Source organism: Aeromicrobium sp. CFBP 8757, assembly GCF_014841755.1.
Taxonomy (GTDB): Bacteria; Actinomycetota; Actinomycetes; order Propionibacteriales; family Nocardioidaceae; genus Aeromicrobium.
The window spans coordinates 391,873-448,079 of sequence record NZ_JACYUM010000002.1; the positions used below are offsets into that span (position 1 = coordinate 391,873).

The window sequence follows — 56,207 nt, forward strand, 5'->3', positions numbered from 1 at the left end:
CGGGCGCGGGCTGGCAGGCGGACGGCTCACCGTCCGTCGAGGCTCGCGAGCTCGCCCGCACCCACTTCGGCGGTCAGGCCTCGTCGGCCATCCAGGTCGTGGTGCACCGCGACGACGGCCCCGTCACCGAGGGACGGGGCGCCGAGGTGATCGCCGCCGTCACGGCCCGGCTCGAGGCCGAGCCCCGCATCGCCGACGTCGTCGCGCCCCAGGCCGGGGCGACCCTCAGCACCGACGGACGCACCGCGATCGTCATGGCCGGGGCCGGCGTCGACACGAACGAGATGGTGCGGGTCGCGACCGATCTCAAGCAGCCGCTGCAGGATCTCTCCGGCGACGGGATCGAGGTCGACCCGACGGGCTCCTCGCTGCTGTGGTCCGACTTCAACGAGGCCAATCTCGAGGCCATGCTGACGTCCGAGATGATCTCGTGGCCCCTGACCCTGACGATCCTCGTCATCGCCTTCGGCGCGCTCGTGGCGGCCGGCCTCCCGCTGCTGCTGACGCTGGCCGGCCTGGTCGCCTCCGCCGGCTCGCTCGTGCTGATCAACGAGCTCGTGCCCGTCTCGATCTGGGCCATGAACTTCGCGATGATGTTCTCGCTCGCCCTGGGCATCGACTACGCCCTCTTCCTCGTCGTCCGCTACCGCGCCGCCCGGATGGGTGCGGGGCTGACGGCACGACGAGCCGTCGCCGAGACGATGGACACCGCCGGCAAGGCCGTGCTGCTGTCCGGGCTGACCGTCCTCGTCTCGCTGTCGGCGGTCATGCTCGTCCCCTCGCCGTCGTTCCGCTCGATGGCCGGCGGCATCATGATCTCGGTCGTCTTCGTCCTGGCGGCGACGCTGACCCTGCTGCCGATCGTGCTGTTCGCGCTCGACCGCCGCATCGACCGCTTCTCCCTGCCATGGGTCACGACGGGCCAGCACCGGTCGCGTCGCTTCGCGGCCTGGGGCGAACGGCTGTGGCAGCGACCCGCCGCCTGGGGCGCCGCCTCCGTGATCGTCCTCCTCGCGCTCGCCTCGCCCGTCGTCGGCCTGAGGACCTCGATGCCGTCGATCGGCGTCCTGCCGGACGACGCCTCGGCACGCGTCGGGTACGACCGGGTGCAGGACGCCTTCGGCGACGGCGCGCCGGGGACGCTCCAGGTCGTCGTCGAGGCGTCGCAGGCCGAGGCCGCCTCGAGCGTCCTCGTCTCCGATCCCGGCATCGCCGGGGCCCAGCCCGCACGGCTCGCGACCGACGGCTCCGGGCTGGCGATCGTCCAGGCCGTGCCCACCGTCGACCCGTCGGACCCGGCACTGGCGACGACGGTCGACCGCCTGCGCTCCGAGCTGCCCGACACGGCTCTGGTGGGAGGCGCCGCCGTGGAGAACATCGATCTCAAGAGCCAGCTCGACCGGTCGACCCCGCTCGTGATCGGCGTCGTGCTCGCCCTGGGCTTCGCGCTCCTGCTGGTCGCCCTGCAGGCGCCGTTGATCGCGCTGCTCGGCACGCTCGTGAGCCTGCTGTCGACCGCCGCGGCCTTCGGTGTCGCACGACTGGTCTTCCAGGACGGCTGGGGCGCCGGGGTCCTCGGCTTCGAGAGCCAGGGGTTCCTCGACGCGTGGGCGCCGGTCTTCTTCTTCGCGATGATCTTCGCGATCGCGATGGACTACACGGTCTTCCTGCTGGCCTCGGCCAAGGAGCACTACGAGCGGACGGGCGACCCGAAGGAGGCGATGGTCGGCGCCCTCGCGCACTCCGGCCGGGTGATCTTCGCCGCGGGCGCCGTCATGGTCGTCGTGTTCTTCACCTTCGCCCTGTCCGGCCCGCTGCCGCCCAAGGAGATGGGAGTCGTCCTGGGCGTCGCGGTGCTGCTCGACGCGTTCGTCGTCCGGCTGGTGCTGCTGCCCGTGCTGCTGCGACTCACCGGCCATGCGGCCTGGTACGCCCCCGCGTGGCTGCGGCGGGCACTGCCCACCATCACCTTCGCGCACCACTGACCAGAGGAGAGACCATGTGCAGACCCGTCCGGTGCAGGACGTGCGGCAGGACGACGTGGGCCGGGTGCGGCCAGCACGTCGCCTCGGTGAGGGCGATGGTGCCGGACGAGGAGTGGTGCGCGGGCCACACCGGCCCCGACGCACCCCGGTGGTGGCAGCGTCTCCGACGATGACCGCCGAGGCCGCCCCTAGGCTGGCCGTCATGCGCGCCGTGATGTTCGAGGAGTTCGGTCAGCTGCCCCGCGTGGTCGAGGCTCCGGCTCCGACCTGCCCACCCGACGGCGTGGTCGTGCGCGTCGCGTCCACCGGGCTGTGCCGCAGCGACTGGCACGGCTGGCGGGGCCACGACGCCGGCATCTCGCTGCCGCACGTCCCGGGTCACGAGCTGGCCGGGACGATCGCCGAGGTCGGCGAGCAGGTCACGTCGTGGACGGTCGGCGACCGCGTCACGACGCCGTTCGTGATCGCCTGCGGCGTCTGCGCGTCGTGCCGCCGCGGCGACCACCAGGTCTGCGACGACCAGCGTCAGCCCGGCTTCACGGGGTGGGGGTCGTTCGCCGACCTCGTCGCGATCGAGCGTGCCGAGGTCAACCTGGTGCGCATCCCGTCGGCGATGTCGTTCGACGTCGCGGCGAGCCTGGGTTGCCGCTTCGCGACGGCGTACCGGGCCGTCGTCCTCGTCGGGCGGGTCACCGACCAGGAGTGGGTCGTGGTGCACGGGTGCGGCGGCGTGGGCCTGGCCGCCGTCATGGTCGCGGCGTCCCGCGGCGCGCGCGTTGTGGCGGTCGACGTGTCGCGGGCGTCGCTCGAGCTCGCGGCGTCGGTGGGGGCGACGACGCTGCTCGACCCCCGCGAGGTCGACGTGCCGTCGGTCGTCCGCGAGCTCACGGACGGTGGCGCCGACGTCTCGATCGACGCGATCGGGCACGAGGCCGTCGTGACGCAGTCGCTCACGAGCCTGCGCACGCGCGGGCGCCACGTGCAGATCGGGCTCGTGGCCGGTGCCGGCGCACCGCTCGCCGACCTCATCGGCACCGTCATCGGCTCGGAGCTGCAGGTGCTCGGCAGCCACGGCATGGCCGCGCACGACTACCCGCCGATGATGGACGAGATCGCCGCGCGACGGCTGCGTCCGGACCTGCTGATCCGCGAGGCCATCGGTCTCGACGACGTCCCCCACCGCCTCGCGGGTCTCGACGAGCTCGGATCGGGTGCCGGAGGGGCCACCGTCATCCGGCTGTGAGCCCACCGCCGTCCCGCACCCGGGCGGTCATGGCCTGCTCGACCCTGCGCAGCGTCGTCTGCAGGTCGCGCAGCTCGTCGGGCGTCATGCCGAGGTCGTCGCGGATCGTGCACTGCACCTCGTCGGACGCGGCGTGGACCGCCCGGCCGGCGTCGGTCAGCGTCAGCCGCACCGATCGACGGTCGGCCTCGTCGTGCTCGCGGACCAGCAGCCCGCTGCCCTCCATGCGGCGGATGATCGGCGTCAGCGTCGCGTGGTCGAGGCGCAGGGCCTGCGCGACGCCCTTGATCGTGCTGGGTCCTGCCGAACCGAGGTGGAGCACCACGAGGTACTGCGGATAGGTGATGCCGTGCTCGTCCAGCACGGGGCGGTAGCGGCGCGTCATGGCCCGGGACGCCACGTAGAGGTCGAAGCAGACCAGCGCGCCGAGCGCGTCGTCGACCTGCTCGGGGGTACTGCGCGTCATGCCTTCTCCCGGTTTCGAGTTGTGACGTCTCCGCCCCGGTGGCAGATTGTCTAGTGCACAAGATATCTCACCGAAGGGGCATCATGGCTGACATCGACGTCAACAACATCTCGCTGCACATCACCGACTCCGGAGGCGACGGTCGTCCCGTCGTCCTGATCCACGGCTGGCCGCTCTCGGGCGCCTCGTGGTCCGAGCAGGTCCCGGCGCTCACCGAGGCCGGCTACCGCGTCATCACCTACGACCGCCGCGGGTTCGGCGAGTCCGACAAGCCCGAGTCGGGCTACGACTACGACACGTTCGCGGCCGACCTCGACGGCCTGCTGACCTCGCTCGACCTGACGGACGCCTCGCTCGTGGGCTTCTCGATGGGCGGCGGCGAGATCGCCCGCTACATCGGCACGAACGGCACCGACCGCCTGCACTCGGTCGTCTTCGCCGGCGCCGTCCCGCCGTACCTGCTGAAGACCGACGACAACCCCGACGGCGGCCTCGCCGAGTCCGACGTCCAGGAGATGGAGGACGGCGCGCGCACCGACCGCGAGAACTTCCTCGACGGGTTCACGACGAACTTCTTCAGCGTCGACGGCGAGCTGAAGGTCACCGACCAGCAGCGTCAGGACGCCATCGCGCTCGAGCAGCACGCTCGTGACGAGGCGCTGGTCGCGTGCATCGGCGCATTCGGCCGCACCGACTTCCGTGACGACCTGACCAAGGTCGACGTGCCGACGCTCGTCATCCACGGCAACGGCGACGCCGTCGTCCCGTTCGAGGTCTCGGGCAAGCGCACCGCCGAGGCCATCTCGGGCAGCGAGCTCGTCGTGGTCGAGGGCGCACCCCACGGCTTCAACGTCAGCCACGCCGCCGAGTTCAACGCGGCACTGCTGGACTTCCTGAAGAAGTAGTCCCGAGCACGACCGGAGCCCACCTGCCCCTTCGGGGTGGGTGGGCTCCGTCGTGCCACGTGGGAACAACGCGACCAGGTGTGGGGCGAGCGGCCGGCCCCCCACGCGAAAGACCCCGGGCCGACGTGGTCCGGGGTCTTGGTCGTCATCGTGCCGTGCGTGGAGCCGCCTGTCGGAATCGAACCGACGACCTTTTCATTACGAGTGAAACGCTCTACCGACTGAGCTAAGGCGGCCACGGTCCGCCGGGGATCGCCCGCCGAACCGAGAGAAACTCTACCCCGTGCCGACCCGGGGCACACACCGGGCCGGTCACCGTAGACTCGCACGCGTGACTGACACGACGCGCGCCGAGCTCGAGGAGATCCGCGCCAGCATCGACAACATCGACGCGGCACTGATCCACATCCTGGCCGAGCGCTTCAAGTACACGCAGCGCGTCGGACGCCTGAAGGCCGAGCACGACCTCCCGCCGTCCGACCCGGCCCGCGAGGAGCGTCAGATCACCCGGCTCAAGGGCCTGGCGCTGGACGCCGACCTCGACCCCGCCTTCGCCGAGAAGCTGCTGAACTTCATCATCGCCGAGGTCATCCGGCACCACGAGGACATCCGCGGCTGAGCCCGGACGAGGGAATCGCGGTGTGTCCGCGCCGGTGCGGACACACCCCGATGCGCCGGTCACCGCTCCGGCGGGAAGTCAGCAGGTCGTGCCGGCCTTCGGGACGGTTCCGTCGGCCAGGTAGGAGTCGACGGCCCGGGTGATGCACGAGTTGCCCGACAGATAGGCCGTGTGGCCGTCGCCGTCGCGCGTCAGCAGCACGCCCGAGTCGAGCTGCTCGGCCAGCGCCTCGGCCGACTCGTACGGAGTCGCCGGGTCGCGGGTCGTGCCGACCACGACGATCGGCGGGGCGCCCTTGCCGTCGATCTGCGGCAGCGGGTTGGCCGACTCGATGGGCCAGTCGGTGCAGCCGAGCGCACCGAAGGCCAGCGCCCGTCCGAACACCGGTGACTCCTCGACGAATCGGGGGGTCTGCTTCTCGACATCGGCCAGCGTCAGCCCGCCGGGGCTGTCGAGACAGTTGACGGCGCTGATGACCTGGCCGCCGTTGCTCGCGTACGTGCCGTCGGGCTTGCGCTCGAAGTAGGCGTCCGACAGGGCCACCAGCACCGAGCCGTCGCCCTTGAAGGCCGCGGTCAGGGCCTGGGTGAGGTACGGCCACGTCTCCTTGTCGTACAGCGTCACGGCGACGCCGTAGAACGCGAGACCCTCGGTCAGCTCGCGACCGCTGCCCCCCGGCAGGGGCTTCGCGTCGAGCTGCTGCATCAGGTCGGCGATCTTGGCCACGCCGGCGTCGGCGTCGTCGCCGAGCGGGCAGTCGTCGGACGTCACGCAGTCGGCGGCATAGGCCGCGAGCGCCCGCTGGAAGCCCTGGGCCTGCGCGAAGCTCGACTCGACGGGACCGAGCGTCGGGTCGACCGCGCCGTCGAGCACCATGCGGCCGACCTTGTCGGGGAACAGCTCGGCGTAGACCGCGCCGAGCTCGGTGCCGTACGAGGCGCCGAACCAGTCGAGCGTCCTGCGACCCAGCAGGGCGCGGACGACGTCCATGTCGCGGGCGACCTCGACGGTCGACACGTGGGCCGCCAGCTCGCCGGAGTTGGCCAGGCAGGCCTCGCCGAGCGCCGTGCCCGCGGCGCGGGACGCCGCGATCTCGGCGGCGTCGTCGGGATCGGGGTCGCCGGCCGCGTAGGCGTCGAACTTCTTGTCGGACAGGCACGTCAGCGGCGAGCTGAGCCCGACGCCGCGCGGGTCGACGCCGACGACGTCGGCCGAGCGGCGGACGTCGTCGCCGAGCGAGCTCTTCATCGTGGCGGCGAAGTCGATCGCCGATCCGCCGGGACCACCGGGGTTGACGAAGACGCTGCGCGTGCTGTCGCCCGTCGCGGGGTAGACGACCATGCGCAGCCTGGTCGTGGCGCCGTCGGGCTCGTCGTAGTCGATCGGCACCGTGACCCAGGCGCAGCGGCCGCCGTCGCAGTCGGACCACGTGAGGTCCTGCGTGTAGAACGACGACAGGCCCTCGGGCGCCTCGGCCTTCAGCGGCGTCGGCTCGTCGAACCCGCCCGACGAGCGGGTCGCGAAGGCGGCGTAGACAGCGACGCCGACCAGCAGCGCCAAGACGACGGAGAGCACGAGGGTCGTGCGGGCACGGGTCATCGACGGAGTCCGATCATCATGCTCTCGAGGGCGAGCAGCGGGGCGGCGTTGGCGGTGAGGGCGGCACGGCACTCGACGATCGCATCGATCGCGCCGATGGTCGACTCGGGCGTCCACATGCGGGCGATCTCGTGGACGTCGTCGGCGACGTCGGCGTTGACCAGCGCGGCGCCGTCGGTGCACTGCACCGCGAGGACGTCGCGGCAGAACGACAGCAGGTCGAGCAGCACGCCGTCGATCGCATCGCGCGTCAGCCGGGTGCGGCGGCGCTTCTGGTCCTTCTCGAGCGTCGCGGTGGCGCCCGCGTAGCCGGGGGGACGGCGACCGCGCTCCTCGACGCCCCACGCCTGCCTCACGTCGGCGAGCTCGCGCTCGTCGGCGGCGTCGCAGAACGCCGCGGCCCGCGCCGTCGCCTCGTCGCTGACGCGCTGCGCCGCCGACATGCAGTCGCCGAGGCCGCGGATCGACAGCGGGATCGACAGGATCATGCGTCGCCGCTCGCGCGCGTCGGCGTCACGCGCCAGACCGCGCGCGCGGCCGATGTGGCCCTGCGACGCCGCCGCGACGGCCTGGGCCATCGCCGGCTCGACGCCGTCGCGCTCGACCAGCAGACGGGCGATCGCCGCGGTGCCGGGCGTGCGCAGGACGACCGAGCGCGACCGCGACCGCAGCGTGATCATGACGTCGTCGGCCGCGGGCGCGCAGAGCATCCAGACCGTGTGCTTCGAGGGCTCCTCGATCGCCTTGAGCAGTGCCGCGGCGGCCTGGTCGGTGAGCCGGTCGGCGTCCTCGACGATCAGCACCTGCCAGCGGCCCAGCGCCGGCCGCAACGATGACGCGCGCACGTACTCGCGGATGCCGTCGACGCCGATCGTCAGCCCCTCGGTCGTGATGACGGTGATGTCGGGGTGGCTGCCCGCCTTGGCCGTGGTGCAGGAGTGGCACTGCCCGCAGCCGCCGCGCTCGCACTGCAGCGCCGCGCCGAAGGCCAGCGCGGCGTTGGACCGGCCCGAGCCGGGCGGGCCCGTGAAGAGCCAGGCGTGCGTCATCGAGCGGCCGTCGCCCGATGCGGAGGCCACGGCGCTGCGCAGCGTCTCGACGACGGGCTCCTGCCCGACCAGGTCGGCCCAGACCGACGTCGTCGACGTGGTCACGGGGCGCCGACCTGAGCGAGCCACGGCTCGACGGCGGCGCGGACCTCGTGGTGGATCTCGTCGGGCGTGCGGCCGGCGTCGACGACGAGGTAGTGCGCGGGATCGACCGCCGCGAGGTCGAGGAAGTGCTGGCGCACCCGCTGGTGGAACGCGAGCGGCTCGGACTCGATGCGGTCGGCGCCCTCGAACCGCGTGTGGCCGATCGCCGGGTCGATGTCGAGCACGATCGTCAGGTGCGGGCGCAGCTCGGACGTGGCCCAGCGCGCGACGGCCTCGAGCTCGGCGACACCGATCTCGCGACCGGCGCCCTGGTAGGCCAACGTCGAGTCGACGTAGCGGTCGGTCAGCACCACGGTGCCGTCGGCCAGCGCCGGCAGCACGACCCGGTCGACGTGCTCGGCCTTGTCGGCGGCGTAGATCAGGGCCTCGGTGCGCGGCGACAGCACCCCCGTGTCGTGGTCGAGCACGATGCGGCGCAGGACCTGCCCGACGTCGGTGCCGCCGGGCTCACGGGTCAGCAGGACGGGGTGGCCCAGGCCCTCGAGCCACTCGACGAGCAGCGCGGCCTGCGTCGACTTGCCGGCCCCCTCGCCGCCTTCGAGACAGAGGAACAGCCCGGTCTCGGTGAAGAGGGGATCCATGGGGCGAGCCTAGTCGGCGACACCGACGCGGGCGACGCCTGCACCGGCGCGATCGTCCGACGTCAGCACCAGCTCGGACGTCAGCAGCGCGACGCAGATCAGCCCGACCCACAGCTCCGACACCGGCACGAACGTCACCGCGACGCACGCGGCGATCGCCGCTGCGAACGGCCCGGCGGTGCGGATCGAGGGATCGTGCAGCCGGACGGGAGTCTGTCAGTCCACCCCGTTGAGCACGTCGACCGACGACAGGAGGTCGCCCTGGTCGTAGTTGTCGACCGCGACGAAGTTCGGCAGGCGGCCACGCTGGTCGCGACACTGCTGCAGACGCGGCAGCAGGACGGGCTCGGCGTTGACCTCGCGCGCGTCGGTCACCCGGGACGAGTAGTTGCTGAGCCAGTGGTTGACCAGGAACAGGGGCGCGTCAGCGGTGCCGCGGAACGGCTCACAGCTGAACTGGTCGGCGCTCGTGAACGAGAACGGCGTGTCCTGCACCTCGGTCCTGCTGTCGATGAGCCACGGGGCCTGCGCTCCGCCGCTCGAGTTCTCGAGCAGGAAGACCACGCGGCGTCCCGACGCGATCATCTCGCCCAGGGTCGGCCACGGCTCACCGGCCGCCGGGACGTGGACGTACGGCATCAGGCCCGCGCGCTCGACGAGTGCCGCGGTGTCGGCGGCCGAGACCTCGTCCTGGACGAAGAACGTGACGACCTCGCGCGGGTGCCGGTCGAGCCACCCCTTGACGTCCACCATGAGCGGCTCCCACTTCGTCGAGCCGAGCTCGCAGAGCGCGTGGCACAGATACGGCTCCGCCCGGCCGGTCGGCGTCAGGTTCAGGGAGTCGCGCAGCCGCAGGGCGCTCTGGACGAGCTCGGGGCCGTACGTCGCCTCGGCCTCCGCGAGACCGGCCGAGCGACTCTCCTCGGTGTTCGCGACGACGCCGGAACGCTGCGTGCTCTGCCCGTACCAGCTGTCGACGAGGAGCACGCGGATGCCGTCGTCGAGCTGCCGCAGGACGCCGTGCGGCTGTTCGGCGAGGAACCACCCGGGCTGGTCCGCCGCCGACATCGAGTTGTGCGTCGCGGGGAAGGCCACCTGGTCGAACCGGCGGTCGCACAGCTGCACGTGACCATTGCACGCGTCGTCGTCGGCAGCGGCGGCGACGGGAAGGCCGTCGCTCCCCGGCAGCGCGGCGACGACGAGCAGGGCCACCAGCGCCACGCCCGCGACGACCGCCACCACCGGACGTCCGCTCCTCGGGGCCGACCTCGACGGACGACCCACGCGCTCCAGCACCTCCAGCACCGCCATGCGTCCCAGCACCTGGGCCCCGCTGAGCGCCAGCAGGAACCCGACGACCGCCCCGACCACCCCGATCACGAGGACCGGACGCAGCACCAGCAGGACGCCCGCACCGAGCATGATCCCCGCCCGCAGCGCCTCGGCGCCGGGATCGGCGCTGCGGTCGAGCAGCACCTCGCGACCGCGGCGCAGCAGCGTCGCGGGCTCGAGGGAGGACCCGCGGCTGCCGGCCGCCCTCAGCACGAGCCCGACGGCCGCCGTGAGGCCCGCCGTCCACCACAGGGACCCGTCCAGCTCACGCCACGCCGCGCGCCCCAGGGCCCCGGCCAGCGACCGGTCGTCGGCCCGCGACGCGGCCAGGCTCCCGGCGACGAGCAGCAGCGCGACGTGCCCCGACGCCGCCAGGGCACCGCCGCCGACGTGGCGCACGACCGACCGCCAGCCCCGCTCCCTGACGCGTCCCGCCACGACGAGCAGCGCCACCCCCAGGAGCGGGCACAGCCAGGCCAGCAGGTCGACGAGCTGAGCGGCGTCGACCACCCCGTCGGACGCGCTCTGCCCACCGATCGACGCCAGGGTCAGGTCGAGGTCGCGCGGGATGACGGCCCCGGTGCTGGGCGACACCGTCGTGATCGCCGCGACCAGCAGCGCTCCGACGTCGGCGAGACGCAGCACGACCTGGTCGTCGTCGTCCGACGTGAGGGCCTGGTGCAACGGGGTGACCGTGGTGCGGACGACCGGCCCGAGCGCCGGGCTGGCCACCAGCGCGGTCGAGGCCGACTCGATCAACGGCCGCAGGCCCGTCAGGTCGGGCTGCTGCTGCAGCAGCCGGTCGGTGACGAGCAGGCCGAGCTGTCGCGCCACCGCCGGATCGGTGCGGACCGCGTCGACGTGCTCGACGAAGCGGTCACCGTCGAGCACCTGGCGGTTGACCACACCGGCGACGAGGCCGATCGCGAGCAGGAGTGACCCGGTGACGAGCAGAAGACGGGACAGCACCCTCATGGACGACCTCCGGCGGCGACGGCGAGGTCGCCACCTCGCACTGTAGACCCGCCGGGGGTCGGGGCGTCAGGCCTTCTCGGCAGCCGCCTTCGTGGTCGTCGTCTTCGTGGCGGTGGTCTTCTTCGTCGCCGTCTTCTTGGCCGCCGTCTTCTTGGCCGCGGTCTTCTTCGCGGGGGCCTTCTTGGTGGCGGCCTTCTTGGTGGTCTTCTTGGCGGTCGTCTTCTTGGCGGTCGTCTTCTTGCCGCCCTTCTTGGCCGGCCCCTTGGCGCGGCGCTCGGCCAGCAGCTCGAAGGCCCGCTCGGGCGTCAGCGTCTCGAGCGAGTCGTCCTTGCGCAGCGTCGCGTTGTACTCGCCGTCGGTGACGTACATGCCGAACCGGCCGTCCTTCGCGACGACGGGGCTGCCGCTGACGGGGTCGTCGCCGAGCTCCTTGAGCGGGGCGGCCGCGGCCTTGCGTCCGTACGTCTTGGGCTGGGCGTAGATCGCCCTGACCTCGTCCTCGGTGATCGTCAACAGCTGGTCCTCGCGCTCGAGCGAGCGCGAGTCGGTGCCCTTCTTGAGGTACGGGCCGTAGCGGCCGTTCTGCGCCGTCACCTCGACGCCGTCCTCGACGTAGACGACGCGCGGAAGCGTCAGCAGCTGCACGGCCTGCTCGAGCGTGATGGTGTCGAGGTCCATGTCCTTGAACAGGCTCGCGGTGCGCGGCTTGTCGGCCTTCTTGGCGCCCTCGGGCAGCGCCTCGGTGACGTAGGGGCCGAACCGGCCGTTCTTGGCGGTGATCGCCAGGCCCGTCTCGGGGTGGTCGCCGAGCTCCTTCTCCAGGCCCGAGGGCGTGGCGAGCAGCTCCTTGGCCTTGTCGAGCGTCAGCTCGTCGGGCGGCAGGTCGTCGGGCACGTTGGCGCGCGTCGGCACCTCCTTGCCGTCGTCGCCCTTCGTGAACGGGGGGCCCTCGACGTACGGGCCGTAGCGGCCGACGCGCAGGTCGATGCCCTCGCCGAGCGGGAACGTCGCGAGACCGCGGGCGTCGATGTCGGGCAGGTTCTCGATCAGCCGCTTCAGGCCGGTGTTGCCCTCGCCGCTGCCGGTCCAGAAGCCCTGCAGGACGTTGAGCCGCTCCTCGCGGCCGTTCGCGACCTCGTCGAGGACGTCCTCGAGCTCGGCGGTGAAGTTGTAGTCGATCAGCCGCGGGAAGTGCTGCTCCATGAGCCGGATGACCGAGAACGCGATCCAGGCCGGCACGAGGGCCGTGCCCTTCTTGTAGACGTAGCCGCGGTTCTGGATCGTGCCGACGATCGAGGCGTACGTCGACGGCCTGCCGATCTCGCGCGTCTCGAGCTCGCTGATGAGCGACGCCTCGGTGAAGCGCGACGGCGGCTTGGTCTCGTGCCCCGCCTTGCCGAGCTCGGCGGCCGTGACGGTCTGGTCCTGCGACAGGTTCGGCAGCTTGGTCTGCTGGTCGTCGCCCTCGGCGTCGGCGTCGTCGTTGGACTCGACGTAGGCCTTGAGGAATCCGTAGAACGTGATGGTGCGGCCCGACGACCCGAACACGACGTCCTCGCCGGACGCCGCGGTGGCGCCGATGCGGATCGACACCGAGTTGCCCTTGGCGTCGTTCATCTGGCTGGCGATCGTGCGCTTCCAGATGAGCTCGTAGAGGCGCAGCTCGTCGCCGCTGAGGCCCGTCGCCTGGGGCGTCTTGAACTTCTCGCCGGCCGGGCGGATGGCCTCGTGGGCCTCCTGCGCGTTCTTGACCTTGCTGGCGTAGGTGCGCGGCTTCTCGGGCAGGTAGGCGTCGCCGTAGAGCTCGAGCACCTGGGCGCGGGCCCCGTCGAGCGCGGTCTGCGACAGCGTCGTGGAGTCGGTGCGCATGTAGGTGATGTGCCCGTTCTCGTACAGCCGCTGCGCGACCTGCATCGTGCGGGCGGCACCGAAGCCGAACTTGCGCGAGGCCTCCTGCTGCATCGTCGTGGTGCGGAACGGGGCGTAGGGCCGGCGCGTGTAGGGCTTCTCCTCGACCGAGCGGACCGTGAACGGCTGGTCGGCGAGCGCGTCGGCCAGGGCGCCGGCCTGCGTCTCGTCGAGGTGGGCGACCTTGTCGGACGTCAGCGCGCCGGTGTTGTCGAAGTTCGAGCCCGACGCGATCCGCTTGCCGTCGACGCTGAACAGCTTGGCCGGGAACTGGCGCGGGTCGAAGCCCTCGCCGGCGTCGAACGTCGCCTCGAGGTCCCAGTACGACGCGACGCGGAACGCCATGCGCACCCGCTCGCGCTCGACGACCAGGCGGGTCGCGACGGACTGCACGCGGCCGGCGGACAGGCCGCTCATGACCTTCTTCCAGAGCACCGGGCTGACCTCGTAGCCGTACAGGCGGTCGAGGATGCGGCGGGCCTCCTGCGCGTCGACGAGGTCCATGTCGATGTCGCGGGGGTGGGCGATCGCGTACTGGATCGCGTCCTGGGTGATCTCGTTGAAGACGATGCGCTTGACCGGCACCTTGGGCTTGAGCTCGTCGAACAGGTGCCACGCGATGGCCTCGCCCTCGCGGTCCTCATCCGTCGCCAGGACGAGCTCGTCGGCGTCCTTCAGCAGCTTCTTGAGCTTGGTCATCTGCGACTTCTTGTCGGCCGAGACGACGTAGATCGGCTCGAACTCGGAGTCGATGTTGACGCCCAGGCGCGCCCACGACTCGCCCTTGAAGGCGACGGGGACCTCGTCGGCACCCCGTGGCAGGTCGCGGATGTGGCCCACGGAGGCGTCCACGACATAGCCGTCCCCGAGGTAGCCCGCGATGCTGCGGACCTTGTTGGGGGACTCGACGATGACGAGCGTGGTCACAAGAACTCCTGGGGTGGTCGGACGGGGCATACGCTAACGCGTCTCGTCAAGGAACGCCGAACCGCACTACTACAGAGCGTCGTTGATGGAATCGCGCGGCCACCGAGACGCATCGACTGTCAGCGGCCGGTGAGAGGATGTCCTGTGGCTTTCTCGGGGTATGCGCAGCTGTGGGCGGACCGTCGCGTCCGGGCCCTGCTGGTCGCGGCGTTCTTCGCCCGCATCCCCGCGATGACCGCTCCCCTGGTGCTGACGCTGTTCGTCGTGCGCGAGCTCGACGCCAAGTTCGTCATGGCCGGCGTCGTGGCCGCCGCCTCGACGGTCGGCGCGGGCATCGGCGCACCGTGGCGCGGCCGCCTGATCGACCGGCTCGGCATGCGGCGCGCGATCGTCCCGTCGATCGTCGCGGTCGCGGTGCTCTACCCACTCGCCGCCATGACGACGTCGCCGCTCGTGCTGGCCCCCATCGCGTTCCTGATGGGGCTCTTCCTCATCCCGATCTTCTCGATCGTGCGGCTGTCGCTCAGCGTCATGGTGCCGCAGGACCAGCACCGCACGGCGTTCGCCGCCGACAGCGTCATCGCCGAGGCCGGCTTCATCATCGGGCCGGCCGTCGGCGGCATCCTCGTGATCCAGGCCGGCGCCGACGTGTCGCTCGCGCTGATCGGCGCGTGCGAGGTCGTGGCCGGGCTGATCTTCTGGCGGCTCGACCCACCCACCCGGTCCGACGCCGCCCCCGACCGGAGCGCCGGCACCACGACGTCCGCGCCGGTCTCCTGGGTGTCGAGCCAGGTGCTGTTCCTGTTCCTGATCTCGGCCGGCACCATGATCGCGCTGATCTCGACCGACCTGGGCATCGTCGCCGAGCTCGACGACCTCGACCACGTCGGATCGGTCGGCATCGTCTTCGGCGCGTGGGGCCTGGCCTCGCTGGTCGGTGGGCTGCTCTACGGCGCCCTCGACTTCTCGGTGCGTCCGACCTGGTTGCTGCTGGCCCTGGGCGTGACGCTGATGCCGGTCGGCCTGGCCGACAGCGTCTGGGTGCTCGCGCTGTGCGTCATCCCCACCGGGTTCCTGTGCGCACCCACGATGTCGGCCGCGAGCGAGTGGATCGCCAAGCTCGTCCCCGAGCAACGGCGCGGCGAGGCGATGGGCTGGCAGGGCACGGCGTTCACGATGGGCGGCGCCGCGAGCTCGCCCGTCATCGGCGCGGCGATCGACGGGGTCGGTCCCTGGGGCGGCTTCCTCGTCGGCGGCTCGATCGCGACGCTCATCGCGGTCGTCGCCTTCGCGGGCCAGCTCGTGCCCCGGTGGCGGCCCGACACGGCCGGGCACCTCACGTCCTCGGGGGCACCCCGGTGACGGCCGCGCTCGTCCGCGACGCCACCGGGTCCGACGCCGCCGACCTGCTGGCGATCCACAACGAGGCCGTCCGCACGACGTCGGCGATCTGGGACGAGGACGAGGTCGACCTCGCCGACCGCGCGGGCTGGCTCGACGGACGCCTGTCGGCCGGTCTGCCCGTGCTGGTGGCCGAGGTCGACGGACGCGTCGTCGGCTACGCCTCCTACGGGCCGTGGCGGCCCCGCTCGGGCTACCGGCACACCGCCGAGGACGCCGTCTACGTGCTGGCGGCGCACCACGGGCAGGGCCTGGCGGCGAGGTTGCTCGACGCCCTCCTCGACCGTGCCCGCCGCGACGACCTGCACCGCATGATCGCGATGATCGAGTCGGGCAACACGGTCTCGATCGGGCTGCACGAGCGCCGGGGCTTCCGGGTCGTCGGGCACCTGCCCGAGGTCGGCCGCAAGTTCGACCGGTGGCTCGACCTGACCTTGCTGCAGCTCGATCTCTGACGAGACCGGGGCTCAGCGGATGACGGGGCTCAGCGGTTGAACAGACCGCCGAGCGTCTTCGCGGCGGTCTTGAGCCCCCGGCCACCGGGCAGACCCGGCACCTGGTCGATGATCGGCGCCAGCGCCAGCAGGCCGCCGAGGTGCTTGACCTTGAGGTGGCGCAGCGTCACGAGCCGCACGGGGTCGGCCCGACCCGCCGAGGCCTCGAGGAGGTCCTCGGCGCTGCCCGACACCCGGGGCCCGTGGGCGGAGCCCTCGACCCGGTCGACGGTCCAGCCGCCGTCGGCCCGCGACGCGAACGCCCACGACGCCTCGTCGGCGTCGATGCCCACCGACGCCTCGATGCCCTCGCGGGCCGCGAGGCAGCCGGTCGTGTCGGCGAGCGCGGCGACGCCCGAGACCAGCAGCCGCGGGTCGACGTCGGCCCGCACCGCATCGGCGACGTCGAGGGCGTGCAGCGCCAGCTCGTAGCAGCCGGCGTGCACCAGCGTCAGCAGCGGGATCGGGCCGAGCTGGCTCGCGACGGGCTCCAGACCGGCCGCGGTGCCGACGGTCGACGACAGCACCTCGACCACGGCGTCGCGGGACGCCTGCAGCGCCGCCAGGATCTCGTCGGCGGACGCGTCGCCGTGCGCCACGATCATGGCGGCGTTGACGGCGTCGGGGTCGAGCGGCGTGTCGACCGCGTCGGTGCCCCGCGTCTCGAGCGCCGCGCGCAGCGACGACTCCCCGTCCCACGTGCCGAGGTGCAGCACGACGTCGCGCACGGTCCAGCCGTCCAGCCGGGTGCGGGCCGACAGGTCGACGTCGGCCACCAGGGCGATGAACGCGTCCCAGCTGGCGGTCACCGCGGCCGGCAGGTCGTAGGCGTCGCTCGTGGCCAGTCCCTTGTCGGTCATCGGTCGAGCATCCCAAGGGACCCCGGGGCACGCATCCGCAGGCGGCGGTCGGCGGGACGCGTCACACCAGGAAGCCGTCGTCGGCCAGCTCGCGCACCGACGGCGCGTACCGCTGCCGCAGCTCGACGGGATCGCGGCCCAGCAACGACCCGAGGGCGTCGAGGATCTGCCCGGCCGTCAGGTCGCCGTCGCTCGCGCCGACCAGACCCGCCTCGACGGTGTCGACCTGCCGGGTGCGGCGCACGCCGTGCTGCAGCCGCACGACGATGCTCTCGGGGTCATCGGCGCCCGCGGCCCCGCGGGTCTCCTCGACGAGGTCGATCGCCTGCCGGAAGCGACGGTCGAGCAGCTGGGCGTCGTCCGCGCCGCGCAGCGCGTCGACGCGCCGCCCCCACGCGGCGACCCCGGGACCGACGGGCTGCGCGATCTCGCCCGTCCACTCCTCGAGGCGGTGCACCGGGGTCGCGGACGTCTTGCGCAGGCTCAGCCAGCCGAAGCCGATCGCCTCGATGCGCTCGCTCGCGAACCAGTCGAGCCACGCGTCGTAGCGCTGCGTGTAGTCGGGCGCCGTCGCCAGGCCCGCGTCGGCCAGCCACATCTCGACGTACGCGGCGGGGTCGACGAGCTCGCGCTGCAGGATCCATGCGTCGAGCGGACGTCCCGCGAGCCAGCGGCCCAGGTCGTCGTGCCAGTCGAGGTCGTCGTGGTGCGCCCAGTTGGCCAGGATCTGGCACCAGCCGCCGTCGTTCAGGTGCGTCTCGGCGTTCTCGACGAGGTGCCGCACGACGCTGTCGCCGGGCATGCCGGAGTCGCGGTAGACCAGCACCTGGCTGCCCGGGGGCGAGATGACGAACGGCGGGTTGGTCGCGATGAGGTCGAACGTCTCGCCCGCGACCGGCTCGAACAGGCTGCCGTCGCGGACGTCGACGTCGAGCTCGTTGAGCTCGGCGGTGAGCCGCGCCATCGCGAGGGCCCGCGGGTTGACGTCGGTCGCGACGACGTCCTGCGCGTGCTGCGCCAGGTGCAGGGCCTGGACGCCGCAGCCCGTGCCGAGGTCGAGCGCGCGCCCGACCGGCTCGCGGACCGTCAGCTGGGCCAGCGACGACGAGGCCTCGCTGATCCCCAGGACGTACGACGGGTCCATCGGCGCCTGACGGCCGTCGAGGCCGGACGTCGGATCGCACACGATCCACCAGTCGTGCTCCTCGTCGCCGTACGGGCGGACGTCGACGAGCGCACGCACCTCGCCCCCGGACGCGACGAGCATGCCCGCCGCCACGAGCGGCTCGACGAGCCCGGGCAGGGCGGCGTCGGCGCGATCGCGGTCGACCGGCACCTGGAGGGCGAACAGGCGCACGAGGGTCGCCAGGTCGCCTGCCCCGCGCGTCGCCCGCTGCGCCGGGACGGTCTGGTTGCGACCGAGCGCGCGGTGGGCGTCGTCACCCAGCAGGGCGTAGACGCCGTCGACGGTGAAGCCGGCGCCGCGCAGGGCGGACCGGAGGGCAGGAACGTGCGCAGACCCGAGCATGCCCCCAGCCTGTCACCCCGCGGCTCCGCGGCTAGGCGGCGGGTTCCGGTTGCGGTTCCGGCTCGACGGCGTCGGTCTCGAGCGTGATGGGGCGACGCTTCGAGACGTAGACCGCGACCGCGATGACCAGCGCCGCGACACCCGCGATCGTGTAGCGGATCGGCTCGCTCGCGTCGTCGCCGTAGGTGAACCTGATGATCAGCGGGACGATCAGCAGCGACACCAGGTTCATGACCTTCAGCAGCGGGTTGATCGCGGGCCCGGCGGTGTCCTTGAACGGGTCGCCGACGGTGTCGCCGATGATGGTCGCCTCGTGCGCCGGCGATCCCTTGCCGCCGTGGTTGCCGTCCTCGACGAGCTTCTTGGCGTTGTCCCACGCGCCGCCGGCGTTGGCGAGGAAGACCGCCATCAGCAGGCCCGTGCCGATCGCGCCGGCCAGGTAGGCGCCGAGCGGTCCGACACCCAGCCCGAAGCCGACCGCGATCGGGGCGAAGATCGCGAGGATGCCCGGCGTCGCGAGCTCGCGCAGCGAGTCGCGGGTGCAGATGTCGACGACCTTGCCGTACTCGGGACGGCCCGTGCCCTCCATGATGCCGGGGATCTCGCGGAACTGGCGGCGCACCTCGTAGACGACGGCGCCGGCCGCGCGGCCCACCGCGTTGATCGCCAGCCCGGAGAACAGGAACACGACGGCCGAGCCGATGATGAGGCCCACCAGCAGGCTCGGGTCGCCGACGTTGAGGATGCCCTGCAGCACGGTGTAGTCGCTCTGGTCGAGACCGTTCGCGAAGGCCTCGAGGGCCCCCTGGTCGGTGACGTCGATGGTTCGCAGGATGTCGGAGAACGACTCCTTGATGCCGTCGGCGAACGAGCCGAACAGGGCCGTCGCGGCCAGGACGGCCGTCGCGATCGCGATGCCCTTCGTGATGGCCTTGGTGGTGTTGCCGACGGCGTCGAGCTCGGTGAGGATCTGCGCGCCCTCCTCGTCGACGTCGCCCGACATCTCGGCGATGCCCTGGGCGTTGTCGCTGACGGGCCCGAACGTGTCCATCGCGACGATGACGCCGACCGTCGTCAGCAGGCCGCAGCCCGCCAGCGCGACCGCGAACAGCGAGACGACGATCGAGCCGCTGCCGAGCAGGAACGCGCCGAACACAGCGGTGCCGATGACCAGTGCCGTGTAGACCGCCGACTCGAAGCCGACCGACAGCCCCGACAGGATGACGGTCGCGGCACCGGTCAGCGACGTCTTGCCGACGTCCTTGACCGGACGGGTCTCGGTGCCCGTGAAGTAGCCCGTGAGGGCCAGGATGACCGCGGCCAGCACGATGCCGATCAGCACCGCGACGATCGCGATGATGCGCGGGTCGCCGTCGAGCGTCGACGTCTCGGCGGTCTGGAAGAACTGCGTGACGAGCTGGTTCTCCTCCTCGCCCGCGGCGAAGTCGAGGCCGCTGAACGACGACGGCAGGTAGAACCACGCGGCCGCCGACGACAGCAGCGCCGAGATCAGGGCCGTCGCGTAGAACGAGCGGTTGATCGTCGTGAGTCCGCCCTCGCCGGCGCGCGGACGGGTCAGGTAGACGCCGGCGATCGCGGTCAGCGCGCCGATCGCGGGCACGACGAGCGGGAAGACGAGGCCCTGCTCGCCGAACGCCACCGAGCCGAGGATCAGGGCCGCGACGAGCGTCACGGCGTACGACTCGAAGAGGTCGGCGGCCATGCCGGCGCAGTCGCCGACGTTGTCGCCCACGTTGTCGGCGATCGTCGCGGCGTTGCGGGGGTCGTCCTCGGGGATGTTCTGCTCGACCTTGCCGACGAGATCGGCGCCGACGTCGGCGGCCTTGGTGAAGATGCCGCCGCCGACGCGCATGAACATCGCCAGCAGGGCGGCGCCGAAGCCGAAGCCCTCGAGCACCGACGGGGCCTGCCCCTGGTAGATCAGGACGACCGCGGCCGCGCCGAGCAGGCCCAGACCGACCGTCAGCATGCCGACGTGGCCCCCCGTGCGGAACGCGATGCGCATCGCGGGCTCGCGCCCCTCGGTCTGCGCCGCGGCCGCGACCCGGACGTTGGCGCGCGTCGCGAGCCACATGCCGAGGTAGCCGATCGCGGCCGAGAACCCCGCGCCCAGCAGGAAGAACAGCGAGCGCCCGATGCGGACGCCGGTGTCGCCCGGCAGCAGGAACAGCAGGCCGAACGCGAGGATCGCGAACACCGCGAGCGTCCGGAACATGCGAGCGAGGTAGGCCGACGCCCCCTCCTGCACGGCCAGCCCGATCTCCTGCATGCGCTCGGTGCCCTCGGACGCCCTCAGGACGTCGGCCCGGAAGACCGCCGCCATGACGAGCGCGAGGAGGCCCACGCCCGCGACGACGCCCACGATGACCGTGTTGTCGCTCGACAGGTCGATGTCTCCGGCAGCTGCCACGAGCGTCACGTTCGCCATGTGTTCCTCCAGGGGTCAGAGCCGAGACGTCCCGCGCCCCGGAGACCGAGGCGCGTGACGCACGTTACATGCCCGAACTGAAGGTGTGTGTGACCTACGTCACGCGTTGGCGCCGCGCGCCTCGTCGACCGTCGCGTGGAGGCCGAAGACCTTGTCGAGGCCCGTGATCTCGAAGATCTTGAGGATGCGCTCCTGCGTGCAGACGATGTCGAGCGAGCCGCCGTCGCCGCGGACGCGCTTGAGCGCCCCCACCAGCACGCCGAGACCCGTCGAGTCGAGGAAGTCGACCTTGCGGACGTCGATGACCAGGCGCGTGTGGCCGGCGTCGACCGCCGTGACGATCGCCTCGCGCAGGCGGGGAGCCGTGTAGACGTCGATCTCGCCACCGACCTCGATGATCTCGAAGTCACCCTCCGTGCGGGCGGTCAGTGCCAGCTCCATCGCCGTTCTCCCCTGCTTCCGTTCCGTCAGGCCGAGCGGCCCGGACCCCGGTTGGTCACTGAATTCAATCACGATCCCCGCGTCCGTGTTCCCTGGAGACCGTGGCACGGCCGCGCCCGAGGGACGTTCTGGGAGACTCGACCGGTGGACCCCGCCGATCTCGTGCTGCGCTACGGCGACCGCGTGACGCACGTCGAGCAGGTGCCGGCGCGCGAGGCCGTGGTCGAGCCGTGGCCCGCGTGGGTCGACCCCGGGGTGCGCGCGATGTACGAGGCCGAGGGCATCACGGCCCTGTGGGGGCACCAGGCCGAGGCGCTGCACCACGTCCACGCGGGACGTCACACCGTCGTCTCGACGGGCACCGCGTCGGGCAAGTCGCTGGTGTTCCAGGCGCCGGCGCTGACCGATCTGGCCGCGGGACGCACCGGCAGCGCGCTGCGCGGCAACCGCATGCCGACCGTGCTCTACCTGGCGCCCACCAAGGCGCTCGCCGCCGACCAGCTGCGCCGGCTGCGGGGTGCCTCGGCGTTCGCGCGTCCGGCGACGGTCGACGGGGACAACTCGCGCGAGGAGCGCGCCTGGGCCCGCGACCACGCCAACTACCTGCTGACCAACCCCGACACCCTGCACCACTCGATCCTGCCCGCCCACGCCCGGTGGGCCCGGGTGCTGGGCGGGCTGACGCACGTCGTGGTCGACGAGTGCCACCACTACCGGGGCGTGTTCGGCGCGCACGTCGCGCACGTGCTGCGGCGGCTGCGGCGGGTGTGCGCACACTACGGCGCCGACCCCACGTTCGTCCTGTCGTCCGCGACGGTCGCCGACCCCGAGGTGTTCGCGGGCCGGCTCACGGGGCTGGACGTCGTGCCCGTCACCGACGACGCCTCGCCGCACGCGGCCCGCACGATCGCGCTGTGGGAGCCTCCCATCATCCCGGGCGTCGACCCGGCGACCCCGGGCGTCGTGCGCCGGTCGGCGACGTCCGAGGCCGGCGAGCTGCTGACCGACCTCGTGATCGGCGGCGTGCGCACCTTGGCGTTCGTGCGGTCGCGCCGCGGCGCCGAGGCCGTCGCGGCGACGGCCCAGCGACGTCTCGGCGAGGTCGACCCCGAGCTCGTCGGGCGGGTCGCGACGTACCGGGGTGGCTACCTGCCCGAGGAGCGACGCGAGCTCGAGCAGCGGCTGCGCAGCGGCGACCTGCTGGGCCTGGCGAGCACCAACGCGCTCGAGCTGGGCATCGACGTCGCCGGCCTCGACGCCGTCATCACGGTGGGGTTCCCCGGCACGCGGGCGGCCCTGCAGCAGCAGTTCGGACGTGCCGGGCGGTCGGGCCGCGACTCGATCGGCATCCTCGTGGCGCGCGACGAGCCGATCGACACGTACCTCGTGCACCACCCCGAGGCCCTGCTGGGCAGGGCCGTCGAGGCGTCGGTGTTCGACCCCGACAACCCGTACGTCCTGGGGCCCCACCTCGCCGCGGCGGCGCAGGAGATCCCGCTGACCGAGGCCGACTTCGAGATGTTCGGCCCCCGCGCGGCCGAGGGCGTCGCGGCCCTCGAGGCCGCGGGCTGGCTGCGCAGGCGGGCCGCGGGCTGGTTCTGGACCAAGCGCGAGCGCGCCAGCGACCTCGCCGACATCCGGTCGAGCGGCGGCGCACCGGTGCAGATCGTGGACGGCGTGACGGGACGCCTGATCGGCACGGTCGACGCGGGCTCGGCCGACTCGACCGTGCACGAGGGCGCCGTGTACGTCCACCAGGGGGACGTGCACGTCGTCGACGAGTACGACCTGGCCCACGGCGTCGCGATGGTGCACCGCGACGCCCCCGAGTACACGACGTCCGCGCGGTCGGTCACCGAGATCGCGGTGCTCGAGACCGAGCGGACCGAGCAGTGGGGGGCCGCGGCGATGTCGTTCGGCTCCGTCGAGGTCGTCAACCAGGTCGTGTCGTACCTGAAGCGCAGCACGAGCGGCAGCGGCGTCCTGGGCGAGGAGGTGCTCGAGCTGCCGGCCCGTGCCCTGCAGACCAAGGCCGTCTGGTGGACGCTCGACGCCGAGACCGTCGCCGCGACGATGGAGCACGACGACGTGCCGGGCTCGGCCCACGCCGCCGAGCACGCCGCGATCGGCCTGCTGCCCCTGCTCGCGACGTGCGACCGCTGGGACATCGGTGGCGTCTCGACGGCCCTGCACCCCGACACCGGCACCCTGACGGTGTTCGTCTACGACGGCTACCCGGGCGGCGCGGGCTTCGCCGAGCGCGGCTACGAGGTCGCGGCCACGTGGCTGCGCGTGACGCGCGACGCGATCGCGGCGTGCGCGTGCCGCGACGGCTGCCCGTCGTGCGTGTACTCCCCCAAGTGCGGCAACGGCAACGAGCCGCTCGACAAGGCGGGAGCCATCCGGCTGCTCGACGCCTTCCTGGCCGACGCACCGGCCGCCGCCCCCACGACGTGAGCGGGGATCCGTCTCGTGAACCCGCCCGCTCGGGACAGCCGGCGTGCGAGACTCCCGGGATGACCGTCATGGCGCACCTGAAGTCGCTGACCTTCATGGTCACGTCCATCGTCGCCGGCGGCGTGACGGCCTTCTTCGTCCTGCACGCCGATCGCTGGGTGGGGGGCGTTCTCGCCCTCGCCGTCTACGGAGCCCTGCTGGCGGCCGACCACCTGTGGACGAGACGCAGTCCGGCGTCGACCTAGTCGAGGTACGACTGCGGTGCGGCCCGGGCCCTCTGCTCGGAGGCCCACCGGCCACCCCACCACGGTGGGCTGACGGCCCGCGCCGTGACGGTCGCGACGTCGAAGTCCATGCGGCACGAGACCAGGCGGGCGCCGTTGCGGCGCGCCGCGTCGCTCGCGGCACGGCACCCGTCGTCACCCGCGACGCTGGCGCGGGACGCCGCGAGGGCGGCGAGGTCGGCGGCAGCCGCGACCCGGTGCCGCATGCGCACCAGGCTCGTGGCCTGGACCAGCACGAGGGTCACGACGACCAGCAGGACCGAGACCGTCAGGGCGTGCACCGTCACGGCGCCGCGCTGCCGCTCGCTCGACGCGCTCACGGCTCCTCCGCGGCCGCGACCGACGTCGACTCCAGGGCCCGCGAGCCGATGCCGGAGAAGAACGGGATCGGCAGCCGCGACCGGGTGCCGACCGTGACCGTCACGGTGCCGCGACCCGTGCGCACGTGCACCGTCGCCCGTCCGGGTGCGTGCCGACGCGCCATCGCGGTCGCCGCCTCGGCGGAGTCGCCGCGCGCCAGCATGCGGGCGGCCTCGCGCGAGGCGTCGGCCAACCGCACCTGCGTCAGGCCCAGCGACACGACCCACAGCAGCAGGAAGGCGAATGCCACCCCCAGCGGCGCGATCGTCATCAGCTCGGCGGTGACCATGCCGCGCTCGCGACGGGCCATGGCGCCTCCTCGGGTCGGGCCGGGGCGACGCCGTGGCGCCGCCCCGGACGGGTCAGAACGGCAGGATGCTCGGGATCTTGTCGAGCAGCTCGCGGACCAGGTCGCCGAACCACTCCGACTGACCGATCTTGACCAGCACGCCGCCGATCGTGCAGGCGCCGACCGTGCCGACGGCGTACTCGGAGGTCGACATGCCGCGCTCGTCGCGGGTGAACAGCTTCTTCATGGAACGTCCCTTCGTGGGTGGATGTGTCACCGAGAAGATGGGCTCGCGCCGACCGTCGCTGCGATGTCGTCGACCGGCCTGGGGACACCCGCCGCGCCGCCGGCGGGCTGTGGACGTCACCACGAGAAGCTGCTGAAGGTCGCGACGACCGTCGGCACGATGCCGACCAGGAAGAACGCCGGCAGGAAGCACAGCCCCAGCGGAGCGGCGGTGCGCACCCCCACCCGCTGACCGTGCTCGCGCAGGCGGGCCGCGCGCTCGCGGCGCAGCTCGTCGGCCACACCGCGGACGACGTCGGCGACCGGCATGCCCGACGCCGTCGCGCGCCGGAAGGCCCGGCCGACCGCCGCCAGCCCCGGGTCGTCGGCCACCCCGAGCCACACGGTGTCAGGGTCGACCGCGACGGCGAGACGGCCCGCGACGACCGCCAGGTCGTCGCCCACGGGGCCGTCGGTCGCATCGGCGGCCAGCGCGAAGGCCGTCTCGGGCGGGCGGCCCACGACGAGCGCCGCGACCACCAGGTCGAGCGCGCCGGGCAGGTCGGCCGCGACGCGGGCCGCGCGGCGACGGGACGCGGACGACTCGAGGCGCCCGACGCCGCGGTGCACGACGGGCGCCACGAGCCCGCCCACGACCAGACCGACCACGGGCCCCAGCACGACCATGCCGGCGACGGGCGCGAGCAGGGCGGCGACGACGGCCGGATCGGCTCGACGGCCACCGGGGGCCGGGCCCGGCAGCAGCACCCGGCGGGCCCGTGTGCGCGGCGAGCCGGGCACGGCGCACCAGGCCGCCGCGGCAGCGAGCAGGGCCGCGATCATCCCCGGCCCACCTCGGCACTCGCGGCCGAGGCGATCTGCTCGATCCACGCGATCCCCGCACAGGCGAGCGCGCACCCCGCGGCCAGGCACACCGCCCCGATCCACGTGCCCGTCAGCACCCCGACGGGATCGCCACCCATGCCCGAGCCGAGCAGCAGGCCCAGGACGGGCAGCACCGCCATCAGGCGGCCCGTGGCGCGGGCCGGCCCGACGCCGGACTCGATCTCGCGGGCGTTCTCGCGATCCTCCCGGGCCGACCGCCCCAGCCGCTCGACGACCGTCGCCAGACCCGCACCCGATCGCTCCGAGACCGACCACGCCGCGGCGACGTCGCGCAGAAGACCGCGACCGTCGACCTGCGACACCTCTCGCAACGCCGCCGGCACGTCGCCGCCGAGCCCGGCCGCCCGGGCCGCCGGCTCGAGGACCGCGAACTCGCGGGCCAGCCCCTCGAGCATGCGCTGAGGCAGCACGCCGGCACGGAGCTCGGCCGCCATGAGCGCCACGATCTCGACGACCTCCGCGCGCCGGTGCACCGTGCGGACCCGAGCACGCGCCCGACGCACCTGCGCGACCGCGAACCAGCACACGCCGGCCGCCGTCGCCGCGACCGCGAGCCCCGGCCCGGAGGGTCGCGGCAACCATGGCGCCGCGACCGCGCCGACCGCCACCGCGCCCGCCACGACCGCGCCGAGCGGGGGCGCCGGTGACGAGCCGTCGAGGCGCCGCCGCACCCACGATCGCCCGTCGGGCCAGCGCAGCCGCACCGCGATCCCGACCAGCACCGCCGCCGCGACGGTCATCGGACGACCTCGGTCAGCAGCCCCCAGCCCGGCCCGCGCACGGACGCCCCGTGGTCGAACGTGACCGCCGGCACGCACGCCACGATGCCGTCGGTGGCACGCTCGACGACCGCGACCTGCTCGACCGCGCGGTGCCCGCCGCGAGCCGGACGCCCCACGTGCACGACGACCCGGATGCCCGCCGCGAGCTGGCTGTGGACAGCCGCGCGCGGCAGCCCGGCGGCCACCCCGAGCGCCTCGAACCGCGCCGGGACGTCGGCGGTGGAGTTGGCGTGCACGGTTCCGCACCCACCCTCGTGCCCCGTGTTGAGCGCCGCGAGCAGGTCGACGACCTCGGCCCCGCGCACCTCGCCCACGACCAACCGGTCGGGCCGCATGCGCAACGCCTGCCGCACCAGGTCGCGCACCGTCACCTGGCCGGCCCCCTCGACGTTGGCGGGGCGGGCCTCGAGCCCCACGACGTGCGGGTGGTCGGGCCGCAGCTCGGTGGCGTCCTCGACCACGACGATGCGCTCGTCGGGGGCGACCGACGACAGCAGGGCCGACAGGAGCGTGGTCTTGCCCGACCCCGTGCCCCCGCTGACGACGAAGGCGACCCGCGACGCCACCAGCGAGCACAGCACGTCGTGGCCCTCGGACGTGAGCGACCCGACGTCGCGCAGCTGCGCCAGCGAGAAGGACCGGCGCGGCGGGACGCGCAACGAGATGACCGTGCCGGGGCGGGCGATCGGCGACAGCACCGCGTGCAGCCGGGTGCCGTCGCGCAGACGGGCGTCGACCCATGGGCTCGCGTCGTCGAGGCGGCGGCCCGCCTGGGCCGCGAGCCGCTGGGCCAGACGCCGCACGGCCTCGTCGTCGGCGAAGCACACGGGCACGCGCTCGAGCCCGCGTCCCCGGTCGACGAGGACGTGGTCGGGGCCGTTGACGAGCACGTCGGTCACGTCGGGCATCGCCAGCAGGGGATCGAGGAGCCCGGCACCGCGGGACTCGCTGCGCAGCTGGTCGACGACCCGCAGCACCGTGCTGCTGCCGGCCACCTGCTGCTCGGCCCGCAGGGCGTCGGCCACCGTCAGGGCCGTCGGCTCGGAGGCCTCGGCGCTCAGGCGTCGGCGCACCCGCTCGACGACCGACGTCTCACGCGATGGCGGGGCGCTCACCGCTGCTCGACCCCCACGGCGTCGAGCACCGCGCCCGCGACCCGCCGCAGCGACCGCGACCGCCCGGGCCCCCTGCCCTGGTCGACCGCCGACCGCACCCGGTGGTCGGGCCGCACCCGCGCGAGCGACCGCGCCCCCAGCGCCTCCTCGACGGCGCCCCGACCGATCCCGGAGCGGCGGGAGACGGTGACGAGGCCGACCGACGGTGCACGGGTCGAGACCTCGGCGAGCACGCGACGCGCGGCGGAGACGGCCGCGATCTCCTCGGGCACCACCACGAGGGTCAGGACCGAACGCCCCACGATCTCGGCGCCGGACACGTCGAGGTGGCGGGGGACGTCGACCGCCACGACGTCGAAGCCGCGCACCGCGGCCGACACCACCTCACTCCAGGCGTCGGGAACCCGGCGGTCGGAGCCGCGGGCCCACGTCAGGTGCTGCACGCCGGCGTGCGACGGCAGGACGTCGACCAGCGACGTGGCGTCGATCCGGCCCTGCGTCGTGTCGAAGTCGTCCCACCGCACCCCGCGGGAGCCCTCGGCGCCGAGCACGAGCTCGAGCCCTCCTCCCCACGGGTCGGCGTCGACGACCAGCGGCCGGACCCCCCGGCGCGCGGCCTCGACGCCCAGGGCCGCCGTCACGGTCGAGGCGCCGGCACCCCCCGATCCGCCCACGACCGCCACGACGCACGCCTCGCCCGAGCCGTCGAGCGCCCGCACCAGCAGCTCGACCACGGTGTCCTCGTCGTGCGGGGTGCACACGGCGGTCGCCCCGATCGCGACGGCGTCGGCCCACCGCCGCGACGGCTCGCGCGCGAGCACCACGACGTGCTCGCGCCGCGGCAGCGCCGCCCGGGCGACGTCGTCGACGAGGTCGTCGCCCAGGAGGACGGCCGAGGAGGTGCGCCACGTGCGCCGGACGGCCGCGAGGTCGGCGGCCCGCTCGGGAGTGGCCCCGACGGCGGCGCACCACCGCAGCGCGTCGTCGACGAGGCCGGCGTCGTCGGTCGCGATCAGCGGCGCCGACGCGGGGACGACGGGAGCGGCAGCGGCAGAGGTCATGGCACCGAGCCTCGTCGCCGCGGACGCCACGCGGAAGGACGCCGCCGCGCCCTGTGGACCACGCCGCGACGGCCCCGCGGGTGTGGATACGGCCCGTGAAACCGCGATTCGTGCCGCCCGGACGGCGAAGCCTGGCCCATCGCTGTGCCGACCGCCCTATCCTGAAGGGGTGAGCCCTTCGCGGACTGCGGCATTCTTCGACCTGGACAAGACGATCATCGCCAAGTCGAGCACGCTCGCCTTCGGCAAGCCCTTCTACGACGGTGGCCTGCTCAACCGGCGGGCCGTCCTGCGCAGCGCCTACGCGAACTTCATGTTCTCGATCAGCGGCGCCGACCACGACCAGCTCGAGAAGATGCGCGCCTACCTGACCGAGATGGTGAAGGGATGGGACGTCGAGGTCGTGCGGCAGGCGGTCGCCGAGACGCTGCACACGATCATCGACCCCATCGTCTTCGAGGAGGCCGTGACGCTGATCGAGCAGCACCAGGCCGCCGGGCGCGACGTCATCATCGTGTCGGCGTCGGGCATCGAGGTCGTCGAGCCGATCGGCGCGATGCTGGGCGTCGACCACGTCATCGCCACGACGCTGGTCGCCGAGGAGGGCCGCTACACCGGAGAGGTCGCGTTCTACGCGTACGGCCCGCACAAGGCCGCGGCGATGCGGCAGCTCGCGGACGAGCGCGGCTACGACCTGAGGCGGTCGTACGCCTACTCCGACTCCGAGACCGACATCCCGATGCTCGAGGCCGTCGGCCACCCCTTCGCGGTCAACCCCGACAAGGCCCTGCGCAAGCAGGCCGACGAGAACGACTGGCCCGTGCTGGTGTTCGCCCGGCCCGTCGCGCTGCGACGCCGCCTGGGTCTCGACACACGGGCCGGCAAGGCCGCGGCGACCGCGGTCGTCGCGGGAGCCGTCAGCGCCGTCGCGGTGGCCGTCGTGTCGCACCGCCGCGGCCGCTCCGCCTGAGTCACGGCCTCCGGGCCGTCAGCCCAGACGCTGCTCGACCGCCTCGGCCGCCGCCCTCATGCCGGCCGCGGTGGGGTGCAGGAAGGCGCCGTCGCCCGTCGCCGTGCTGTCGTCGAGCCCGTTGACCCAGGCCTGGTCGCCGGCGCACGCGTCGTGGCCCTCCGATGCGGCCCAGAGGTCGACGAACGGCACGTCGGCCTGCTTCGCGGCCGCCGCGAGCGTCGCGTTGAGCGCCTGCTCGTGCCGGGTCACGAGCTGCGTCCGCTCGGCGCTCAAGCCCAGGTCCGGGCACGACGCGGCACCCTCGGCAGGAGCGATGCGCAGGTAGCCCACGAGGCGGACCTCGGCCCGCGGCGCCCGCTCGCGCACCTCGTCCAGCACCGCGACGACGCTCGCGCGCGTCGTCCTCAGCACGCCCGGCATGTAGGACGTCGTGAACGTGCGGCACTGCGCGTCGTCGGCGCTCGTGGGCAGCAGGCAGTAGGTGTACAGACCGGCGGTCGCCGAGCCGTCGTTCGCGCCGATGCCGACCGTGACGAGCCGCGTGTCGCGCCCGATCGACGCGAGCTGCGGCTCGACGACCGTCCCGTCGGTCAGCGTGCGGCCGTCGCGCAGCATCGTGGTGTCCTCGCCACCGCAGCTGACGTCCGTCAGCGGGCGCGACGTCGCGGTCGCCACCAGGTGCGGGTAGTTCGACAGCGACCGCAGGCAGCCCGGCTGGTCGGGGTCGGTCGTCGCGATGCCCGGGCCCGAGACGAAGGAGTCGCCGATCGCGACGTAGCCCGGCCGGCCCGTCGGGCCCCCGTCGTCGGACGATCCCGAGCACGCCGCCACGAGGACGACGGCGAGACCCGTCGCCGCGGCGGCCAGGAGACGACGCATGCGTGCATCGTAGACAACCGCGCCCGCCCGCGTCGCTTGTGAAACGAAGCGCACAACGTTACGGACGGGTAGGCCTTCCGTGCACGCCCGTCGAGGCGTACACATGGAGGCACAACACCACAGCGGAACGACACCCCGGTACCCACGCGGCGATCACCCGTCTCTGGGACAGTCGCTCGCCGGACTCCGGACCTTTCAGGGATGACGGAGCCATGACGACTCAGATCCAGCACGCCTGGTAGCCGGCCCGTGTCGAACCGGACGGCGTCGGCCCACGCGGACCGACGCCGTCGTGCTGTGCCCTGCCGTGCCGTGCGCCCGCCGTCGCGGGTCAGCGGGCGAGCGGCGACGCCTCGGCGGCGCGGGTGAACGCCTGCGACGCGTACATCAGCCACTGGTGGACGCCGGTCGGCGTGCCGCCCGAGTAGGCCGACAGCGCGGACCGGTAGCCGGCGGGCTCGGCCGCGTGACCGGCCTCGGGCACCAGCACCGACGCCGGGTCGACGCCCTTGGCCAGCAGCACGAGCCGCTCGGCGGCGCGGCCGATGACGCCGTTGTGCGAGGCGAACGCCCCCGCCGCGGTGATCTCGGCGTTGACGAGCGCCGCGACGACCAGACCGGGGGCCTCGGTGGGCTGGCCGAGCATCCAGGCGAGCTCGGTCAGCCGTGCGACGCCGTCGGGGTTCACGGGACGCCCGAGGTCGGCGTCGTCGACCGATCCGGCCGCCGCGAGCGCGTGGATGCGGGCCAGGGCCTGCACGGGTGACCGGTTCCAGGTCGGCAGCAGGCCCAGCAGCTCGGTCGACAGCCGCACCGCGCCGCGGGCCAGGGCGTCGCCACCGCCGCTCGCGAGCGTCTCGGCGTCGAACTCGCTGCCCTCGAGCGAGGCCGTCGCGGCGGCGCCGAGCAACAGCGAGCGGGCCGTGTCCTCGGGCGTGCTGCGGCGCAGGCCCCGGTCTCGCAGGATCGAGTCGATGCCGTCGCGGGTGCCCGCGTACGTCGACGGGATGCCCTCGAGGAGGGCGGCCGAGATGAAGGGATCGGACACGACCGAAGCGTACCGGCCCCCCGTGGCCCGAACGAGTAGCCTCGGGACGTGACCGAATCGCCGGAGGACCGCACCGCCAAGTGGCTCGTCGGCGACCGCCTGTCCTGCGTGCTGCACCTGGGGGACGGCTCACTGGCCTACCGCCTGGTCGAGCAGGGCCACGAGGTCGTCGTGGCCGGCGACGACGTCACCGCGAGCCGGCACCCCGACATCCAGTACGTCCGCTGCGGCGGGGGCGAGCGTCTGCCGTTCGTCGGCGACGCCTTCGACGTCGTCATCGTGCCCGAGCTGCGCGAGGCGCCGATGGCCCTGTCCGAGTACGCCCGCGTGCTGCGCCCCGACGGCCTGCTGTCGACCGTGTCGCGCCAGCACGACGACTCGATCCCGTGGATGCGCAAGCTGCGCGAGATCACCCGCGCCCGCGACTCGGTGCCGCCGCAGGCCGACACGTTCAGCGCGTCCGGGCTGTTCCACGAGCCCGAGGTGCACGAGGTCGGCAGCTGGGAGAAGCTCGACCTGCCCGGTCTGCTGCGGTTCGCCGAGGCCACCAAGCACCCGTCGGTCGGCGAGGCGGCGTTGACGCAGGTGCGCGAGCTGTTCATGAGCTACGGCGGCCAGACCGGCTTCCTGCGGCTGCGGCACGAGACGACGTGCGTGCGTGCCCGGGTCGACAAGTCGGCCATGGCGCACGAGACCGAGCCCCCCGACACGCTGCTGCTCGACTTCCGCTGAACCGACCCGCCGCGACCCGACCGGGCCGTCAGGCCGGCGGGGTCAGCGTGTCGCGCGAGAACCACGCCAGGCCGAGGCCGTCGGTGTAGCGGTCGCGCCGCACGAGCGCCAGGCCCGCGCCCGCCAGGTACGTCTCGAGCTCGTCGAACGAGTGGCCGGGCAGCGGGTGGTACTCCATGACGAGCCGCCGCACCGCGGCCCACCGCTCGGGCGGCGAGTTGAGGATGACGTCGTACTCGGCACCCTCGGCGTCCATCTTCATGATGTCGACCCGGTCGCCGGCGGCCTCGAGCACCGAGACCAGCCCGACGCACGGCACCTCGATGCTGACGGCGCCGGCCTCGCCGAGGTGCAGGACGCCGTTGTGGCCGCTGCCGGCCCCGTTGTCAGCCATGACCAGGACGCCCGACGACGCCGACACGGCCTGCTGGTGCACGCGGACCCGGCCGGCGAGCCCGTTGTCGTCGACGTTGCGCTGCAGGTAGGCGCTGGTCGACGGGGTCGGCTCGAAGGCGTCGACCGTCGCGCCCGGGAAGCGGGTCGCGAAGGCGACCGAGAAGCAGCCGATGTGCGCGCCGATGTCGACGAGGGTCGGCGCCTCGCCGAGACCCTGCGCGAACCACTCGATGCCGTACTCGTCCTCGGCGAACACCTCGTAGACGGGCACGCGGGCTCCCGGCACGTTGGGGCCGGTGATCCGCACCGGCCCGACCCGGTAGACCAGCTCGTCGCTGCGCATCGCGATGCGGCGCAGCACGTCCCACCCGTTGTCGAGGACGGACAGCGTCTGGCGGGTGCGGAGCAGGGCGAACCGGCCACGGCGGACGATACTCATGCGGTCTCCTCGAGGACGTCGGTGCGGGTCTCGTCTGGATCGTCCGCGGGGGTGCCGGGCACCGACATCAGGAACGGCAGGGCCAGCAGACACCAGATGTAACGATCCCAGAGCAGCGGAGTGATGAATCCGACCAGGACATATCCGAACGCCGGCAGGGCCAGCAGCCGGTAGCGGGCCGGGAGCCGCAGCGGCTGGCGCACCACCGAGGCCAGCAGCACGAGGTAGAACGCGAGCCCCAGGACGCCGCCGGACGCCGCGACCTGCAGGTAGATGTTGTGCGCCTCGAGGGCGTCGCCGAAGCCGACGCCCAGCACGGGACTGCTGAGGAACCGCTCGACGGCCTCGCGGACCAGCTGCTCACGGGCCAGGTCGGAGGCGCTCGCGCTGCCACCGCCGGCGAAGCGGTTGAGGATGTTGTTGCCGTAGTCGCCCGAGCTCAGGGTGCGGCCCACGAGGTACACCGGCACGATGCTGGCCCCGAACAGGAGCAGGCCGCGCTCGACCGAGCGCGACAGCACCAGGTAGACCAGGACCATCGCGACCGCGACGAGCAGCGCGGCGCGGCTGCCGCTGATCCACACGCCGTAGCCGCAGACGCCGGCCGCCGCGAGGACGAGCCAGCCGCACCACCGCGGCAGCTCCTGCAGGACGAACGGGATCAGGGTCAGCGCCAGCATCGAGCACAGGCCCAGGATGTTGGGGTGCCGCGTCAGGCCGATCGACCGTCCCTCGTACGAGACCAGGCCGCTCGTGACCGCCTGCAGGACGCTGATCGAGTTGCCGACGACGTACGCCGCCGCGAGCAGCGCCACGATGTCGCGGCGCGGACGCCACAGCATGAACGTGATCGGCAGGATCAGCGCACCGACCAGCAGGCGCAGCAGCCCGTTGAGGCTCGACGACGGATCGGCCGCGGCGACCGACGTGACGAGGCCGAGGCCCAGCACGCCCGCGGCACCGACCAGGAACAGCACCTGGCGCTCGACCGTGCGCGTGATCAGCATCGGCACGAGCAGGCCGACGCTGAGCACCAGGAAGACGTCGGACATCGTCACGAACGTCAGGGCGGCGACGGGGCGCACGTCGTTCATGGGTGCCAGCGCGAAGCTCAGCACCAGCAGGCCGATCGCGGTGCTCTCGATGCCGAACGTCACGAGCGCGATCATCAGCACCGCGGCGCCCAGCGCCACGGCGGCCCCGAACGACGAGCCGACCGCCATCGGCAGCAGCAGCAGGAGCACGAGAGCGACGACGACCGGCGCGACGAGGCCGCGGGTCCACGCCGGGAGCAGCCTCCGGGACGTCCCGGAGGACCACGGCGGGCCCGGGACCGTCATGCGCACGACCGGCCGCCGTCAGCGCGAGACGCGACGGCCGGACGAGCTGCGGCTCTCGCCACGACCCAGCGCCCCGACCATGCGGCGCGCCTGCTCGCCGATCGGCTCGTGCTGCTCCTGCCCGTAGCCGTACCCGTATCCGTAGCCGTAGACGTCGCCGGCCCGCCGCGGGGTGCGGTTGAGGATCGTGCCGAAGAGCTTGCCGCCGACCGTCTCGATGCGGGCGACCGCCAGGCGCAGCTGCTCGCGGGTCGTCGACCCGTGGCGCACCAGCATCAGCGCGCCGTCGACCTCGCGCATCAGGATCGACGCGTCGGCGACCGGCAGCATCGGCGGCGCGTCGATCACGACGACGTCGTACTCGCTGCGCAGCCCGTGCAGCAGGTCGCGCATCGCCTGCGTGTCGAGCACCTCGGCGGGGTTGGGCGGCTTGGGGCCCGTGCCGAGGAAGCTGATGCCGCTGTCGTGGACCTGCGTCGCCTCGTCGAGGCTCGTGCGCCCGATCAGCACCGTCATGAGCCCGACCGAGTTCTCGAGGCCCAGCAGGTCGGCGACGTTGGGATTGCGCATGTCGGCGTCGATCAGCAGCACCGACCGCCCCGACTGCGCCATCGACATCGCGAGATTGGTCGCCACGAGCGTCTTGCCCTCGTTGGGCACGGCGCTCGAGACCAGGATCGACTCGACCTTGGCGTCGAGGTTGGCGAACTGCAGATTGGTGCGCAGGACGCGGAAGGCCTCGGCGAGCGCACCGTGGCCCTCGCTCGTCAGGGCCTGCTTCTTGAGCTGGCGGTCGAACGGCAGGGTCGCGAGCACCGCGGCGCCGCTGAGCTCCTCGGCCTCCTGGCGGGTCTTGACGGTGCGGTCGAGCAGGTCGCGCAGCACGGCTCCCGCGATCGCGACGAACAGGCTCAGCAGCAGGCCGACCGCGATGTTGAGGGGGACGTTGGGCGCCACGGGGGTCTGGCTGATGCTGGGCGGGCCGACGATGCGCGCCACGAAGGCCGGCGAGCCGTTGCCCGAGGTGGGCTTCTCGAGACGTGCCACGAGCGAGACGATCCCCTCGGCCTCGGCCTCGGCGATCTGCTGGGCGAGCTCGGCCGACTCGGCCGTGACGTCGACCTGCAGGGTCTGGGTCGTCGCGATGATCTGGGCCTTGACCTGCCCCGCGAGCTCCTCGCGCGTGACGCCCGTCAGGTTGAGCCGGTTGATGACGTCCTGCAGCAGGGACGGCTCGCGCGCCAGGTCGGCGTAGGACGCCAGACGCTGCGACGCGAAGTAGGCCGCGGTCGGGTCGGTGACCTGCTGGCCGACGGGCGACGTGATGAACAGCTTGGCGCTGGAGCCGTAGACCGGGGACATGCTGAGCACGAGCAGGATCGTCGCCACGGCGCCCACCACGAACGTCGAGACGCTGAACACCCAGCGCGATCGCAAGATGCCCAGAAACTGTCGCAGGTCCACGAGATCCCCGTTCAGGAAGAGTCGCCTCACTCGGAATGAGTGGGAGTCTAGGCGAGGCCCCGGACGCTGTCCGGCCCTCACCACCCAGAACAACGACCGATGTCGTCTTTCGTAACCATCGTTCACCGCCGGCGTTGAACAGCGTGGAACCGCACGGGTTCCGCACCGGACGACCCTGGGAAGAGGTAGTGCGCCATGACGATTCTCGTGACCGGCGGCGGCGGATTCATCGGTGGCCACCTCGTGGCCGACCTGCTCGACCTGGGGCACGACGTCCGCTCGGTCGACGTCAAGCCGCTCGACGCGTGGTACCAGGTGCACGACGACGCCGAGAACGTCGTCGCCGACTGCTCCGACGCGTCCGACGCGCACAAGGTCGCGGTCGGCACCGAGACGATCTACAACCTCGCGGCCGACATGGGCGGCATGGGGTTCATCGAGAACAACAAGGCCGAGTGCATGCTGTCGGTGCTGACCAGCACCAACATGCTGGTCGCGGCCCGCGACGCCGGCACCGAGAACTTCTTCTACAGCAGCTCGGCGTGCGTCTACGCCGGCGACAAGCAGACCGACCCCGACGTCACGGCCCTCAAGGAGTCGGACGCGTACCCGGCCGACCCCGAGGACGGCTACGGCTGGGAGAAGCTGTTCAGCGAGCGCATGGCCCGCCACTTCCGCGAGGACTTCGGCCTGCGCACCCGCGTCGCGCGCTACCACAACGTCTACGGCCCCGAGGGGACGTTCGAGGGCGGCCGCGAGAAGGCTCCCGCCGCGCTGTCGCGCAAGATCGCGCAGGCCAAGCTCAGCGGCGACCACACGATCGACGTCTGGGGCGACGGCGAGCAGAGCCGCAGCTTCATGTACATCGACGACTGCGTGCGGGGCACGCAGGAGATCCTGCGCGGCGACAACGTCGAGCCGGTCAACCTCGGGTCGTCCGAGCTCGTCACGATCAACCAGATGATCGGCATCCTCGAGGACATCGCGGGCATCACGGTCACCAAGCGGCACGACCTGACGGCGCCGCAGGGCGTCCGCGGCCGCAACAGCGACAACACATTCTTCCACGAGACGTACGGCTGGGAGCCATCGATCTCGCTGCGCGACGGTCTGGAGAAGACGTACGCCTGGATCCACGACATCCTCGCCCAGCGCGCCTGATGGGTCTTCGCGGCGCGGCGTACGCCTCCCGGCGCATCCGGCAGTCGTTCACGCACTTCGACAACGGGCCGCAGGTGCTGTGGGACACGCTGCGGGGTCGCGAGATGACGTTCCGCACCCGCACGGGCCTGACGATCCACGCCCCGAGCGTCGACGGCGCCCGCTTCCCGGTCTACGAGATCACCGCCGACGACGTGTACCGCCTCGACGAGCTGCTGGCCGGCCTGCGCCCCGACCTGGTCGCGGTCGACATCGGCGCGCACATCGGCAGCTTCTCGACCGCGGTGTGCGCCGCCGTGCCGGGCGCCACGGTGCACGCCTACGAGGCGTCGCCGTCGACCGCCGCGTGGCTCGAGCGCAACGTGACCGCCAACTCGCTCGGCGACCGCCTCGTCGTGCACCGCCGGGCGGTCTCCGACCACGAGGGCGACCTCGAGATCGTCGACAACGGTGAGGCCAGCGCCCACAACGGCCTGACGGCACCCGACGGCTCCGGGTCGGTCGTGTCGGTGCCGTGCGTGACGTTCGCCGACATCCACGCCGAGACCGGTGGCACGATCGACCTGGTCAAGAGCGACGCCGAGGGCGCCGAGTACGGCGTGATCCTCACGAGCGACCCGGCGCACTGGGCCACCGTGCAGCGCGTCGTGATGGAGTACCACCCCGTCGACGGGTACGAGCTCGACGACCTCGTCCGCTTCCTCGGCGCCGTCGGCCTCGACCTGGTGCGGCACGAGCCCGCCGACCGACCCGGCCTGGGCAACGCCTGGTTCGCCCGCGGCGCCGGTCGCGCGGCGGCCTGAGCCGCACCATGACCCGGCTCCCTCCCGCCCTGCAGCCCCTGTGGCCCGCGGCCAAGGTCGCGCACCGGGCCGCCAGCAGGACCGCCGGCCGCGTCACGCGCTCCCTGCCGGTGTCGCCCGACCGCGCCGTGCCCGCGACCGCGACCCTCACGTCGACGCAGACCGCTGCCGCTGAGCCCGACGCCGTCCGGGTGCACCGCTGCGGACCCGCCGAGCACGCGGTGCGCGACCTGCCGGTCGGCACGCCGCGCGCGATGCGGTTCTGGGGCGAGGTGCGCGAGCTCGAGGTGCCCGAGCGGTTCGTGCTGGAGGTCGCCGACGGCCGGCTCGTCGGCGACTACGCCGCGACGATCACGCCGGGCGGGCGGCTCGACCTGCAGACGAGCCCCTACTTCCGCATCCGCGGCTGGCAGGAGCACCCGATCTACCTGCGCCCGCGCCTGCCCGAGGCCACGCCGCTCGACGGCACGACGCTCTCGCTGTCGTCGCAGGCGTCGGGTCGCAACTACTACCACTCGCTGATGGACACGCTCCCCCGCTGGGGCGTGCTGCAGGAGGCGCTGCCCGGCACGCGTCCCGACCACGTCGTCGTCAGCCACCGGACGCCGTGGGACCGGCAGCTGCTCGCGATGGCCGGCATCGACGCGCACCGCCTGGTCGAGCCCGTCAAGCACCTCAGCGTGCGGGCCGACCGGCTGCTCGTCCCGTGCCTCAACAACCACCACACGCTGGCGCCGCGGTGGGTCACGCAGTGGCTGCGCGACCACCTTCCGGCCCAGCGCGTGAGCGGGCGCCCCACGCGGCTGTTCGTCACGCGCGGCGCGGCCCCCCACACGCGCCGGTTCGTCCGCGAGGCAGAGCTGATGACGCTGCTCGCGCCGCTCGGCTTCGAGCGGCTCGACCCCGGCGCGGTGTCGGTGCAGGAGCAGATCGACCACTTCGCGGCGGCCGAGGTCGTCGTCGCGCCGCACGGCGCCGGGCTCGCCAACCTCAACTTCGCCCCCGCGGGCGTGCGGGTGCTCGAGCTGTTCGCCCCGCGCTACCTCAACCCCGGCTACTGGGCGATCACCGACAACGTCCCCGACTCGGTGTACCGCTACCTCGTGGCGGACCCGGCCGAGCCCGACCGTCCCGAGCGCCGCATGCTGAACGTCCAGGACGACATCGACATCGACCCCCGCGTCGTCCTCGCAGCCGTCGAGGAGCTCCTCGCCGCATGACCACGGAGACCGCCCATGAGTGACCAGACCCGCGCCAACCGGGCCCGCGAGACGGCCAAGCTGCTGATCCGGCGCACGCTGCAGCGCGCCGACCTCGAGATCGGTCGCGGCTCGTACGCCGGCCGCCTCGTGCGCACGCTCGACGCACGTGGCATCGACACGGTGCTCGACGTCGGCGCGAACGTCGGGCAGTACGCGACGTTGACCCGCAGCGCGGGCTTCGCCGGGCGCATCATCAGCTGCGAGCCGCTCGGCGGGGCGTTCGCCGAGCTGGCGCGTCGGGCCGGGCGCGACGACCGGTGGACGACCCTGAACGTGGCGGTCGGCGCCGAGACCGGCGAGGCGACGATCAACGTCTCGGCCAACTCGTTCTCGTCGTCGATCCGCGGCATGACCGACGCCCACCTGCGCACCGCCCCGGGATCGCGCTTCGTCGCCACCGAGGTCGTGCCGGTCACGACGGTCGCCGACCTCGTCGCGACCCACGCCGTCGACCCCGCGCGCACCCTGCTCAAGATCGACACGCAGGGCTTCGAGGGCGAGGTGCTGCGGGGCGCCGGCGACCTGGTCGGCCGCGTCGCCGCGATCCAGCTCGAGCTGTCGTTCGTCGAGCTGTACGACGGGCAGCTGCTGTTCGACGAGCTCGTCGGAGCGATGGCCCGCGACGGCTACCGCATCCAGCAGCTCGAGCCGGGCATCTCGGACCCCGACGGTCGCATGCTCCAGGTCGACGGCCTGTTCGTCCTGGCCTCCGGCGACTGACCGGACTCGCCGGCCGGCGACGGGTGGGTCAGATCCGCTCGAGCCACAGGGACGAGGGCGGGTTGACGTCGCGCGCCAGCGGCACGTAGTCGTCGAACAGACCCGTGAGCACCGACTCGTCGGTGTGGCGGATCATCGGCGTCGACAGCAGCACCCGGTAGGCCGAGCTGTGCGCGAGGAAGATCTGCACGACCATCGCCTCGTTCCAGTACACGGGCCAGCGCTCGCCGAACAGCCACGTGTCGGCGGGGAACGGACCGTTGAACGGCAGGTGCACGTCGTGGATGTGCACGACGACGCCGGGCTTGAGGCGCGGCAGCACCTCGAGGAACAGGAAGGCCACGTCGCTGTCGATCTTGAGCGCGTGGGACGAGTCGATGAACAGGACGTCGCCGGCCTCGAGGGCCTCGAACGTCGACAGGGGGACGTCCTGCACGAAGCCCTCGACGAGCTCGAAGTTGTCGAGCGTGCGCAGGGCGTCGAACGGGTAGGGCTCGACGCACGTGATCTGCAGGGGCGAGCCGTCGGCGGCGTTCTGCCGGGCCGCGATCGAGGCGTAGTACGTCGACAGCCCCGAGCCGATCTCGAGGTACCGGGCCGGCTTGTGCTCGCGCAGCATGAAGTACAGCGTGCGGGCGTCGAGCTGCGGGTACCCGGGGCCGAAGCCCTGGCGCGTGTTGGCCAGGTAGTCGCCCGTGACGGCCGTGAACTCCTTCTCCCACCGATCGGCCAGGCCCCGGAGGGTCTGCGTCATCGCCGGGACGTCGAGGTCGATGCCGACCAGCTCGCTCGGCCGGTCCCACCGCGCGCGGGTCTGCTCGATCTCGGCCAGCACGGGCAGCGTCGAGTAGTAGTCGTCCTTCTTGACGATGTTGAAGCCGAACAGCCCGAAGAAGCGTTGGATCGCGCGGATCCGTGCCCGACGCACCCGGAAGACGGCGGTGTCGAGGAGCTCGACGACGGGTCGCGGGAGGACGCGGGCTGCACGCTGCTTCGCGGATGCGGGAGCAGGGGAGGTCGTGGTGGCCATGCCGTCCATCGTACGGAGTCCGGGGCCCGCGTCGGGGCCGTTTGCGCCTGCCATCCCGAGGTTTTCCCCGCCCTCTCGCAGTTTCCCAGGAGCACCCCGGAAGCTTCCCGGGTCCACCTGGGAACCGGGCACCTCACCCCGGTTGCGACCGGTGTGAGCTGCCGGGTTCCTGTGCGCGGCGCGGTTTCCCAGGTTCTCCTGGGAAACCGCGGCGGCGGGGGTGTCGGGGCCGTTTGACGCTGCCATCACGAGGATTCCGCCCCTCGGACGGACGCCGACAGGTGGGGCTGCGTCTCGGCCCACGCCGCGATGTCGTCGGCCAGCCGCTCGCCGACGTGGCGGTGCATCGCGGGCGAGTAGTGGAAGCCGTCGGGGATCGCGACGTCGACGTCTCCGCCGGCGTGCAGCTCCACGAGGTCGGCCACCCGGAGGTAGCGGACGTGGTCGAGGCCCACGTCGGCGACCATCGCCTCGAGCGTCGCGTTCATGACCTCGATGCGGCGTGCCATGCCCGGGAACCAGCTCTGGAACCGCGTGCCGGGCGGCAGCAGCTCGAAGACGTAGACCAGCGGGCTGCCGACCTTCTGGACGTGGTCGATGTACTGCCGCAGGTCGGCCGCGACCTGCTGGGGTCGCCCCCGACGCAGCGTCGGGTCGAGGATCGTGTCGAGCCTGGCCTGGGCCTGCGCGAGCAGCTTCCAGACCGGCCGCAGCACGGCCCGCCGGTACAGCCCCGACAGGCGCCGCGGTCGCGCCCTCAGGCTGTTGGCGTGCACCTCGAGCCACCGCGGCAGGAACAGGTGGATCGTCTCGTAGTGGCCGTAGACGAGCACGATGACGTCGGGCGAGAACCCCAGCACCTCGGACTGCCAGGTGCGCAGCACCGTCGAGGCGCGCTGCGACGTCATCGAGCGGGTCTCGACGTCGACCGGCCGGCCCTGCGCGAGCAGCTGCTGCTCGATGACGCGCGGGAAGATGAAGTCGGTGCGCGGGCCGCCCATGAACGACACCCAGTTGACGGTCGACGCCCCCTTGACCAGCACGCGGACGGGGAGGGGAAGGGGTGCGGACATCGCGTCTCCGGGGGTGATGGCGGTCGTTTTCACAGCGGCCGGCCGGTGGTTGACAGTATGCTCGACGGGTGTCGGAGGAGCCCAGCGATCCCGCCGCCGGCACCCGTCAGATGCGCGACCGGTTCACGTTCCTGCTGATCGTGACGGCCACGTTCGGCCTGCAGCTCCTGACGCTCGTGACGGGCATCATCATGGCCCGGCTGCTGGGCGTCGAGGGGCGCGGACTCATCGCGCTGGTGATCGCGGTGGGGCTGTTCGCGTCGCAGATCTCGCTCGGCGGCAGCCTGCCGTCGTCGGTCACCAAGCTCGTCGCCGAGCGTCGCGTCACGGCCCGCGACGGCCTGCGCGACGTCGGGCGGCGTCGTGGCTGGCTCGTGCTGGTGCCGTGCCTGCTGGCGGGGGCGGTGACCCCGGTGCTGCACCACTCCGGCGGCACGTCCGACACCGTCGCGGCGGCCGTCGTGGTCGCGGTCGTGACGTCCCACACCATCGCGTTCCAGGTGCTGGCGGGGTGCCTGCAGGGCGAGGGCCGCCTGGTGCGCATGGCGTGGGTCGCGCTCGCGCCGCAGGGCATGTTCACGGTCGTGCTCGTCGTCGTCCTGGCCGCGGGCTGGTCGTGGGACGCGTACGCCGTGCTCGCCGCCTACGTCGTGACGGGCCTGCTCAGCGTCGGGTTCGCCCACGCGTCGTTGCTGCCGGCCCGCGGCCGCGCGGACGACGCGATCGACGAGTCGCTCGTGTGGCGCGAGGCGCGGGGCAACTACGTCAGCAGCGTGCGCCCGATCGACGGCCTGGGCCTCGAGCGCATCCTCGTCGGCGCGCTGCTCGGCACGGTGTCGCTGGGCCTGTTCGCGACGGCGCTGGCGGTCTCGAACCTGTGCCGCCTGGTGAGCAACGCGGTGCGGGTCATCGTGCTGCCGCGCGTCGCGACCCACCAGGACGATCCCGTCGCCCAGCGCGCCGTCGTCCGGCGCTGGGTCGGCATCACGGTCGTGCTCGCGACGGCCATCGTCGTGGTGCTCGAGATCGTCGTGGAGCCCGTCGTCCGGCTGGCGTTCGGGCAGGAGTTCGTCGGGGCGGTCGGCTGCGCGCGCTGGCTCATCGTGGCCGACGGGCTGCTCGCGGTGCGCAGCGTGCTCATCGCGGTCATGCAGGGACAGGGGCGCGGCAGCACCGCGTCGTGGATCGAGCTGGCGCTCGTCCCGGTGCTGCTGGTCGGCATCGTCGTCGCGGCGGGGCACGAGAGCCTCGTCGGCGTCGGCATGACGCTCGCGGCGGTGGGCCTGCTCAGCTGCCTGGCCCTCGGCCGGGCCGTCGGTCGCGGACCCCGCGCGGACGGCCGCCACGCGCGGCGGCGCGGACGCGACGTCGTCGGCTGAGACCGCCGCCGGGCTGGGCGCGCGCATCAGCTCGTGAGACCGCCGTCGACCACGATGACCTGGCCCGTCAGGTAGTCGTTGCGCGGATCGGTCAGGAACTGGCAGACCCGCGCGATGTCGCCGGGGTCGCCGAGCCGACCGGCGGGCGTGCGCCGGACGATCTGGTCCATCTGGCCCTCGTCGAGCCCATGGCTCATCTCGGTGCGCAGGTAGCCCGGCGCGATGCCGTTGACCGTGATGCCGCGCGACCCCAGCTCGCGCGCCATCGATCGGGTCAGCCCGTCGAGCGCGGCCTTGGTCGCGCTGTAGACGCCGAGGCCGCGGTAGCCCGAGCGCCCGACGATCGACGAGATGTTGACGACGCTGCCCGACCGGCGCGCCAGCATGCGCCGGGTCACGAGCCGCGAGACGTACAGCGTCCCCTTGATGTTCAGGTCGACGACGGTGTCGATGTCGTCGTCCGACGCCATCGCGAGGATGCCGTCGCGGGCGACGCCGGCGTTGTTGATCAGCACGTCGACGTGGTCCCAGCGACCGACGACGGCGTCGACGAACGTCTTGGCGTCGGCCGACCGCGACAGGTCGGCGGTCTCGAACAGGAAGTGGTCGGGGTGCGACGCGCGCCACGCCTCGACCTCGGGGGTCACCGACCGCGCGCAGGCCGCGACACGGTCGCCGGAGGCGAGGTACGACTCGACGATGCCGGCGCCGAGACCCCGGCTGCCGCCCGTCACGACGACGACGCGGGGCTCGACGGCGCTGGCGGGGGCGGTGGCGTCACTGGTCATGCGTGGCTCCTGACGATCTTGCTGCCGGTGGTGTCGACGGTGTCGACGAAGCGGATGCTGCGCGGACGGGCCGCGGCGGGCAGGTCGGCGCACGCCGACCGGAGGTCGGACCGCAGGGCGTCGAGGTCGGCGCCCGGCGACGGCACGACCTCGAGCGCGACGATCGCCCCGGTCATGGCGTTGGGACGTGGGTGGACGCGGGCCATGTCGACGCCCGGCACGGCCGCCACGCGCTCCTCGATCGGCAGGGGGTGCACCTTGACGCCGCCGACGTTGATGATCTCGGACGTGCGACCGCGGAACAGCACGCGGTCGCCGTCGACCTCGACGAGGTCGCCCGTGGCGCGCCAGCCGTCGGCGTCGACGGGGGGCTCGCCGTGATAGCCCAGCATGCCGGTGCGGGAGCGGATCCACAGCTCGCCGTCGACGATCCGCATGTCGACGTCGGCGTCGTCGCCGCGGTCGAGGACGTCGACCGACAGCCCCGGACGTCCGTCGCGCATCGAGCCCGTCGACCCGAACTCCGAGGCGGCGTAGACCTGCGACACCGAGGCGCCCGGGAAGGTCGAGCGCACGACGTCCAGCAGCGGACCAGGCACGGCCTCGCCGCCGAGCGTCACCTGGCGCAGGGCCGGCACGGGACCACCGTCGGACCGCATCTCGGCCACGACGAACCGCCAGTACGTCGGCGTCGCGCTGGCGTGGGTGACCCCCAGCTCGCGCATCGCGGCGAGCCCCTCGCGGGGGCGCCGCGGCGCCGGTGCCACGAGCGTCGCGCCCGCCGCGAGGACGTGCAGCAGCACCTGCAGCCCCGCGAACTGGTGCAGCCCGTAGGCCAGCAGCCAGCGCTGGCCCGGGGCCGGGGCGACGCGTGACGTGCCGCGCACGAGCCGTGACCAGTCGTGCCGGACGCCGCGCGGCGCGCCCGTCGTGCCCGTCGTCAGGACGAGGTGCGGGCGGTCGACCGGCAGCGGGCCGGACGGTGCGGGGTCGGTGGCGAGCAGCTCGTGCGTCGCCAGCACGCGGGCACCGAGACCGGTCAGGTCGGCCCGGTCGGTCACCAGGACGTCGTGATCGAGGCGCGCCAGCAGGTCGCGCACCTCGTCGGGCCCGACCGGCGGGTACTGCGTGACCTCGACGCCCGCGAGTGCCGCCCCCGCCAGCAGCGGGACGACGAAGGGGGCCTCGTGGTCGACGACCGCGAGACGGCCGACGTCCTCGCGCTTCAGCGCCGCCGCGACGCGGCGCGCATCGGCCAGCAGCTCACCGTACGAGCGCGAGACCGTGTGCGTGACGACCGCGACCCGCCCGGGCTCCCCGCCCGCGACGCGCTCGAGCAGCTCGAACACCGTGGCTCAGGATCCCGCGGCGAAGAACGCCTGGATGTCGCCCAGGGTCTGCGGCATGTCACCGGTCGCGTACGGATCGCTGCCGTGGACGTCCTCGAGCGTGGCCGACAGCTCGGCGGTCTCGAGCGAGTCGAGACCCGCCCCGTCGGCGTAGAGGGGCGTGTCGTCGGCGAAGCCCTCGGGCAGCTTCTCGATCAGCGTGAGGAACTCGACGACCGTGCGCCGGACGTCTGCGGGCGAGGTGCTCATGGCGCGGTGGTCTCCTTGCGGGACGGGAGGAGCGGGGATGCTCCTGCGAAGGTCAACGACGCAGCGACGCGGTTGTCACGAGCCGCCCGTCACGACGTCGACCTGCCGGGTCTCGTCGCCGAGACGAGCCCGTAGCCGAAGGTGCCGTCGCGCCAGAAGGCCTCGAGGATGTCGCAGGAGCGCAGGAACGCGTCGCGACCCGCCGTGCCGATCAGCTCGACGACCGCGTCGTGGTGGGCGTCGGCGTTGGCGCGCCACCGGTCGAACGTCGGCAGCGTCGCCGCCGTGAGGTCGTCGCTGCGGTCGAGCACCAGGCCGTGCTCCGTCGCGAGGGCGCCGAAGCCGTCGAGCGACTCGAAGTGCGCGTCGCCGAACGCCTCGCGCAGCACCGCGAAGTCGTCGCGCCGCTCGCGCACCTCGCGGAACGCGATCTCGCGCCACCACACCAGGTCGCACAGCACGAGTCGCCCGCCGGGCCGCAGGACGCGCGCGCACTCGGACACCAGGGCGTCCTTGTCGCGCATGAGGTGCGCCGACTCCATGACCCACACGCGGTCGAACGAGGCATCGTCGAAGCCGTTGGCGGTGCCGTCGCGCTGCTCGAACGTGACGCCGTCGACGCGCGCCTCGGCCGTGCGCCGCCGGGCCGTCTCGACGCCCACCGCGCTGGTCGTGATGCCGACGACCTCGACACCGAACCGGCCGGCGATCGTCCGCGCCGGCGCGCCCGAGCCGCACCCGACGTCGAGGACCCTGAGGCGTCCGGACGACTGCAGGTCGGCCGCCGCGACCATGCGCTCGGTCAGCGCGCGGGTCGCGACGTCGAGCGGCTCGTCGCCGTCGTCGAAGACGCCGTAGTGCAGCTCGTCGCCCAGCAGCAGCTGCCACGCGGCCATGACGCGGTCGTAGTGCGAGGCCGGATCGTAGGACTCCTTGGCGGTCATGACGCGTCCTCCCTCGTGCCGACGCGGCGGGCCGGCGACCCCATCACGACGGCGTCCTCGGGAACGTCCGACAGGACGACCGAGTTGGCCCCGACCACGGCGTTGCGCCCGATCGTCACCCCGCCGACGAGCACCGCGTTGGCGCCGATCAGCACGCCGTCGCCGATCGTCGCGAACTCCTGCTCGCGTCCGGGCCTCGCGTCGTAGTGGCGCGCCGCGCACGTGACCCCGCCCGCGAACGTCACGTCGTCGCCGATCACGAGGCCGAAGCCGATCGTCACGCCGACGGGGTGCGCCAGCATGAACCCGCGGCCGACCTGCATGCCGGCGCCGAAGTCGGCGCCGACCAGGACGTTGCCGAGCGTGCGCAGCGAGTGCGCCGCCGTGACGTGGCCCGAGCGGAACAGGCACTGCTGCGAGCGCAGCAGCAGCGAGGCGAGCAGGCCCGGGACGCTCGGGACGCGCAGCAGGACGTGCAGCCAGCCCTGCCGCGCGCCAGGACGGTAGCGGGCGTAGTCGGAGAACACGAGGTCGCGGAAGCTCAGCGCGTCGGAGGCGGGCGTGACCACGTCAGACCTCCGTCCCGGGCCGGACGAACACGCCGTCGATCTGCAGGATCTCGCCGGTCGGTGCCGCGTACCCCTGCTCGAGACCCACCATCTGGAACCCCTCCTCGTACATGCGCCCCACGGCCTCGTCGATCAGCATGCCGCCGCCGTACAGCGGCACCAGCGACAGCTCGAGCTGCACGCCGACGCACGCCGCGAGCGTCGCCGGCCCGCCGTCGAGCACCTCGCGCTCGAAGCCCTGCGTGTCGATCTTGAGGAAGGGGCGTCGGTGGCCGGCCAGCGCCTCGGCGACCTCGTCGTCGAGGCGTCCGACCGTGACCGACTCGGTGCCGACGTAGCGGACGGACGGTGCCGCGGCGACGTGCGTGTCGAGCATCGGCAGCACCGAGCTGCTGGTGCTGTTGGACGCGATGTTCATGGTCAGCTCGCCCGGCTCGGCGCCCAGCGCGAGGTGGCGGGCCGTCCAGCCGGGGTCGGCCGCGATCGTGCGGCGCAGGCGGTCGAACGCCCGCGCCTGCGGCTCGAACGAGACGATGTCGCCGCGGTAGCCGAACGACCGCAGCGACGTGCCGTAGCCGCCGTCGGCCGCGCCGACGTCGAGCACGAGGTCGACCCCGTGCCGGGTCAGCACGTGCTGCCGCCGCGTCGCGGGGTGCCGGCGCAGCTCGAACCCTCGACGTCCGAGACGGTCGGCCACGGCGTGCATCGCGCGGGTGCGGACGTTCACCGGGCGCCCGCCTGCAGCACGCGACGACGGTCGAAGGCCCGACCGTCGGCGTCGACGCCCAGCAGCGTCATCGCGAACTCCTCGGCCGACACCTCGCCGAGCGGCGTGCCGGCGACGATCCCGCCGTCGATCGCGCGCCGCATCGCGTCGCCGATCGAGGCGGCCGTGAAGTCGCACGCGATGCCCGTGCCGGTGGCCTCGACCTCGCGGGCCCGCACGCGCGAGCCGGCCGTCACGACCGGGACGCCGGCGGCCTGCGCCTTGCCCATGATGCCGCTGGGGCCGTTGTTCGTCAGGGCCAGCGGGACGACGTCGACCGACGCCACGAACCGGTCGAGCACGTCGTTGTCGAGGAACTCGTCGCGCAGGAAGACCCGGGCACGGTCGACGTCGTCGAGCCCGCGCGCCCACGCGCGCACCTCGTCGTCGAAGCCTCCCGCGACCACCAGCGTGGCGTCGAGGCCCGCCGCCGAGATCGCGTCGAGCACCAGCTGCGGGTTCTTGCGGGCGTCGACGGCACCGAAGATGCCGACGAGCAGCCGGTCGGGGTCGAGCCCCAGCACCGCGCGGTGCTCGGCACGGTCGCGCGAGTGGGCCGAGCAGTAGTGCGGGTCGCGGACGCGCTTGACGATCCAGCCCTGCGCGGTGTCGTCGCGGCCGCTGAAGCCCACGACGCGGTGCAGGCTGCGCGTCGCCATCGCGACGACCGCCAGGACGGCCTTGGGGCCCCGCAGGCGCCAGCCCGTCAGGTCGGTCAGCGCGAGCCGCGCCGGGTAGCGGGTCAGCATGAAGACGACGCGCGGGCGCACGGGCAGACCACGGAACAGCCGCGGCGCGACGGCCCACCAGCGCTTGAGCGCCTGGTCGGCGTCCATCACGACGACGCGTCCGACCGGCGCGTCGCCGCGGCGGGCCGCGGCCGCGCACCGGTCGGCGACCTCGGACGCCATCGCGCGGGTCGGCGGGTGGATCTCGTCGAACGGGTCGAGCACCGTCAGCTCGCCGCGGCCGACCAGGTCGCCCAGGTGGACGTCGAGGGCCACGCTGCGGCGTCCCTCGGAGCTCGTGAGCAGCACGACGGGACCGAAGGCGCGCGCCAGCCGGGCGACGGCCGCGACGGCCTGGAAGCGGTGACCGCCGGGGTCGGGCTCGACGACGAGCGTCGTGCTCCGGGCGTCGCTCATCGGCCCTCCAGACCGTCCGGGTGCCCGGTCGGACGAGGGCACCTGTCCCCCAACCAACGAGCCCGGACGCGAGTGGTTACTGCCGTTCGCGAGGTCTCGGATCACGGTGAAATCGCGCGACGCAGACGTTATGGTCGGGGCGTGAACCCTCGACTGCACGCCGTGCTGCGGCCTCCCGTGCTGGCCGTCAACACCCCCCTCGCGCGGCGACGCACGTCGCGCACCCTGGCCTCGACCCCGCGGCCGCTGCGGCTCGAGCTCGGCGGCCTGGCGCCCCGCGAGGGGTGGGTCGTGACCAACGTCAACGCCGTCACGCGCCACTTCCTCGACGCGACCCGCACGTGGCCGCTCGAGGACGCCTCGGTGTCGCACGTCTACTCCGACAACGTCATCGAGCACGTGCCGCTCGAGGCCGGACGCACGCTGTTCGCCGAGGCGTTCCGCTGCCTGCGACCCGGCGGCGTCATCCGGTTCGTGACGCCCGACCTGCGCGGTCACGTCGACCGCTACCTCGCGGGCGTCTCGCCGCAGGGCGATCCCGAGGCCGCGGTCTACGAGCAGTACGGGCTGACGGTCGACCACCCGCTCGACTGGGTGCGCATCCCGATCGCGTCGTTCGGCCACCACACGGGCTACGTGTACGACTTCGAGACGCTCGCGGTCGAGCTCGAGCGCGTCGGCTTCACCGACGTCACCCGCTCGGTGCCGGGCTCGAGCGACCACCCCGAGCTCGACGGCCTCGACCAGCGGGCCGACGAGGGCGGCGCCCAGATGGCCGTGGAGGCGACCAGGCCCGGGGACGTCGCGTGACGTCCCCGGGCCTGACGTCGCGCGTCGCGACGTCGCTGTGGAACCGTCGCAACCCGCAGTGGGCCGCGGGGCGTCCGGGCCACCTGTCGCCGCACCTCGAGCTCGGCGCGCGCGACGTGCCGCGCTACCTGCGCGACTCCCTCACCGTCCGGGCCGCCGCCCTGCGACCGCAGCGGCGCCCGTGGATCACGCGCGACGCGCTCACGATCCTCGACCAGCTGCTCAGGCCCACCGATCGCGGCATCGAGTGGGGCTCGGGCGGCACGACGGCGTGGTTCGCGCAGCGCATCGAGCACCTGACGTCGGTCGAGGGCTCGCCGCAGTGGCACGCGAGCCTGCGGGCCGACCTCGACGCCGGTCACGTCGACAACGTCGACCTGCGGCTCGTCCCGTTCGACGAGCTCGGCTACGAGACGCCCGAGCACCGGTCGGCGTACGTCGACGCGGCGCCCGAGATCGCGCCCGCGTCGCTCGACCTGGCCTTCGTCGACGGCGAGTACCGCGACGACTGCGTGCTGCGGGCGCTCGACCTGCTGCGCCCCGGCGGCCTCCTGGTCGTCGACAACGCCGAGACCTACCTGCCCACCACGACCCGGTCGCCGTGGCACGTCGGCGCACCCGCCACGAACGGGTGGCAGGAGTTCGTCGACCGCACCGAGCGCGAGGGCTGGCGGCGCGTCTGGACGACCAACGGCGTGTGGGACACCGCGATCTGGTGGGCTCCCTCGTCCTGACACGCGGGTGACGCGTCAGGCGCCGCGGCGACGGGCGATCTGCTCGGCGACGTTGCGCGCCCAGATCTGCGGCGACAGCCGGGTCGACAGCGCCCGGCTGATGCGCGACATGTCGGCCAGCGTCTCGGGCGAGCAGCCCGACACGCGGGCCATCGCCGCGGCCCACTCCTCGACGTCGCCGGCCGGCACGACCCACCCGTTGGCGTGGTCCTGCACCAGGCCCGCGGCGACGCCCGCGAAGTCGGTGCACAGCACCGGCAACCCCGACGCCGTCGCCTCGTGCACGACGACCCCGTAGGGCTCGACGTGCGACGGCACGACGCTGCACGAGACCGTCCGCATCAGCTCGGCGACGCCCGCGGGCTGGACGAACCCGTGCATCGTGACGCCCGGCTGGTCGCGCAGCAGGTGGTCGAGCGGGCCCAGGCCCACGACCTCGAGCGTCCACGGGTCGTCGACCAGCTCGCGGTACCGCCGGTACGCCGCCGCGAGGACGTCGGCGCCCTTGTGGTCGACGAGCCGCCCGACGAACAGGAACGAGCGGCGTGCGGCGAGCTCGTCGCCCGCACGCTCCCCTCCGCCACCGAACAGCGACAGATCGGCCGACAGCGAGCCCCGGATGACGTCGGCCGGTCCGAACCCGAGCATGCGCGCGTACGTCTCGGAGCGCTCGCTCGGCACCATCGCGACCTCGGCGACCGAGTGCACGTACCAGCGGCTCGTCGCGCGCCCCAGCCACTGCCGCGGCGCCGCCCGCCAGAGGTTGTCCATGACCAGCACGCGGACCACGCCGGACGGCAGCGACTTCATGACCGCGCGGTAGGAGTCGGCGAAGTTCCACGAGCTCATGACGACGGCGTCGGGGTCGAAGCGGCGCACCCGGTCGACGAGCTCGGCCGCGGACGGCTCCGACGTCCACTCGAGCAGCTCGGCGAACGACGCGACCCCCAGCTCGTCGAAGGCCGTGTCGCGCATGGCCCCCACCGCGACCTCCGGGCTGCCCGGCTGGACGACCAGCAGCTCGTGGCCCAGGCGGGCGAGCTCGCGGTACTGGGCGGCCAGGTACCCGGTCAGCCCGTTGCCGAGGAAGGCGATGCGCACGACGGCACCCTAACAGCGCGGCCGCCTAGACTCTGGGCGTGAAGTTCCTCAACGACCTGCTGCCCCAGTACGACCTGACGTACAACGACGTCTTCATGGTCCCGGCCCGTTCGGGGGTCACGAGCCGCTTCGACGTCGACCTGTCCACCGCCGACGGCACGGGCACGACGCTGCCCCTCGTGGTCGCCAACATGACCGCGATCTCGGGCCGCCGCATGGCCGAGACGATCGCGCGCCGCGGAGGTGTCGCGATCATCCCGCAGGACATCCCGCTCGACGTCGTCGCCTCGACCGTCGACCGCGTCAAGGCCGCGCACACGGTCTACGACACCGCCGTCACGGTCAGCCCGTCCACGACGGTCGGCGAGGCCATGAGCCTGATCCCCAAGCGCGCCCACGGTGCCGTCGCGGTGGTCGACGACGACGGCGCGTTCCTCGGCGTCGTCACCGAGCGCGACGGCGCCGAGGTCGACCGCTTCGCGCAGGTGCGCGAGGTCATGACGACCGACGTCCTGACGCTCGCGGTCGGCGCCGATCCGCGCACGTGCTTCGACCAGATGACGGCGCAGCACATCGACGTCGCCCCGGTCGTCGCCGACGGACGCCTCGTGGGCGTCCTGACCCGCAAGGCCGCCCTGCGGTCGACGATCTACGAGCCCGCCGTCGACCCCGACGGACGCCTCGTGATCGGCGCCGCGGTCGGCATCAACGGCGACGTCACGGGCAAGGCCGAGGCCCTGCTCGCGATGGGCATCGACGTCCTCGTCGTCGACACCGCGCACGGCCACCAGGAGAAGATGCTCGAGGCCCTGCCGCTGGTCGTCGCGGCCCGCGACGCGCGGGTCGCCGCGGGCGGGCGACGCGTCCCCGTCGCGGCCGGCAACGTCGTGTCGGCCGACGGCGTGCGCGACCTCGTGGCCGCGGGCGCCGACATCGTCAAGGTCGGTGTCGGTCCGGGCGCGATGTGCACGACCCGCATGATGACCGGCGTGGGCCGCCCCCAGTTCTCGGCCGTCCTCGAGTGCGCCGCGGCGGCGACCGAGCTCGGCGCGCACGTGTGGGCCGACGGCGGGGTCCGCTACCCCCGTGACGTCGCGCTCGCGCTCGCCGCGGGAGCGGCGAGCGTCATGATCGGCTCGTGGTTCGCCGGCACGCTCGAGAGCCCCGGCGACCTCAAGGTCGGCACCGACGGCCGGCCGTACAAGGACTCGTTCGGCATGGCGTCGGCGCGCGCGGTGTCGAACCGCACGCGCGACGCGGCCGGCTTCGAGCGCGCCCGCATGGCGCTGTTCGAGGAGGGCATCTCGACCGGACGCATGTTCCTCGACCCCGACCGTCCGGGCGTCGAGGACCTCGTCGACTCGATCGTCGCGGGCGTCCGCTCGAGCGCGACGTACGCCGGAGCGCGGTCGGTCGCGGAGTTCCACGACCGCGCCGTCGTCGGGCTGCAGAGCTCGGCCGGCTACGACGAGGGCCGTCCCCTCCACGCGTCCTGGTGATAGGCGGCAACCCAGCCCGGAAGTGCGGAGAAGCGGACCTTTCTACCGCGGTAAGGAGGTCCGGTTGTCCGCACTTCTGGGCTGGTGGTGGCGGACGCCGTCGAGGATGAGCGAGAGGCCGAGGTCGAACGAGGCCGCGTCGGCGCCGGCCGGGGCGTCGTCGCCGATCGCGCCGACGCTGCTGGCCTGGAGGTGCGCCTGCTCCTCCGACACGTGACCGAAGACGAAGTGCAGGATCGTCGTCGCGGCGGCCCGGGCCAGCTCGGCCGGAAAGCCTCCGCGGTCGACCGCCCGCACCAGCGGCACGAGGGGCGAGACGTGTCCCAGACCGAAGGCCTGCACCGTCGCGATCAGCTCGGCGCCGTCGCGGTACGCCAGCATGGCGTCGCGCAGCGCGTGCCCGGCGCCGACGACGGCGACGTCCCACGGCACGTCGTCGGCGGACGGACGGCGACCGCGCTCGAGCAGCTCGTCGGCGACCGCGGCCAGCAGGTGCTGCTTGCTCGCGAAGTGGTGGTAGAGCGCGGACGGCTGCAGGCCCAGCTCGGCGGCGATGCGCCGCATCGACAGATCGGCCAGGCCGTACTGGTCGAGGACGTCGACGGCCCGCTCGACGACGTCGCTCCTGCGGTAACGCACTCCGACTCCTGACGTTGACAACCGACGGCGATCCTACGCTAACCTGAACGCCGTTCACCTGAGCACCGTTCAGGTACCGCCCCCAGGAGCCCCGATGTCCAGCACCACGACCCGTCGTCCCGTCGCGAGCACGACCGATCTCGCCCTGATCGCGACGTTCGCGGCCCTCATCGCGGTGTGCGCCGTCTCGGCCGCGCTGCCGTTCGGCGTCAACGGCGTGCCCGTCACGCTGCAGCTGTTCGGCATCTTCCTGGCCGGCGCGGTGCTGGGCGCGCGTCGCGGATTCCTCGCCGTCGTGCTCTACCTCGTCGTCGGGGCCGCGGGCCTGCCGATCTTCGCCGGTGGCACGTCGGGCATCGCGCCGTTCACGGGCGTCACCGGCGGCTACCTGTTCGCGTTCCCGTTCGCCGCACTGGTCGTCGGCCTGGCCGTCGAACGGGCCCACCGCCGCAGCGTCGCGGTCACGGCCGGGGTCGTCCTGGCCGGCGGCGTCGTCGCCGAGGCGCTGGTGTGGATCGTCGGCGCGACCGGCATCGCGCTGTACGCCGACACCCCGTGGGGCACGACGGTCACGAGCTCGTTCGCGTACGTCCCGGCCGACCTGGTCAAGCTCGCCGCCGCCGCGGTCGTCGCCGCGGCCGTGCACCGGGCCTTCCCGGCCCTGCTGTCGCGCGCTCGGTAGCGTTCGGCCCATGGCCGACATCGCGTTCGACGACGTCACCGTCACCGCCGAGGCGTCCGGCGGCGACGTCGTCATCCTCCGCGACGTCACGGCCACCCTGACGCAGCACCGCGTCGCGCTCATCGGCGGCAACGGGTCGGGCAAGTCGACGATGGCGCGACTCGTCAACGGGCTGGTCTCGCCGTCGTCGGGCACCGTGACGGTCGACGGCCTCGACGTCGCGTCCGAGGGCCCGGCGGTCCGCCGGCGGGTCGGCTTCGTGTTCACCCAGCCCGCCGCCCAGCTCGTCATGCCGACCGTCGCCGAGGACGTCGCCCTCTCGCTGCGGCGACTCGTCAAGGACAAGGACGAGCGGCAGCGCCGCGTCATGGACGTCCTGGCGACGTACGGCCTGGCGCACCTCGCCGACACCAGCGTGCACGCGCTGTCGGGGGGCCAGCAGCAGCTGCTCGCGCTCGCGGGGGTGCTGGCGACCGAGCCGTCGATCGTCGTCGCCGACGAGCCCACGACGCTGCTCGACCTGCGCAACTCCGCGATCGTCGCCGACCGGCTGCTGTCGCTCGAGCAGCAGCTCGTGCTCGTGACGCACGACCTCGACCTCGCGCTGCGCTGCGAGCGGGTGCTGGTCGTCGAGGGCGGCCGGATCGCCGCCGACGGCGAGCCCGCCGAGGCCGTCGCCTGGTACCGCGAGAGCGTGACGTCGCCGTGAGGGGCGCACTGCCGCTCGGCACGTACCGTCCGGGCACGACGGTCTGGCACCGCATCCCGGCGGGCCCCAAGCTCGGTCTCGTCGTGCTGACGAGCATCGTCGTCGTCGCGCTGCGGGGGCCGTGGCCCCCCGTCGCGGCGCTCGTCGGCGCGGTGCTGCTGTCGGCCTGGGCCCGCGTGCCGCCCGGGGCCGTCTGGCGTGGGCTACGGCCACTGGTGGTCGTCGTGACGGTGCTGGGCGGCTTCCAGTGGTGGCAGCGCGGCTGGCCCGTGGCGGTCGAGGTCGTCGCGACGACGCTCGCGCTCGTCGTGGTCGCGACGACGTTCACCGCGACGACGCCGATGGACCGGATGCTCGACGCGATCGTCCGGGGGCTTCGACCGTTCCGACGTCTCGGTGTCGACCCCGAGAAGGTCGCCCTCGCGTTCTCGCTCATGATCGGGGCGATCCCCGCGATCTTCGAGATCTTCCGCGAGACCCGCGAGGCCGCCAAGGCCCGCGGGCTCGAGCGCAGCCCCCGCGCCAACCTGTCCCCCATGGCGATCCGCACCGTCGCCCACGCCTACGACACCGGCGCTGCCCTCCACGCCCGCGGCATCGGCGACGACTGACCCCGCCGGTGGCGCCGACGCGTCCCGGCGCGGACGTCATCACATCAGTACCTGGGGTGCCGCACCCGTGATGACGTCCCCGGACGTCATCACATCAGTACCTAGGCCACCGCTTCTACGATGACGTCCGCACCGGACCCCGCGCGGTAGCGTCGGCGGATGGACAACCTCGTCACCGCCCTGGTCGCCGCGGCGGCGCTCGTCGCGGTGGCGGCGTTCGCGCGGTGGTGGCTGCTGGCGCGCCGCCCCAGCCTCGGGACGCCGGAGGACCGCGCGACGTACGAGACACTGCACACGACGGCCCTCGCGGCGCCCGCGCTGCGCCGCGGGCTCGACGCCGAGAGTGCCGCCAGTGCCCTGCCCCACGTCCGGACGCTGCTGGGCGCCCGCACCGTCGCGATCACCGACACCGAGGGTCCGCTCGCGTGGGACGGCCCGGGCGAGCACGCCGACGTCGCCGACCTCGTGCGCGCCGCGATCGGCAGCGGCACGACGCGGGCGGCCGGA

The 56,207-nt window shown here is 73.1% G+C and carries 56 protein-coding genes and 1 tRNA gene (2 of these 57 only partly in view); 22 read left to right on the forward strand and 35 right to left on the reverse strand.

Annotated elements, in window-relative coordinates; genetic code table 11:
• Together IFT73_RS08840 and IFT73_RS08845 are read left to right on the forward strand one after the other, a co-directional pair.
• Positions 1-1,985, forward strand: partial view of an MMPL family transporter gene (locus IFT73_RS08840; protein WP_192167312.1) — the 3' portion only. 169 nt of this gene lie to the left of the window's left edge; only the last 1,985 of its 2,154 coding nucleotides appear in the window; the start codon falls outside the window, past its left edge; its stop codon occupies positions 1,983-1,985.
• Positions 1,986-2,187: 202 nt separating this feature from the next.
• On the forward strand, positions 2,188-3,228 hold the full coding sequence (locus IFT73_RS08845) for a zinc-binding dehydrogenase (RefSeq protein WP_192167446.1): 1,041 nt from the start codon (positions 2,188-2,190) through the stop codon (positions 3,226-3,228).
• Here the strand turns inward: IFT73_RS08845 and IFT73_RS08850 are convergent.
• Positions 3,215-3,694, reverse strand: coding sequence for a MarR family winged helix-turn-helix transcriptional regulator (locus IFT73_RS08850; protein WP_192167313.1), 480 nt, complete (start codon positions 3,692-3,694; stop codon positions 3,215-3,217). The genes IFT73_RS08845 and IFT73_RS08850 overlap by 14 nt on opposite strands.
• Positions 3,695-3,777: 83 nt before the next feature.
• On the opposite strand from IFT73_RS08850, the gene IFT73_RS08855 reads away from it, so the two are divergent.
• Entirely contained in the window at positions 3,778-4,599 is an 822-nt protein-coding gene (locus tag IFT73_RS08855) for an alpha/beta fold hydrolase (RefSeq protein WP_056603316.1), read from the forward strand.
• Between the two features lie 160 nt (positions 4,600-4,759).
• Here IFT73_RS08855 and IFT73_RS08860 read toward each other — a convergent pair.
• A tRNA-Thr gene (locus IFT73_RS08860) sits at positions 4,760-4,835 on the reverse strand.
• 95 nt (positions 4,836-4,930) lie between these two features.
• Between IFT73_RS08860 and IFT73_RS08865 the strand changes: the two genes are divergently transcribed.
• A complete protein-coding gene (locus tag IFT73_RS08865) occupies positions 4,931-5,218 on the forward strand; it encodes a chorismate mutase (RefSeq protein ID WP_056603319.1) in 288 nt (95 codons plus the stop codon).
• 78 nt (positions 5,219-5,296) lie between these two features.
• Here IFT73_RS08865 and IFT73_RS08870 read toward each other — a convergent pair whose 3' ends face one another.
• The 6 genes from IFT73_RS08870 to topA all read right to left on the reverse strand — a co-directional run bounded on the left by IFT73_RS08870 (position 5,297) and on the right by topA (position 13,784).
• Positions 5,297-6,817 (reverse strand): alpha/beta hydrolase, encoded by a 1,521-nt coding sequence (locus IFT73_RS08870; RefSeq protein WP_192167314.1) that lies wholly within the window; start codon positions 6,815-6,817, stop codon positions 5,297-5,299.
• Positions 6,814-7,971 (reverse strand): DNA polymerase III subunit delta', encoded by a 1,158-nt coding sequence (locus tag IFT73_RS08875; protein ID WP_371811210.1) that lies wholly within the window; start codon positions 7,969-7,971, stop codon positions 6,814-6,816. The genes IFT73_RS08870 and IFT73_RS08875 overlap by 4 nt, the downstream gene beginning before the upstream one ends.
• On the reverse strand, positions 7,968-8,612 hold the full coding sequence (gene tmk, locus IFT73_RS08880; protein WP_056603328.1) for a dTMP kinase: 645 nt from the start codon (positions 8,610-8,612) through the stop codon (positions 7,968-7,970). The genes IFT73_RS08875 and tmk overlap by 4 nt, the downstream gene beginning before the upstream one ends.
• Positions 8,613-8,621: 9 nt before the next feature.
• On the reverse strand, positions 8,622-8,750 hold the full coding sequence (locus IFT73_RS19275) for a hypothetical protein (protein ID WP_256435466.1): 129 nt from the start codon (positions 8,748-8,750) through the stop codon (positions 8,622-8,624).
• A 78-nt stretch (positions 8,751-8,828) separates the two neighbouring features.
• Positions 8,829-10,919 (reverse strand): hypothetical protein, encoded by a 2,091-nt coding sequence (locus IFT73_RS08885; RefSeq protein ID WP_192167316.1) that lies wholly within the window; start codon positions 10,917-10,919, stop codon positions 8,829-8,831.
• A gap of 66 nt (positions 10,920-10,985) precedes the next feature.
• Entirely contained in the window at positions 10,986-13,784 is a 2,799-nt protein-coding gene (gene topA, locus IFT73_RS08890) for a type I DNA topoisomerase (protein WP_192167317.1), read from the reverse strand.
• A 114-nt stretch (positions 13,785-13,898) separates the two neighbouring features.
• On the opposite strand from topA, the gene IFT73_RS18910 reads away from it, so the two are divergent.
• Positions 13,899-15,116 carry an MFS transporter gene (locus IFT73_RS18910; protein WP_056603340.1) on the forward strand — a complete coding sequence of 406 codons (1,218 nt, stop codon included), beginning with the start codon at positions 13,899-13,901 and terminating at the stop codon, positions 15,114-15,116.
• A complete protein-coding gene (locus IFT73_RS08900) occupies positions 15,113-15,610 on the forward strand; it encodes a GNAT family N-acetyltransferase (RefSeq protein ID WP_192167318.1) in 498 nt (165 codons plus the stop codon). Before IFT73_RS18910 ends, IFT73_RS08900 begins: the two co-directional genes overlap by 4 nt.
• A gap of 29 nt (positions 15,611-15,639) precedes the next feature.
• Here the strand turns inward: IFT73_RS08900 and IFT73_RS08905 are convergent, their stop codons facing one another.
• The 4 genes from IFT73_RS08905 to IFT73_RS08920 all read right to left on the reverse strand — a co-directional run bounded on the left by IFT73_RS08905 (position 15,640) and on the right by IFT73_RS08920 (position 20,927).
• Positions 15,640-16,509 carry a maleylpyruvate isomerase family mycothiol-dependent enzyme gene (locus IFT73_RS08905; protein WP_192167319.1) on the reverse strand — a complete coding sequence of 290 codons (870 nt, stop codon included), beginning with the start codon at positions 16,507-16,509 and terminating at the stop codon, positions 15,640-15,642.
• A 61-nt stretch (positions 16,510-16,570) separates the two neighbouring features.
• Entirely contained in the window at positions 16,571-18,037 is a 1,467-nt protein-coding gene (locus IFT73_RS08910) for a methyltransferase (RefSeq protein ID WP_192167320.1), read from the reverse strand.
• A 31-nt stretch (positions 18,038-18,068) separates the two neighbouring features.
• Positions 18,069-20,486 carry a sodium-translocating pyrophosphatase gene (locus IFT73_RS08915; RefSeq protein WP_192167321.1) on the reverse strand — a complete coding sequence of 806 codons (2,418 nt, stop codon included), beginning with the start codon at positions 20,484-20,486 and terminating at the stop codon, positions 18,069-18,071.
• Between the two features lie 99 nt (positions 20,487-20,585).
• Positions 20,586-20,927, reverse strand: a complete 342-nt coding sequence (locus IFT73_RS08920) for an STAS domain-containing protein (protein WP_056603361.1) — start codon at positions 20,925-20,927, stop codon at positions 20,586-20,588.
• Between the two features lie 144 nt (positions 20,928-21,071).
• On the opposite strand from IFT73_RS08920, the gene IFT73_RS08925 reads away from it, so the two are divergent.
• Both IFT73_RS08925 and IFT73_RS08930 read left to right on the forward strand, forming a co-directional pair.
• Positions 21,072-23,384: a DEAD/DEAH box helicase gene (locus IFT73_RS08925; RefSeq protein WP_192167322.1), complete on the forward strand. Its 2,313-nt coding sequence runs from the start codon at positions 21,072-21,074 to the stop codon at positions 23,382-23,384.
• Between the two features lie 59 nt (positions 23,385-23,443).
• The gene (locus IFT73_RS08930; RefSeq protein ID WP_192167323.1) at positions 23,444-23,629 is read left to right on the forward strand and encodes a hypothetical protein; all 186 of its coding nucleotides are present in this window, start codon (positions 23,444-23,446) and stop codon (positions 23,627-23,629) included.
• Here the strand turns inward: IFT73_RS08930 and IFT73_RS08935 are convergent.
• The 7 genes from IFT73_RS08935 to ssd form a co-directional block, all read right to left on the reverse strand.
• Complete coding sequence (locus tag IFT73_RS08935; protein WP_192167324.1) at positions 23,626-23,988, reverse strand: Rv3654c family TadE-like protein; 363 nt, start codon at positions 23,986-23,988, stop codon at positions 23,626-23,628. The two genes, IFT73_RS08930 and IFT73_RS08935, sit on opposite strands and share 4 nt — an antisense overlap.
• On the reverse strand, positions 23,985-24,338 hold the full coding sequence (locus IFT73_RS19415; protein ID WP_192167325.1) for a TadE family type IV pilus minor pilin: 354 nt from the start codon (positions 24,336-24,338) through the stop codon (positions 23,985-23,987). The genes IFT73_RS08935 and IFT73_RS19415 overlap by 4 nt, the downstream gene beginning before the upstream one ends.
• 52 nt (positions 24,339-24,390) lie before the next feature.
• Positions 24,391-24,564, reverse strand: a complete 174-nt coding sequence (locus IFT73_RS08945) for a DUF4244 domain-containing protein (protein ID WP_082555942.1) — start codon at positions 24,562-24,564, stop codon at positions 24,391-24,393.
• A gap of 116 nt (positions 24,565-24,680) precedes the next feature.
• The gene (locus IFT73_RS08950) at positions 24,681-25,385 is read right to left on the reverse strand and encodes a type II secretion system F family protein (RefSeq protein ID WP_192167326.1); all 705 of its coding nucleotides are present in this window, start codon (positions 25,383-25,385) and stop codon (positions 24,681-24,683) included.
• Positions 25,382-26,188 carry a type II secretion system F family protein gene (locus tag IFT73_RS08955; RefSeq protein WP_192167327.1) on the reverse strand — a complete coding sequence of 269 codons (807 nt, stop codon included), beginning with the start codon at positions 26,186-26,188 and terminating at the stop codon, positions 25,382-25,384. Before IFT73_RS08955 ends, IFT73_RS08950 begins: the two co-directional genes overlap by 4 nt.
• Positions 26,185-27,345, reverse strand: coding sequence for a TadA family conjugal transfer-associated ATPase (locus tag IFT73_RS08960; RefSeq protein ID WP_192167328.1), 1,161 nt, complete (start codon positions 27,343-27,345; stop codon positions 26,185-26,187). Before IFT73_RS08960 ends, IFT73_RS08955 begins: the two co-directional genes overlap by 4 nt.
• On the reverse strand, positions 27,342-28,406 hold the full coding sequence (gene ssd / locus IFT73_RS08965) for a septum site-determining protein Ssd (RefSeq protein WP_192167329.1): 1,065 nt from the start codon (positions 28,404-28,406) through the stop codon (positions 27,342-27,344). The genes IFT73_RS08960 and ssd overlap by 4 nt, the downstream gene beginning before the upstream one ends.
• Before the next feature lie 169 nt (positions 28,407-28,575).
• Between ssd and IFT73_RS08970 the strand changes: the two genes are divergently transcribed.
• Positions 28,576-29,376 carry an HAD family hydrolase gene (locus tag IFT73_RS08970; RefSeq protein WP_371811211.1) on the forward strand — a complete coding sequence of 267 codons (801 nt, stop codon included), beginning with the start codon at positions 28,576-28,578 and terminating at the stop codon, positions 29,374-29,376.
• An 18-nt stretch (positions 29,377-29,394) separates the two neighbouring features.
• Here IFT73_RS08970 and IFT73_RS08975 read toward each other — a convergent pair whose 3' ends face one another.
• Together IFT73_RS08975 and IFT73_RS08980 are read right to left on the reverse strand one after the other, a co-directional pair.
• Complete coding sequence (locus IFT73_RS08975; protein WP_192167331.1) at positions 29,395-30,258, reverse strand: SGNH/GDSL hydrolase family protein; 864 nt, start codon at positions 30,256-30,258, stop codon at positions 29,395-29,397.
• 331 nt (positions 30,259-30,589) lie between these two features.
• The gene (locus IFT73_RS08980) at positions 30,590-31,306 is read right to left on the reverse strand and encodes an oxidoreductase (protein ID WP_192167332.1); all 717 of its coding nucleotides are present in this window, start codon (positions 31,304-31,306) and stop codon (positions 30,590-30,592) included.
• A 48-nt stretch (positions 31,307-31,354) separates the two neighbouring features.
• Between IFT73_RS08980 and IFT73_RS08985 the strand changes: the two genes are divergently transcribed.
• Entirely contained in the window at positions 31,355-32,038 is a 684-nt protein-coding gene (locus IFT73_RS08985) for a class I SAM-dependent methyltransferase (protein WP_192167333.1), read from the forward strand.
• Positions 32,039-32,066: 28 nt separating this feature from the next.
• Here the strand turns inward: IFT73_RS08985 and IFT73_RS08990 are convergent, their stop codons facing one another.
• From IFT73_RS08990 to IFT73_RS09000, 3 genes are read right to left on the reverse strand one after another with little or no spacing between them, the layout of a single operon-like run.
• Positions 32,067-32,873, reverse strand: coding sequence for an FkbM family methyltransferase (locus IFT73_RS08990; protein ID WP_192167334.1), 807 nt, complete (start codon positions 32,871-32,873; stop codon positions 32,067-32,069).
• Positions 32,870-34,213, reverse strand: coding sequence for an O-antigen ligase (locus tag IFT73_RS08995; RefSeq protein ID WP_192167335.1), 1,344 nt, complete (start codon positions 34,211-34,213; stop codon positions 32,870-32,872). Before IFT73_RS08995 ends, IFT73_RS08990 begins: the two co-directional genes overlap by 4 nt.
• An 18-nt stretch (positions 34,214-34,231) precedes the next feature.
• Positions 34,232-35,677, reverse strand: coding sequence for a polysaccharide biosynthesis tyrosine autokinase (locus tag IFT73_RS09000; protein WP_192167336.1), 1,446 nt, complete (start codon positions 35,675-35,677; stop codon positions 34,232-34,234).
• Between the two features lie 195 nt (positions 35,678-35,872).
• Between IFT73_RS09000 and IFT73_RS09005 the strand changes: the two genes are divergently transcribed.
• Genes IFT73_RS09005 through IFT73_RS09020 form a run of 4 tightly spaced genes read left to right on the forward strand, consistent with a single transcriptional unit; the run spans position 35,873 to position 39,623 of the window.
• Complete coding sequence (locus IFT73_RS09005) at positions 35,873-36,838, forward strand: NAD-dependent epimerase/dehydratase family protein (protein WP_192167337.1); 966 nt, start codon at positions 35,873-35,875, stop codon at positions 36,836-36,838.
• Positions 36,838-37,641, forward strand: a complete 804-nt coding sequence (locus IFT73_RS09010; protein ID WP_192167338.1) for an FkbM family methyltransferase — start codon at positions 36,838-36,840, stop codon at positions 37,639-37,641. Before IFT73_RS09005 ends, IFT73_RS09010 begins: the two co-directional genes overlap by 1 nt.
• A gap of 8 nt (positions 37,642-37,649) precedes the next feature.
• Positions 37,650-38,861: a DUF563 domain-containing protein gene (locus IFT73_RS09015; RefSeq protein ID WP_192167339.1), complete on the forward strand. Its 1,212-nt coding sequence runs from the start codon at positions 37,650-37,652 to the stop codon at positions 38,859-38,861.
• Between the two features lie 15 nt (positions 38,862-38,876).
• The gene (locus IFT73_RS09020; protein ID WP_192167340.1) at positions 38,877-39,623 is read left to right on the forward strand and encodes an FkbM family methyltransferase; all 747 of its coding nucleotides are present in this window, start codon (positions 38,877-38,879) and stop codon (positions 39,621-39,623) included.
• A gap of 28 nt (positions 39,624-39,651) precedes the next feature.
• Here IFT73_RS09020 and IFT73_RS09025 read toward each other — a convergent pair whose 3' ends face one another.
• Positions 39,652-40,653 (reverse strand): class I SAM-dependent methyltransferase, encoded by a 1,002-nt coding sequence (locus IFT73_RS09025; protein ID WP_192167341.1) that lies wholly within the window; start codon positions 40,651-40,653, stop codon positions 39,652-39,654.
• Positions 40,654-40,898: 245 nt separating this feature from the next.
• The gene (locus IFT73_RS09030; RefSeq protein ID WP_192167342.1) at positions 40,899-41,726 is read right to left on the reverse strand and encodes an SGNH/GDSL hydrolase family protein; all 828 of its coding nucleotides are present in this window, start codon (positions 41,724-41,726) and stop codon (positions 40,899-40,901) included.
• Between the two features lie 68 nt (positions 41,727-41,794).
• Between IFT73_RS09030 and IFT73_RS19580 the strand changes: the two genes are divergently transcribed.
• Entirely contained in the window at positions 41,795-43,105 is a 1,311-nt protein-coding gene (locus IFT73_RS19580) for an oligosaccharide flippase family protein (protein WP_192167343.1), read from the forward strand.
• A gap of 26 nt (positions 43,106-43,131) precedes the next feature.
• On the opposite strand, the gene IFT73_RS09040 is transcribed toward IFT73_RS19580, so the two are convergent.
• The 7 genes from IFT73_RS09040 to IFT73_RS09070 form a co-directional block, all read right to left on the reverse strand.
• Positions 43,132-43,893, reverse strand: coding sequence for an SDR family NAD(P)-dependent oxidoreductase (locus tag IFT73_RS09040; RefSeq protein ID WP_192167344.1), 762 nt, complete (start codon positions 43,891-43,893; stop codon positions 43,132-43,134).
• Positions 43,890-45,242, reverse strand: a complete 1,353-nt coding sequence (locus tag IFT73_RS09045) for an AMP-binding protein (protein ID WP_192167345.1) — start codon at positions 45,240-45,242, stop codon at positions 43,890-43,892. The genes IFT73_RS09040 and IFT73_RS09045 overlap by 4 nt, the downstream gene beginning before the upstream one ends.
• A 6-nt stretch (positions 45,243-45,248) precedes the next feature.
• On the reverse strand, positions 45,249-45,491 hold the full coding sequence (locus tag IFT73_RS09050) for a hypothetical protein (RefSeq protein ID WP_192167346.1): 243 nt from the start codon (positions 45,489-45,491) through the stop codon (positions 45,249-45,251).
• A gap of 89 nt (positions 45,492-45,580) precedes the next feature.
• The gene (locus tag IFT73_RS09055) at positions 45,581-46,435 is read right to left on the reverse strand and encodes a cyclopropane-fatty-acyl-phospholipid synthase family protein (RefSeq protein ID WP_192167347.1); all 855 of its coding nucleotides are present in this window, start codon (positions 46,433-46,435) and stop codon (positions 45,581-45,583) included.
• Positions 46,432-47,004, reverse strand: a complete 573-nt coding sequence (locus IFT73_RS19585; RefSeq protein WP_371811212.1) for a serine O-acetyltransferase — start codon at positions 47,002-47,004, stop codon at positions 46,432-46,434. The genes IFT73_RS09055 and IFT73_RS19585 overlap by 4 nt, the downstream gene beginning before the upstream one ends.
• A 1-nt stretch (position 47,005) precedes the next feature.
• Entirely contained in the window at positions 47,006-47,731 is a 726-nt protein-coding gene (locus IFT73_RS09065) for an FkbM family methyltransferase (RefSeq protein WP_056603433.1), read from the reverse strand.
• Positions 47,728-48,915 carry a glycosyltransferase gene (locus IFT73_RS09070; protein ID WP_192167348.1) on the reverse strand — a complete coding sequence of 396 codons (1,188 nt, stop codon included), beginning with the start codon at positions 48,913-48,915 and terminating at the stop codon, positions 47,728-47,730. Before IFT73_RS09070 ends, IFT73_RS09065 begins: the two co-directional genes overlap by 4 nt.
• A gap of 141 nt (positions 48,916-49,056) precedes the next feature.
• On the opposite strand from IFT73_RS09070, the gene IFT73_RS09075 reads away from it, so the two are divergent.
• Positions 49,057-49,725 (forward strand): methyltransferase domain-containing protein, encoded by a 669-nt coding sequence (locus tag IFT73_RS09075; protein ID WP_192167349.1) that lies wholly within the window; start codon positions 49,057-49,059, stop codon positions 49,723-49,725.
• Entirely contained in the window at positions 49,722-50,459 is a 738-nt protein-coding gene (locus tag IFT73_RS09080; protein ID WP_192167350.1) for a class I SAM-dependent methyltransferase, read from the forward strand. Before IFT73_RS09075 ends, IFT73_RS09080 begins: the two co-directional genes overlap by 4 nt.
• Before the next feature lie 15 nt (positions 50,460-50,474).
• Here IFT73_RS09080 and IFT73_RS19590 read toward each other — a convergent pair whose 3' ends face one another.
• Entirely contained in the window at positions 50,475-51,560 is a 1,086-nt protein-coding gene (locus tag IFT73_RS19590; protein WP_192167351.1) for a glycosyltransferase family 4 protein, read from the reverse strand.
• A 38-nt stretch (positions 51,561-51,598) separates the two neighbouring features.
• Here IFT73_RS19590 and IFT73_RS09090 point away from each other — a divergent pair, with 38 nt between their 5' ends.
• Positions 51,599-53,059, forward strand: coding sequence for a GuaB1 family IMP dehydrogenase-related protein (locus tag IFT73_RS09090; protein WP_192167352.1), 1,461 nt, complete (start codon positions 51,599-51,601; stop codon positions 53,057-53,059).
• Positions 53,060-53,101: 42 nt separating this feature from the next.
• On the opposite strand, the gene IFT73_RS09095 is transcribed toward IFT73_RS09090, so the two are convergent.
• Complete coding sequence (locus IFT73_RS09095) at positions 53,102-53,698, reverse strand: TetR/AcrR family transcriptional regulator C-terminal domain-containing protein (protein ID WP_192167353.1); 597 nt, start codon at positions 53,696-53,698, stop codon at positions 53,102-53,104.
• Between the two features lie 94 nt (positions 53,699-53,792).
• Between IFT73_RS09095 and IFT73_RS09100 the strand changes: the two genes are divergently transcribed.
• The 4 genes from IFT73_RS09100 to IFT73_RS09115 all read left to right on the forward strand — a co-directional run.
• Complete coding sequence (locus IFT73_RS09100) at positions 53,793-54,380, forward strand: biotin transporter BioY (protein WP_192167354.1); 588 nt, start codon at positions 53,793-53,795, stop codon at positions 54,378-54,380.
• Between the two features lie 10 nt (positions 54,381-54,390).
• Positions 54,391-55,089, forward strand: a complete 699-nt coding sequence (locus IFT73_RS09105; RefSeq protein WP_192167355.1) for an energy-coupling factor ABC transporter ATP-binding protein — start codon at positions 54,391-54,393, stop codon at positions 55,087-55,089.
• On the forward strand, positions 55,086-55,700 hold the full coding sequence (locus IFT73_RS09110) for an energy-coupling factor transporter transmembrane protein EcfT (protein ID WP_192167356.1): 615 nt from the start codon (positions 55,086-55,088) through the stop codon (positions 55,698-55,700). Before IFT73_RS09105 ends, IFT73_RS09110 begins: the two co-directional genes overlap by 4 nt.
• A gap of 159 nt (positions 55,701-55,859) precedes the next feature.
• Positions 55,860-56,207: the 5' portion of a sensor histidine kinase gene (locus IFT73_RS09115; protein WP_192167357.1), read on the forward strand. Its footprint extends 792 nt past the window's final position; 348 of the gene's 1,140 nt are visible here — the first part of the coding sequence; its start codon is at positions 55,860-55,862; its stop codon lies beyond the right edge, outside the window.

Excerpts from the sequence above, each read along its gene's own strand:
- IFT73_RS08845 (WP_192167446.1), top strand. The coding sequence starts at position 2,188 with ATGCGCGCCGTGATGTTCGAGGAGTTCGGTCAGCTGCCCCGCGTGGTC.
- IFT73_RS08850 (WP_192167313.1), bottom strand. The coding sequence starts at position 3,694 with ATGACGCGCAGTACCCCCGAGCAGGTCGACGACGCGCTCGGCGCGCTG.
- IFT73_RS08855 (WP_056603316.1), top strand. The coding sequence starts at position 3,778 with ATGGCTGACATCGACGTCAACAACATCTCGCTGCACATCACCGACTCC.
- IFT73_RS08870 (WP_192167314.1), bottom strand. The coding sequence starts at position 6,817 with ATGACCCGTGCCCGCACGACCCTCGTGCTCTCCGTCGTCTTGGCGCTG.
- tmk (WP_056603328.1), bottom strand. The coding sequence starts at position 8,612 with ATGGATCCCCTCTTCACCGAGACCGGGCTGTTCCTCTGTCTCGAAGGC.
- IFT73_RS08885 (WP_192167316.1), bottom strand. The coding sequence starts at position 10,919 with ATGAGGGTGCTGTCCCGTCTTCTGCTCGTCACCGGGTCACTCCTGCTC.
- topA (WP_192167317.1), bottom strand. The coding sequence starts at position 13,784 with ATGCCCCGTCCGACCACCCCAGGAGTTCTTGTGACCACGCTCGTCATC.
- IFT73_RS08905 (WP_192167319.1), bottom strand. The coding sequence starts at position 16,509 with ATGACCGACAAGGGACTGGCCACGAGCGACGCCTACGACCTGCCGGCC.
- IFT73_RS08910 (WP_192167320.1), bottom strand. The coding sequence starts at position 18,037 with ATGCTCGGGTCTGCGCACGTTCCTGCCCTCCGGTCCGCCCTGCGCGGC.
- IFT73_RS08915 (WP_192167321.1), bottom strand. The coding sequence starts at position 20,486 with ATGGCGAACGTGACGCTCGTGGCAGCTGCCGGAGACATCGACCTGTCG.
- IFT73_RS08920 (WP_056603361.1), bottom strand. The coding sequence starts at position 20,927 with ATGGAGCTGGCACTGACCGCCCGCACGGAGGGTGACTTCGAGATCATC.
- IFT73_RS08930 (WP_192167323.1), top strand. The coding sequence starts at position 23,444 with ATGACCGTCATGGCGCACCTGAAGTCGCTGACCTTCATGGTCACGTCC.
- IFT73_RS19415 (WP_192167325.1), bottom strand. The coding sequence starts at position 24,338 with ATGGCCCGTCGCGAGCGCGGCATGGTCACCGCCGAGCTGATGACGATC.
- IFT73_RS08945 (WP_082555942.1), bottom strand. The coding sequence starts at position 24,564 with ATGAAGAAGCTGTTCACCCGCGACGAGCGCGGCATGTCGACCTCCGAG.
- IFT73_RS08950 (WP_192167326.1), bottom strand. The coding sequence starts at position 25,385 with ATGATCGCGGCCCTGCTCGCTGCCGCGGCGGCCTGGTGCGCCGTGCCC.
- IFT73_RS08955 (WP_192167327.1), bottom strand. The coding sequence starts at position 26,188 with ATGACCGTCGCGGCGGCGGTGCTGGTCGGGATCGCGGTGCGGCTGCGC.
- ssd (WP_192167329.1), bottom strand. The coding sequence starts at position 28,406 with ATGACCTCTGCCGCTGCCGCTCCCGTCGTCCCCGCGTCGGCGCCGCTG.
- IFT73_RS08975 (WP_192167331.1), bottom strand. The coding sequence starts at position 30,258 with ATGCGTCGTCTCCTGGCCGCCGCGGCGACGGGTCTCGCCGTCGTCCTC.
- IFT73_RS08990 (WP_192167334.1), bottom strand. The coding sequence starts at position 32,873 with ATGAGTATCGTCCGCCGTGGCCGGTTCGCCCTGCTCCGCACCCGCCAG.
- IFT73_RS08995 (WP_192167335.1), bottom strand. The coding sequence starts at position 34,213 with ATGACGGTCCCGGGCCCGCCGTGGTCCTCCGGGACGTCCCGGAGGCTG.
- IFT73_RS09005 (WP_192167337.1), top strand. The coding sequence starts at position 35,873 with ATGACGATTCTCGTGACCGGCGGCGGCGGATTCATCGGTGGCCACCTC.
- IFT73_RS09010 (WP_192167338.1), top strand. The coding sequence starts at position 36,838 with ATGGGTCTTCGCGGCGCGGCGTACGCCTCCCGGCGCATCCGGCAGTCG.
- IFT73_RS09015 (WP_192167339.1), top strand. The coding sequence starts at position 37,650 with ATGACCCGGCTCCCTCCCGCCCTGCAGCCCCTGTGGCCCGCGGCCAAG.
- IFT73_RS09020 (WP_192167340.1), top strand. The coding sequence starts at position 38,877 with ATGAGTGACCAGACCCGCGCCAACCGGGCCCGCGAGACGGCCAAGCTG.
- IFT73_RS09025 (WP_192167341.1), bottom strand. The coding sequence starts at position 40,653 with ATGGCCACCACGACCTCCCCTGCTCCCGCATCCGCGAAGCAGCGTGCA.
- IFT73_RS09030 (WP_192167342.1), bottom strand. The coding sequence starts at position 41,726 with ATGTCCGCACCCCTTCCCCTCCCCGTCCGCGTGCTGGTCAAGGGGGCG.
- IFT73_RS09040 (WP_192167344.1), bottom strand. The coding sequence starts at position 43,893 with ATGACCAGTGACGCCACCGCCCCCGCCAGCGCCGTCGAGCCCCGCGTC.
- IFT73_RS09050 (WP_192167346.1), bottom strand. The coding sequence starts at position 45,491 with ATGAGCACCTCGCCCGCAGACGTCCGGCGCACGGTCGTCGAGTTCCTC.
- IFT73_RS09055 (WP_192167347.1), bottom strand. The coding sequence starts at position 46,435 with ATGACCGCCAAGGAGTCCTACGATCCGGCCTCGCACTACGACCGCGTC.
- IFT73_RS09070 (WP_192167348.1), bottom strand. The coding sequence starts at position 48,915 with ATGAGCGACGCCCGGAGCACGACGCTCGTCGTCGAGCCCGACCCCGGC.
- IFT73_RS09100 (WP_192167354.1), top strand. The coding sequence starts at position 53,793 with ATGTCCAGCACCACGACCCGTCGTCCCGTCGCGAGCACGACCGATCTC.
- IFT73_RS09105 (WP_192167355.1), top strand. The coding sequence starts at position 54,391 with ATGGCCGACATCGCGTTCGACGACGTCACCGTCACCGCCGAGGCGTCC.